The organism is Amphibacillus jilinensis Y1, from assembly GCF_000306965.1.
Classification (GTDB): domain Bacteria; phylum Bacillota; class Bacilli; order Bacillales; family Amphibacillaceae; genus Amphibacillus_C; species Amphibacillus_C jilinensis.
On record NZ_JH976434.1, the window covers coordinates 44,401 to 102,071 of the forward strand.

Consider the following 57,671-nt stretch of genomic DNA (forward strand, 5'->3'; position numbering starts at 1 on the left):
TCCCAGCGAATACGAATGAACGGGGTTCGCTGAGTCGCAAATACAGCTTTCATTGTATGATGCGAAATACCATTATCGATTTGGCGTAAATTAAACCAAATATCATTGCGATCAACGCGCATCATCACCTGTCTGGCTACTGGTGTAATATAGGCTGTCGTATCCGTTACATAGCCATCAAATAACGCAAGAAGGTCTATCACTTGCTCGGCATACGCACTTATTGTGTTCTCTGACGCTGCTATCTTCTCTTCCCACGCGTCAATGGCTTCGCCTTCATTGCTTTTTATGTAAACTTTCAGTTGGCGAAGGGACGTTTCCATCGTTTGGAGCGCATGGTGATAAGCATTTAATTGTTCGACAATATCATCTAAAATGCCGTAATTAATTTTTAAATCACGGATCATCTTTTGCCACCTTGCATGGCCTGACTAAGCGCTTCATCTTGCTCTTGCATCTTTGTTAAAATGCTTTCACCACATGCATGTAAGTTCGTGAGTTTGTCGAGTAAATCCGACTTTACATCATCACGCATATTCGTCAAGAGCTCACTGGCTTTACTGGCAAAATCAGATTGAAAATCATCTAATTGATCCCGCGTTTGGGTACGAAATGTCATCGTATAACTTTCAAATTCTTCCATACTTGCCTTTAAATTATTTAGAATTATTGCTAATCGGGACGTATCTAATTGAATTTTTCCATTTGCCACGCCTCATCACACCTTTCCTGTTACAGACATCCCATCCTTTTTATCTCACATCACCGCAAGCTTATTTAAAATGAACGTCCGACACATACGTTTTAAGCGCCTCTATCTCCTTAACCATCTCGGCGACAATCTCCTCCATCTCTTCTTGCACGGAGGCATTCTCTAAATCCATATCTGCGTAGTTTTTCTCAATGGCCCGTTGTACCTTATCTAAATGATTAAGAACACCACTCGAAAAGCCCGATCCATTCACAACTTTATGGCAAAAACTTGCATCATATACCATGTGTCCCTCATCCTATCATTAATCTTTAGTCAATTCTGTTTGTAGCTGTGTCATAGCCTTAGGAGAAAATTCAAGGGAGGTCATCCCTCTATTTAGCATTAATTCTCGCTTCATCATCAGTTCAAAAGCTAATTCACTTTCATCTTTATACCCGCGCTGGATCACTTTTTTGATCAACGGTGCCGTGAAGTGCACATGGGCGTTTGCTTTCACTTCCCCCACCGGATAGACGACACCTTTATAAGGGAAGTACGTCATATAGCCTTTTGGCGCAATAAAGCGTCCTGTAATGACAAGTAACGTGGGAGAATCTGTTTTCTCGCTCGGCTTAAAGTAGAGAGGATCTAATTCGACAACAGAACCTAACGGCAACACCTCTCTTACTATGTCTAACGTTACCGCAAGATACCTGGCATAATGTTCACTATTAAAGGACACGGAAGCTTGTTTGAATCGCACTGTATGGTGGTCACCTTCTCTTTCATAGACAAGCTCATCACCGGCATGAGCGAGCGTCAATGAGACCCTTTCCTTCCGATATGCACGATATAACTGTGTCACTAGCTGTGGATCACTAATAAAAACGTCCTGTAGCGCCACTAACATTCCTTTTTCTTCGTCACTTCCATGTTGTCCTAACGGGAGAACCAACTGCTCGACAGCGTCTGTTAACAATGCTTTTAGTTGAAAATCGCGATTGATGTTCATCATGTATGGTGCCTACTTTCTTTTATCATCTATCATTTAAGCTATTAGCCGTTCGCATTTAATAGTAAGGTCTTTCCTTATTATCTAGAAATTAATACCACTATTAAACATCTTCTTCATATTAAGAAAAATCTTCCTTTAGGTAAATAAGGCGATAGACATATTTCTACTAAAAATTGATTAAGATTGTAGAGAAACAGGGATAAAGATTCAGGTCCATTGGTCGGTTCTATCGCGTGAGGATCGTCAATATCGAACAAGATTTACAGTCTTCGATCGCTTACGCTGGTGGAAATAACCTAATGTCGATTCGTAATGTTGATTATGTAGTCGTAAAAAATTCAATTTTTAACGGTGATAAAGTTTATTAATGATGATAAATGAATGACATGAGCAAATCCTTATCAAATGAACTTCCTGTAAATCGGCATTTATGGAATATTACACCTTGATAAACAACAAACAAACCTACAAGTTAGATTGGTAGTCATCTAATTTGTAGGTTTATTTTGGTTCGATAAAACGAGCCTGCAATCATTAAGCGGAGGGCTACAAGATTTAGGTCATGCAGACGTTGCCACAGGATGTGGCGGTTTTAGACTGTAATCTTTCTTAAAGATATGTCTAAGATCTTACCCACTCACTAAGGAACACAAGCTAACGTCTTCGCGTCCTGCGAAACGCTTGTGTGACCAATATCCTGTTGGCTCGAGTAAATCAGAACATTAGCGCCCGTTATCACCCACCTAAATAAAGTTGCTCTACATTTTGAGATGGGTGGTTTACGGACGGTTATCTGCAATCCATTCAAAAAACGTTCGCTAATTTACACTGTTTTTGGCGTTAGGTTAAAGCAACGCTCGTAAATCCACACATAATCTTTTACCGTTAAATCTCGCGGGTTACCAACAGTTTGAGGATCTTTCATAGCTTCTTTAGCAAGACGTTCTATCATCTCTGATGATACTCCTTGTTCCTCTAAGGTCGGTACATCAAGATCTTCTACCAATCGATAAACTTCATTGACTGATGCTTTTGCTGCTTCTTCAGTCGTCATATTAAACGTATCTACACCGAGTGCTTGAGCAATGCGCGCAAATTTATCAGGATGTCCTTTCCAATTGTATTCCATTACAGGCCCCATCATAGCTGCTACGGCTTGTCCGTGTGCAACTGGGATAATTCCACCGAGCGTTTGTGACATAGCATGTGCGGCTCCAGCAGAGGCACTCCCATAAGATAAACCCGCTAACATTGCAGCTTGTGCCATTCCATAACGCGCTTCAATATCACCACTATCTGCATAAGCACGACGAATATATTTTGCTACATACTCAATGGCTAGCAATGCTACCGCATCGGTCACAGGTTGAGCAAAATGCATCGTGTAGCATTCGATTGCATGTGCAAGGGCATCAATGCCTGTCATTGCTGTTACATGTGGTGGCATAGTCACATGTAATTCTGGATCAAGAATGGTTAAATGCGCTGCGATGAGCGGCCCTCCTGTATTAAATTTAAATTCTCGTTCTTCATCAGTAATAACTGCCCATTGTGTGACTTCAGAACCTGTTCCTGCAGTCGTTGGAATAGTCGTTAACGGTGGAATACGATGTTCTAAAGGTTTTTTGCCTTCTGCTGCTTCATAATCCAATACACTGCCCTCATGTTTTACTTCTACTCCAATCGCTTTGGCAGTATCCATCGAACTCCCACCGCCAACGGCTACTAACCCGTCACAACTCTCTTTTTCATAAAGGCTTGAACCTTCTGCAATTAATGCAGTTGCTGGATTAGGTTGCACTTTATTGAATACAACAACAGCTAAACCTGCTTCTTTCAAGTGATTTTCAACAGGTGCAGTTACACCAGCTTGATAGATACCTGGGTCTGTCACTAATAACACCTTGGTAACCCCTAACCGTTTTACTTCTTCTCCGATGTATTGGATTGAACCAATCCCGTGTTTGATTACCGTTGGCACCTCAAAAGTATGGAATGTGTGCATATGTTCTAATTTCATGTTTAAACTCATAATATAATACCTCCTAAATTTATAAATATATTTAAAACCAGTTCAATGGTTCTGGCTTAAGATTTTGAAAGATATGTTTTGTCTCAGTATATTCTTCTATGCCTAGTCTTCCTAATTCACGGCCAATGCCGGACTGTTTAAAGCCACCCCAAGGTGCATGTGGGAAGTACAAGTTAAATTCATTAATCCATACTGTTCCCATACGCATTTTAGCGACACAACGCTCAGCTTTAGCAATATCATTTGTCCAGACTCCACCAGCAAGGCCATAGATCGAATCATTTGCTAGTTTAATAGCTTCTTGTTCTGTTTGAAACTTTTCAACTGTAATAACCGGTCCAAATCCTTCATCTTGGACGACCTTCATATCTGTTGTACAATCCGTTAAAACCGTTGGTAAGTAAAAGAAACCATCCTGTAGTTCTGGATCTTGTGGACGTCCACCACCAATAGCTACAGTAGCACCTTCTTGCTTACCTGCTTCTACATACTTTTCAACTTTAGCAAGGTGTTCAGCCGAAATAAGTGGACCCATTTGTGTTTTGTTATCAAAGCCACTACCAAGTTTGATCTTGCTAACACGTGCTACTAATGCTCTTACAAAGTCATCGTGGATACTTTCTTCTAAGATAAGTCGTGTTCCAGCTGAGCATATTTGTCCAGCGTGGAAAAACACAGCATTCAGTGCTTGGTCAACAGCTGTTTCTAGATCAGCATCTGCAAAAATCACATTTGGATTCTTACCACCTAGTTCTAGAGCAAGCTTCTTAACGTTACTGCTAGCTGCTTGCATAATCTTCTTTCCCGTTGCAATTCCACCGGTAAAAGAAATAAGGTCTACATCACTATTAACTGAAAGCTCTGCGCCAACTGTATCACCTGCACCAAGAACAAGGTTAGCCACACCTTTAGGGATGCCAGCTTCTTCTATTAATTCAAAAACTTTCACCGATGTAAGTGGTGTAATCTCACTAGGCTTCATAATTAACGTATTCCCCGTTGCTAAAGCTGGAGCCAATTTCCATGATGCTTGGAGTAATGGATAATTCCATGGCGTAATTTGACCACAGACGCCAACCGGTTCGTGAACCACTTTACTAATCGAATCAGGAATTGGGGAATCAATGATTTCTCCACCATTTTTATCAGCTAGTTCAGCATAATAGCGAAAGACACCAGCGATATCATCCATATCACCACGGCTTTCTTCCACGGTTTTCCCTGTATCTAATGATTCAAGTTCAGCCAGTTCTTCTTTATCTCTTTCAATTAGTTCAGCAATCTTTCTGATGAATTGTCCACGTTCAATTGCCGGTGTGGACGCCCATTCTCCACTATCAAATGCTTCTCTTGCCGCAGCAATCGCTAATTTAGCGTCAGTTTCATTGCCCTCAGTAGCAGTCGCAATCACGTCTTGATTAAAAGGATTAATGATGTCTCTTGTCTCGCCAGACACTGCATTTACCCATGCCCCATTAATGTACTGTCTTAAAAAACGCATATTATTCACTCCATTCTAAATTAATATTTGTTTTGTTAAATTTATATTTAACGTTCTTAACAAAATTAATGTTAACATGTGTTTTATTTGTTGTCAAAGTATAAAACAAACCTTCAATCCGTGGGCGATCTTGTCCTTTACTCACTGATGGTTAGCCAGTGGGAATCAGGACATTAGTTTCCGTTAGCTCCCGCCTAAATAGATGATCACTGTCTATATTTTGTGATAGGCGGTTTACGGACGGTTATCTATAATAAAATTTCCACATGCTGAACCAAAAGATTTAAAAAGATTTAAATGCCCAAACTTTGCATCGTTAACGCCATCAAACGGAATTTATCATAACAAACGACACTTTTGATAGTTGACATATGATTTATAGACGTTAACATTAAAAATATAAAATGTATTTTAAAAATATTGAACTAATTTTAGAGAAGGTGCAGACAATGACTAACGAACAACAGCATACCGCCAAAATGAAGATTGAAGAAGCGAAAGATAAGGTGATTGGATCAATTGCAGAGACAATGGACCTTTATGGTGTCACACCTTCTGCTGGTAATTTGTATGCAACGATGTACTTTAAAGAACAAATGACATTAGATGAAATGCGTGAAGAGTTAGAAATGAGTAAGCCAAGTATGAGTACCAGCGTACGTAAGCTTCAAGAAATTGAGATGGTCAAGAAAAAATATATACGTGGAAGCAGAAAACATACTTATGCAGCTGAGAAAAATTTTTTCAACTCTTTTATGGCATTCTATTGTCAAATGTGGGACAGAGAAGTAAAAATGAACATGGATGCCATTAAAGAAGCTCAGTCACTATTAAGTGATGTTGAGCAAGATGGAACTGCCAATGCCACAGACATAGATCACGCTCGTGAAGTTTATAAGCAATTAGAAGAATCAAAAACATACTACCATTGGCTAGCGGATTTAGTAGCAAGCATAAGAAGTGAAGAGATTTTTTCATTTTTACCTAAAAAATAATGACTACTCAATGTCATTATTTAAAAAACACTCTGTAAAAGGGCAACCTATTACGGAGTATTTTTTAAAAAACTATATTAAATAAGTTAATTATTAATAAAACGTTTTTAACGCTTTAAATATATTGTAAAAGTAAGGAGATGGAAAAATTGAAAGGAATAACAAAGGGGTTTATTATTTTATTTGTATTATTACTAACCGCATGCGGAGGTGAAAATGCCGAAGAGGAAGGTGATGATGATACAATAAGCATCTCGCAAATTGAGTGGTCTGAGAATATAGCGGTCACAAACATGTGGAAATATATCCTTGAAGAAAAAGGCTATCACGTTGAATTAACACTATTAGATATGGGAACCACCATGAGTGCATTAGCAAATGATGAATTAGATGTTAATTTAGAAATTTGGCTACCCGTTCAAGATAGAAATTACTTAGAACAATATGGTGACGACATTCATTTTTCTGATGAAACATGGTTTGACAACGCACGAGTAGGACTAGCTGTGCCTTCCTACCTTGAAGAGATAAATAGTATCGAAGATCTTAAGGAATATCAAGAATTATTTGAAGCGGAAATAACCGGCTTTGATCCTGGTGCAGGTACAATGGAAATAACTGAGGAGCTTATCGAAACATACGGTCTTGATTATGAATTAATTTCCAGTTCTGAGCCTGCGATGTTAGCAGCGATCGGTCAAGCTATAGAAAATGAACAAGCAATTGTTGCTCCGCTTTGGACACCGCATTGGATTTTTTCTGAACTAGATCTGAAATTTCTAGAGGATCCGGAAAACGTTTATGGTGGAACTGAAAAAATACATCACGCCACTCGCTCTCAATTTGAAGATGATTATCCAGAAGTCGCACAATGGTTTGAAAATTGGAAAATGGATGATGAGCAAATTGGCGAGCTAATTAACCATACCGAAAATACTGATGATCCGTATGATGGTGCTGTAGAATGGGTAGACAATAATAGAGATATTATTGAAGAGTGGATTGACTAATTAATAAAACGAACCTGCAATCATTAAGTGGAGGGCTACAAGATGTAGGTCATCCAGACGTTGCCACAGGACGTGGCGGTTTTAGTCTGTAACCCTTCTTAAAGATGTGGTGGTTTTAGTCTACGATCTTGCCCACTCACTAAGGAACACAACCTATCGTCTTCGCGCCCTGCGAAAACGTTTGTGTGACCAACACCCTGTTGTGACCCGAGTAAATCAGGATATTAGCGCCACCCGTTATCTGTAATAAATATCTTTTCATAATATGCTGAACAAAACATGTGATATAACCGTAACAGCTTATGATCTTCGGTTATATCACTTTTTAAGTTAAACAACAAAACATTTTAAATACACACCATTACCCGGGAAATATTTGGTGCGTTTTAATATCAACAGATGGCCAAAAGATGGCTCGTTCTCGTCGTGTTTAACGCGCTTTTTATTGTCTACATTATTTTTTATAAGCAGCAACAGCAATAAAACCTAAGCTGTCTTTATTTTTTCTAAAAAAGCGATACATTTTTTTAAAATAGGGATAATTGTCTTTTTTAAATGCATTTCGGATGATTTTTAATGTTCTAAATATCCCTTCATCTCTGATCATTCCGATGGGTCTTAACAGCGACATCGGCCCAGTTAACGTATCTAATTGGTCAAATCCAGTCGTTTCAAACAATTCTGTCCACCCAAATTTATCATATGGGTTTGCCGGTACGTGGATCGCTTGTTGTAAATCTTTTATGATTTCGTTCGATCTACCCTCTGCTAAATAAACATCATGAGTAAGTAAGATGCCACCTGGCTTCAATACACGATAATACTCTGATAAGGCTTTTTGTTTTTGCTTATCGCCAAGCATGGTGAGCATCGCTTCATTAATGACGATATCAAAGGATTGATCAGGATAAGAAAGATTAAGGGCATTGCCTCGTTCAACTTGGATCGATTTCGTTAAACCAGCGGCACTAACACGTTGCTTCGCTATCTCGACAACTGTTGGGTCGAGGTCGACAGCGGTAATCGAGCAGCCGGTTTTCTTAACTAATGCAATGGCATTGGTACACTGATTACAAGCAACTTCTAATATATTTTTTTCTGGGTTGATTTCGACGTGGCCAAACAACCAATTAGTCGCCTGTTTACCACCAGGGCGTAAACGGGTTTTACCTAATCGCGCTAAAAAAGAATGCCCCGCTTCCGTCACTTTATTCACCTTCCTTTACAACTGTTAATAACATTTTATAAGCAGTAATCGCCTCTAAGGCATGAGGAACTTCAGCTGGCATCACAATACTTTCGCCCGCCTTGACACTATACGCTGTTTGATCGATGGTAATCAACGCCTCTCCTTCTAATATTTGGACAAGCGCATCACCATTTGAAGTATGTCGCGCGATCTGTTGTCCTTCGTCTATCGCAAATAAGCTTAGCGTTAAATCTTTGCGTTGAATAAGTGCTTTACTTACTTTCTTATTTGGCACATGCTCAATTTGCTCTGCTAAATCAATCGTTTGATTGTGTGGAATCTTATTAATCATCTGCTTACACTCCTCTTTATTGTAGATATAATATTGTTGGAAAATTGATGGGTCCTGTGCTAAAATTGAATGATACGTTTGATCATCTAATATGATCAATTGCTCGGCTTTTAACTTCGTTTGTTGATTGTTGAAAATGATGTCAAGCTCACCTTTCACACAATAAATGAGCTTTTCACCATGAACAATTTCTGTACTAATCGATTCGGATTTCCCTAAACCGAATGCCGTAATATCATAGTAATCGGTCTCTGCTACCGCCGTACTTGTTATGGAATCAGCTAATGTTACCGCAACCTGATCCCATTTAAATACGCTATTTTTTGGTAAATCCCTCAATGTCTTTCCTCCCTCTTGTTATTTATCTAAGATTTTACTATACTTAGTTATAATGATAATGATTCTCATTCATGTATTTTAATCTATCACAGTTAGTGAATAATTACGGTTGCATAGGCAACAAAGAGGTGAAGATATGAAAGCAACACCACAACAATTAAAAAAACTCCCTTTCTTTCAATCATTAACAGATGAAGAGTTAACAAAGGCGATTCAATGTCTTGATCTCAATACTATGGATGTAAAAGGAAAAAAACAGCTACAACTTTCGCTATTTAAAGATAAAATAGCGCTCCTGCTTAGTGGCCAACTTTTCATCGAAAAGAACAGTGCGGAGGGCGACTTATTTATTGTTTCAACATTAGCACCAGGTGATTTAATTTGGAACGAACAGCTTGGATTAAGTGATGAACATATTATTCAAGTAAAATCCGATACCAAACTACTTGTCTTTGAGCAAGCGATTTTCCCAGAAGGATGTGCATTACGGACATATATTTATCAGCAACTATTAAAACACGTCCTTGAGCAACACCAACGGTTGTTTGAACGTGTTGACTTATTAGGAAATAGACGCTTACGCGAGCGGATTCTGTCCTTTTTAGAAAAACAAGGGGCTGAAGCAGGGAAAACGATAACGATTCCTTATTCAAGACATGAACTCGCCCATTATTTACATGTTGATCGAAGTGCTCTATCTCGGGAATTAACAGCAATGAAACAAGATGGCTTATTAGACTACCACCTTAACAGCTTTACACTATCCGACTGAATCCAATAGAAATATGGTTTCAGTCGGATTTTTTATTGACTTTCACCATAAAGAACGGTATCTTAACTTGTAGTCACTCAACAAAGAAATAGTAGCGGATAAAGGGGGTCATCACTTGGCGACACAAAAACAATTGGCTGTGATCGGATTAGGGCAATTCGGTTCAGGGGTAAGTAAATCCTTATTAGAGTTAGGACATGATGTATTAGTCATTGATCGGAAAGAGCGACTTGTTAATGACTTCAGCACCATTGCTACCCACGCCGTAGTTGCTGATGCAACAGATGAGGGTATTTTAAAATCACTTGGCTTAACAAATTTCGATTATGTTATTGTAGCAATTGGAGAAGATATTCAAGCGAGTATTTTAACAACATTGATCTTAAAAGATTTAAATATTAAAAACGTTTGGGTCAAGTCAATTAATGATTATCATACAAAAATATTAGACAAAATTGGGGCTGATTTAATTATTCATCCAGAAAAGGACATTGCAAAGCGATTTGCTCAACAAGTAATTAATGGCCATCTGCTTGATTACATTGAACTTTCTGATGAATATAGCATTGTCGAAATAAAAGCTCCTGATAAAATGGTCGGGAGGTCAATTACAACAATAGATTTACGTGGAAAATACGGCATTAGTTTACTTGGGATTAAATATGACGGGCAAATTGACATTAATCCGTCTCCTGATTATCAATTAAGTGAAGGTAATATTTTAATAATTATTGGTAGCAATAAGGATATTGCTCGTTTCAAAAAGGTGGAGATGTAAATGGACTTAGTTAAGAAATTACGAAAACGCAGGCTCTCTCCACCACAAATTTTGGCTGTTGGTTTCTTTATGATTATATCGATTGGAACTTTATTACTTAAATTACCTTGGAGTACCGTAGAACCGATCTCTTGGTTAGATGCAGCTTTTACAGCTACCTCAGCTGTGACCGTAACAGGTTTGATCGTCGTTGATACTGGGACAGCTTTCACCTTATTCGGACAAACCATTCTACTCATTTTAATCCAATTAGGCGGGTTAGGGTTGATGACATTTGCTGTAATGAGCGTCTTATTACTAGGTAAGAAGATCGGCTTAAAGGAGCGTTTATTAATTCAAGAATCATTAAATCAGAATTCAATGGGTGGCGTTGTTCGCTTAATTCGTACCCTTTTCTTTTTTGCCATTATACTTGAACTAGTAGCTACTCTCTTACTAGCGCTGAGATGGGTCCCAGAATACGGGCTTGGTTTCGGTCTGTTTACCAGTTTATTTCACGCTGTTTCCTCATTTAATAATGCTGGATTCAGCTTATGGTCTGATAGTTTATCAGGTTATGTAGGTGACCCTATTGTTAATATTGTTATTACTGGGTTATTTATTACCGGTGGGTTAGGTTTTACGGTCATCTATGAATTAATGAGACGCAACAAATTCAGACGCTATTCATTACACACGAAAGTCATGCTAGTCGGTACATTGATGATTAATATCGTCGCTATGCTATTATTCTTTTTATTAGAGCATCAAAACCCCGCTACACTTGGACATTTGTCATTTGGTGAACAACTATGGGGTAGTTTTTTCCAAGCGGTCACTCCGAGAACAGCTGGTTTTAATAGCTTGGACTATAGTGCTATGAATGAAGGCTCTCTGCTCTTGACTGTACTGTTAATGTTTATTGGAGCAGGTAGTGCCTCAACCGGTAGTGGCGTAAAATTGACCACTTTTATCATTATTATTTTTGCTGTTTTCTCTTATTTACGCGGTAGAAACGAAGTCCATTTATTTCGTTGTCGCATTCCACTTAATATTGTACACCGTTCGCTATCGATTATTATCATTAGTTTATTCTTTATTTTTGGAGCTATCTTTATTTTATCTATTACTGAGCATTTACCAACGTTTGCGATTGTATTTGAGGCTTTTTCTGCCTTCGGTACAGTTGGCTTATCAGTAGGCATTACCGACCAATTATCCAATATCGGGAAACCCATTATTATGTTGTTAATGTTTATTGGAAGAGTGGGCCCGCTTACGATTGCCTTTGCACTAGCACGATCAACCAAACCACGTATATCTTATCCTAAGGGAGAAATATTTACAGGATAATTACTTAAAACCACGAACAAGTTAAACTTGCTCGTGGTTTTTGGTATTAAAGATTTTTACTTTTCATTTACTCGATCTAAATATTCTGGTTTAAGCCAATTGATTAGATAATCTTCATGATAAATATCATTGGGATACTCAACATTACCTGTATCCCCCTCTTGATATAACCATTGTAAAAAGTCATTAAGCGCTTCAAAGTATGGCTGATATAAAAATTCAAAACTCACCGTCTCTTCTGGCATTCGATTTGACTTGCAAATCTCAGGATCCATGTAATTAACATATGTTCGACACGGAATCGGCCTTACTTGATAAGCCATACATGCATTTGTTTCTAAATTCAACAACGGGCAAGGTAAATCAAGTTTCCGATAGTTCTTTTTAAAATTTCTATCCTGATAAAAATCAAGTGCTCGAGCTTCCTTTAATTTTTCAGCATAATCAGATTGATAGGTAAGTAACTGCTGATATATTTGCTGATAGCGCGCTCTTGGTAACTGATTAAGGGCTTGCTTGATCAATTTAGCTTCTAATTCTGTAACAATAATCGGGAAATAACAACAAAATGCACAGCCCATTTGACAGGTTGGTTTTAACCCAATCACCTCATCTATCTTATCCATTTCGATACTGACTTGATCAAGCAAACCTTGAAATGACCGTGACAATTTTTCTTCATTAGAAAGACCACTGTCATGCCAATGTTCAACAATTTGATAAAACAAAGCATCATCAATTTGGTAATGCTTCGCCATATGTTCGCACCGCTGTTGTATCTCTTCTAAACTTGGATAAATAATCGCAAATCCCCCTTTACCACGTTTAACTTGGTAATAAAAATATTCAATTATCTCGTGTTTTACGGAAGGTTATCTGTTATAAATCTTTTATTTGGGTCGATGAATCGAAAATACTTCTCCTACCTTAGCATATTTATGTCCAGCTAAGCGACTGACAGCTTGTAATTTTGTTTCATCGATGCGCCCATTAGCGTATAATGTTTCATCAATATGGTAACAGATAATTTCACCTAAAATTAAATCGGTCGTCGGTAATTCAACATGCTTATACAGTCGACATTCCATTCTTATTTTCGCTTCAGCAATCCCCGGTGTCTCAATGTATGAACTGTTCACTGCGGTTAAGTCCGCAAAAGTCACTTCGCTAGCATTTGCATCGAGGGTCGCAGCGGTTTGATTGACTTGCTCAACCGATTGTTGATCAACAATGTGGACGACAAACTCATTATGTTCAAGTATATTTTGAGCTGTATGCTTCCTTTGTCCATCTTTTTGCTGGACAGCTATAGATAACATAGGTGGTTCTGATGATACCACGTTAAAAAAACTGTAAGGGGCGCCATTTAGTGTTTCATCTTTTGAGAGAGACGTAACAAAAGCAATCGGTCTTGGAATAACACTACCGATTAGAAATTTATAATTATCTTTTGCGGTTAACGTTTTTGGATCGATTGTCTTCATCATATCATTCCTTTCCAACCTAATGATAGCATAGTTTTATCGACTTCGTGCTAGAAGCGCTTGTAACAACTTATCAAGCACCCCGTTTAACCACATAGTGACGAAGACCATGGATAAGACTAGCCTTATTCCCCAAAAGTTATAAGACACGACCTGCTCTGTTCCAGTTGATTACCCTTAGAGGATTTGCTAATACGATCGTTTAGACCTATGTTACCGTATGAACGCTTTTTCTCTTTGAGCCAGCGCATCTTTTAACCAGTTAGGATGCATTTTTATCAAATCATCAGGTAATACGTGTAGTCCAAAAAACTTAATTTCAAGTGATTCATTTGAATTACACCTTAGCTCTCCTCCTTTAATTTCAGCAAGAAAACAAGTCGTTATAAAGTGTACCGCTTTACCATTTGGATAGACAAACGTTTGCGAATCTGGTTCAGAATAAACGCCAATTAATTTTTTAATTTTTATATCTAAATTGGTTTCCTCTTTCACCTCTCTAATCGCTGCTTCAGAAACCGTTTCTCCGATTTCTACATGTCCCGATGGAATACCCCACCGTCCTACATCTGCTCTTTTCTGTAATAAAACTTGGTTTTCTTCATTCAAAATAATGACAGCAATGCCAGCTTTCAATTCATCAATTCTATTCATATTAGTCATCCTCCTTTAAATATAAAAAAAGTCCGAGCAGAAAGAAGATCAACGCATAACAAATACGTTGAACCTTTCCCCTCGGACCTTTTATGTCAATAGGTGCCTTTTACTTTGTAAAAGATGTAGCCCTCGGTCACAGACCTAAAAAAGCGGAACCCTAGCTACAATTTTCCGGTTCATCATTAAATTTACAACTAAATGCAGTTAAACACTCGCATTCGCTTGTCTTCAGCGAATGTATGAACATTTCATAGCTTTCTTTGAAATAAAACGAACCTTCAATCAGAATATTAGCGGCCGTTAGCTCCCACTTAGACAAATGAGCTCTATCCTCTATTTTATTGTGGACAGTTTACGGATGACTATCTGGGATAAATTCTGACAGCTTTATTAAATCCATTATAACTTAAATTTCTGAATCAAGTCATTCAATTGGTTTGAAATGCCCGTTAAGTTTTCACTAGACGAAGAAATTTCTTTCGCACTAGCCTCTTGTTCTTCAATAGCAGAAGCCGCTTCTTCAGTTGAAGCAGCATTTTCCTCTGCGATAGCTGCTAAGTTCTCAACAACGGTTAATGTTGACTCTTTATTTGTATTTAATGAGGCAGAAATACGATTCAACTTATCGACGGCTTGGTCTGTTTGATTAATCGCTTCTGAAATCTGATCAAAAATGTTGGAAGTGTCGCTAACATATGCCGCTTGTTCGTCCATCATTTCTTTCATGCTCTCCATTTTATTGACCGCTTGATTCGAATTCCCCTTCAACTCAGTAATAATCGTTAAGATGTCTTGAGTAAATTGATTTGACTGATCAGAAAGTTTACGAATTTCATCAGCTACAACAGCAAATCCTTTCCCTTGTTCACCGGCACGTGCTGCTTCAATCGCGGCATTCAATGCAAGCAAACCGGTTTGGTCTGCAATATTTTGTATCATTTCACTTGCTTCTTCAATTTTATTAGCGCTTTGGTTATTTGCTAAAATATTCTGATAAACATAATCTGTTTCTGCTGTGTTTTCTTTCGTCTGATTCACGAGCTGTTCTAATATAGTAAAACCTTTTGCTTTTCGATCATCAATCACTTTAGCAGATTCGATAACCGACCTAATAGCTTGACTATTTTCTTCTAATAACTGGCCGATCTCTGCAACATGCTGTGTCGCTTGTTCAGTATCTGAGGCTTGTGAACTTGCTCCATCAGCTAAAGATTCCATTGTATTGGCCACTTCTCCAGTTATCGATGCTGACTGTTGTGAAATCGCGGTTAATTGTTCAGAAGAACTTGCTACTTCTTCTGCACTCCTATGTATGGTTGTCAACAACTCCCTAATATTACCCATCATATCATGAAAAGCTTTCGCCAAGGAACCCAATTCATCTTTTGATCTTATTTGAACAGGCTCAAGGTTAAAGTTTCCATTAGCCAGTTCATTTGCCATCCGATTAAGTTTGTTAATTGGCTTCGTCATCGAACGATCAATATAGGTTAAGCCAACGATAACAATGACTATCGCTAAAACCACGGCAACAATTGAAACAATTTGTGTTGTCATAAAAATAGTCGTTGATTGCTCGTCCGCTTCAGCAGCACGCTCAGTTTTGAGGTCAACGATCTGTTGGACATCTTCTTCAATCCGTTCGATCATTGATGTACTACGATTACGAAATGCATAAGCTTGATTGACACTATCATTTAGTGCTAAATCAACAATCATAGCTTCACTTTCTTCTAGTTCTGTGATTAATGAACGAATATTATTAATTCGCTCTGATTCCGCTGTTGATGAAAGCATCTCTTCAACTTGATCAATAGCCTCTGCAAATGCTGCTTGATGTTCGACCATCTCTTCAGCATGAATTTCTCGCTCACTTTGATGATTCGTCATTAACATGTCGTTGCGAGCACGTTCAATAGAAAGCAATTGTACCTCTGCTTCTTTAACCATCTCAATCCCTAACACATGATTTTCATACATTTCATTGAGTTGATTATTCACTCTACCTAATCCTACTAAAGCAATGGTACCTGAACCTGCAATTAATAAAATAATAATTCCAAATATGATACTCATTTTCTTTCTAATTGTGAGTGTCATTGACTTGCTAAATGCGAGCTTCATGTTTTACATCCCTTCTTCTGTCTATGGTTATTTCTGCGGTAGACAAATATCCTAAATTAATGTTTTTCACAAAAATTAAGTCAATATAATTAGGATTTCTATCTGACATTAATGTTAAAATTATAACAGACTCGCCATTTTTTTCAATAGATATATTTTCTACTGTTATGTTATTTAACATGATTTTTGATTAATAACAGATGGAGCTTATTAAACGGTGGTAAGACTTATCTGTTTAAAATCAAGGAATATTGGAGAAGCCGACTTAGGAAGTTCACTCATTACCAAGTGTTAAATATTGAAATCAGAAATGATGCTTCCTTTGTTTAGAACACGATTGACAATTAGGCATATAGTATAGCAGACCAATTTATTTAAGAGAGGGTTTTATATATGCCGTATATTTGGGGTGTAGATTCTGCCAACGAAGCAACAAAAGATTTATATGATTGTGTATTAACACAGTTTGGTAAACCAGAGTATTGGGGGCGTTATCTCACACGGGTTGAAGGCGCTTCGGAAGGAATAACGACCGAAGAAGTCCAATTATTGCACAATAGTAATACAAAAATCATGCCGATTTACAATGATTTTTTAGAAGCGATTGGAGAGCGGCAAGGGCTCATTGTTGCCCAAAATGCTATCTTCCATGCACGACGACTAGGTATCCCAAAAGGGAAAATACTCGTCGCTAATATTGAAAATTTCTTCAATATTGATGCAGCATTTATCTCTGGTTTTGTTGAAGCGATGTATATAAGCGATTATAAACCTGGCCTATATCATGATCCTGATCAGGGGCAATTTGATCGTGCTTATTGTGAGGCTGTTGAACTTAATGATCGTGTGGCTGAACAGACCGTACTGTGGAGTGCTGAACCTGAATATGGTGTGACCGGACGGCGCGATGCCCCGCCTTTTCAACCTAGTGAGCCCAACTGCCGTTCAAATGTGTGGGGCTGGCAATATGGTCGAGATGCTGAAGCTTGCCCAATTGACACTAACTTAATTGATCAACGCTTTTATAACATGCTATGGTAGTTTCTTTCTATTGCTTTTACTTGCTTCATTGACAAATAGAAAGCTTGTATTCGTTCATTTTGTTTTTGTGATCGTTGGTACTTTAAAATTTATTCAACCATTTTATCGAAACAACTAAAAAACCAGCCTCCCGTTGGAGACTGGTTTTATCACTTAATCCTGGATAAGTGATATAAAATTTGCTGCGCATCACCGTTGCCACATTCAACGTTTGACGTGTGCGACTTACACAAATTAGCTCATCGCTCTCATACTATATCATGCTATGCTTTAAAGCGCAACACTATTTTATCGCTTGAGGGTATGATACATTCCACTAAATCCACCAAAAAGCAACCCGGTTACGGGGAATATGATCCAATTGATATGCCACTGCTGATAAACAAGCCCACTTATTAAAAAAATAACGATCGCTAGTGGCCAAACAAGAGCTGCGACTGCACCTATAATACGATCATGCTCACCACTTTCTTGTCTTTCGGCAAATGCATCTGTTTTAAGAAGCTTATCATAGGCTTCTTTCTGCTTACCATAAACAATAAAAATATAGACAGCTATAGCAACCATCATTAGTAAAAAGACCGTGCCCAGCTGAGAATATGTCCCTCCTAATAATGTTGAAAAAACAATTAAGGTAGGGATTGCAAGTACACATAATGCTACACCTATAATGATCGCTGTCGTATACACTTTAGCAAATACTTGTTGACTCGTCTCTAAACGATGACGTTGAGCTGGTGTTAACTCGAAATCATTCGCAAACTTTTTATATTGGTCAAGTCGACTTCCAGTATAAATAAATAAACCAATAGCTACGGTTAAAAGAATAAACAGTGGGATAAGACCCAACACATCTGTTAACCCCGTAGGTAAGCCTAAGATCATTTGACCACCTACATATAAATTCATAAAAATGAATAAAGCCACACCTATAATAATCATTGATACGCCTAGACCGATTTTTTTGCCAGCTTTACGGTTTTCAAAGATGAATTGTTCAATTTCTTGATCTGTAAAACGCGGTAGCCCTTGCTCAGGTTGACTTTGTTGATAACCTAATTCTTCAATAATTTCATCAATATTTCCAAATTCAGCGATGACAATACCAATGGCTTCATTCTCTGTACTTCCTTCTCTGATAAGGGCTTCGTACTTATCTTGCATATTGACTAACAAATCCTGTTTCACCTGTTCCAATTCTGGTGTTTTTGGTAATCTTGAAAACATATTGTCTAAATAAGAAATAATGGTCTCCATAAAGATTCTCCTTGTATATTATATTTAGAGTTTTTATCTTCCGATTTTTAATAGGAAACTCTATGAACCAAAGTAATTTAGTTAGATATTAACTCAGTTTTTCTGAGATAATATATTTATTGGATTGAGAGGTTAAGCCGTTTTCTCCTTGGGTCTATGAACTCGTTATCGAAAGACTGGCGTCTCTCTCTGATAAGCAGTTTACGAATGAGTTAGATGTTGAAGGCTTTCGCCTTACTCCGTATCTAGGACAAGGTAGTAACGCTTTTCAGATGAGTGGCATTCAATCCAAAATATTTTTTAAGGGTGATTTCATGTTCTACCTTGGTATCGATATTGGTAAACGTACTCATGTAGCTTCTGTTATGAATGAAGAAGGCAAGGTTGTACTTAAAGGATTCTCTTTTCCTAACACAACAGAAGGTGGAGAAAAATTACTTACAAAACTCCAATCCTTTTCCCCTTCCATAGACGACTTTACTGTAGGTATGGAAGCTACTGGGCACTATTGGTTAGCCATCTACTCATTTTTACATGACCGTCATCTTTTAATCCATGTCCTGAATCCCATTCAAACAGATGGTTGGCGGAAAGGAACAGAAATTCGAAAACGAAAGAATGATATTATCGATTCTGTATTAATCGCAGACTTAATTCGCTATGGAGCTTTCATAGAAACATCCCTTTCCGATGAGAACATATTCTCTCTCAAACAATTGTCTCGTTATCGTACTTATTTGGTTGGCACATCCAGTGACTTTAAACGAAAAATTATTGCCGTATTGGATCAAGTATTTCCTGAATACGATTCTGTATTTAGCAAAATAGGTATCTTTGGAAAAGCGTCCAAAGAAATTTTACTTGAATATAGCTCCCCCGAGAAACTTCATAAAGTCCCAGCGGATACATTAGCTGAATTACTTAGTGAAGCCAGTCGAAGCCGATTAGGTATGGAAAAAGCAGAATCATTAAAACAGGCAGCGTCACACTCTTTTGGAATCAAATTTGCCCAAGGTGCCTTTACTTTCCAACTTCGCTCTATGATTGAACAGCTGAAGTTTCTCGAAACACAAATTAAGGAAACAGAAATGGAAATCAAGAAAATTATGCATACGCTACATTCCGTCATTGAAACCGTTCCAGGAATCGGCCCCATTAACGGTGCCTCTATTCTTGGAGAAATTGGCGATATTCATAAGTTTTCCAATCCTGCAAAGTTAGTAGCTTATGCTGGTTTAGATGCTTCTGTCACACAATCTGGTGAATATGAAGCTACACATAACGTCATGAGCAAGCGAGGGTCACCTTATTTGCGAAAGTCTTTATTTTCAGCTGCTTTGGTGGCATCACAACACGATCCTGTTCTTAAAGACTTCTATCAAAAAAAGCGTTCAGAAGGAAAGCATCACCTCACGGCTGTTGGAGCTGTCGCTAGAAAACTGTGCTATATCATTCATGCGATACTCAAGAAGAATGAACCCTATGAAATTAGACAATAACCTTGCGAAAAAAGAACTTTTCTCAGGTTTATTTCGTGTGCTTTCATTTCTGTAAAATCATTATTCAACTCTAAAACCATCTCTTTTATTTCTCACTTGACTTTATATAGTTAGTCTTTCTAATCTATTACATGTCTAACATTCTTTTTGGCTTGCTCGTGTTAAGACGAACCTTCAATCAGCGGGCGAGCGTACTTAACTCGATTGTTAATTGAGTGAATCAGGACATTAGCGTTCGTTAACTCCCACCTAAATAAGTGCGTGCTGTTCTCTACTTTGAGACGTGTTTTACAGACGGTTATCTGTGATAAATTGATTAACAACCTCTTGAGTTAAGAGCCACTCTTGATGTTTTTGGTCAAAATAGTTACGGCCCTTTGCTGTTATTTCATAATAAGTTCGTCGCCTTCCCATGGTTTTACCTTGTTGAAAAGAACAGATATAGTCGTGTTTTTCTAAACGGGTAAACGCAGAATAGAGTGTCGTTTCCTTCATAACATACTTATTATTTGATCGTTCTTTAATTCTTTTAGCAATTTCATAACCATATGATGGCTCCTCTAATAATAAAGAAAGGATAATTGTATCATTATAACCTCGCATCGTATCACTAGATAACAATCGATCACCCCTCTTATACTTCATCTGTCGTAGTAATTTTATTATACACATATTTACTACGACAGGTAAAGTAATTTTAAGAAAAAATCTTTTCTAACTGATTAATAATGTAATCATGATCAGTAAAAAGAAGATCTAGTATCGCTCCTTTATTTTCAATCCATTGTTTTTTTAAACTTGCATCTATTCTTTTTTTTCCTAATATAAGCTGTATGTAAACTTTTAGTCTTAGAATATCTTTCGTTAAATGCATGATGTTACCCGGTGTGTGGTTGTAGACTTCAGGTATCGAATATAACAAATACTCTCCTCTATAGCTTCCAGTTAACATACGAATAACCCCTAGTCCCATTCCAACCGCCTTCTGTACAGAAAGTGGAAGAGATAATTTGTAAAAGTACAACTTATTATCTTCCTTTTTCATTGGTGTCGGCACAATATAAGGTTGTGGCTTCTTTGTTGGATATTCGATCAAATATCTCAATGTAGCGGTTGCATTACGAAAGCGAATAACATCTTCTATTTTCACACCTAAAAAACAGTCGGCTGAACTTAAAATTTGATCTGGCGTTAATGCGAAAAATGAAACTACTTCGAAATCTTTTGACAAAGTTAAATGTGAAGCCATAAAATAGTCATCCAAATATTTGAATGTTCTCTTTCTCATTAAATACACCTCATCTTTACTTAATTAAAGCATAGATAAACATAACCGTTTTATACTTCGCCCTAAAAAATCTCGCCTGCGTCGACTGGCTATTTGGCTGAAATTTCATCTTGACGTAAGGTACAAAAAAAAGCTACTTAAATAATCAGGTTCGCGAAACCTTTCTTATTTCAGCAGCTCAGTCATCTTGTTATTTATCTCATCTTTTTATTAGCTAATTCATATGTCTTGGTCAAATCCTCATCACAAAAGTAAATAACTTAACTTCATGCATGTGTGTTGAAAAGAGCTTTACTGGCAAACTACTCGTTGCTGCTTGATTTATTTATCGTTCACTTTTCATTGATTATAACGACGCTTCCATTATGCTAAGCTCAAAAGGGAACGTAACTATCATGTCATGCTATCTCATTTGATAAGGTACGTCGTCTCAACCATTTCACTTAAACACTCGACATCATTTTGTATGCTAAAACCTTTTAGCTCCTTGCATATAAAACGAATCTTCAATCAGCGGGTGTTTCGACCACTGATTGTTAGTTGAGTGAATCAGGACATTACCATCCGCTTTCACCTACTTAAAAGATTTACCTCTGTTCTCAAGGAAGGTGTTTACGAACGGCTATTTGTGATGCAAACGGGTATACTTTAATCATGCTCAAAAATCATACGAAATTTATTATTTCTTTTATTATCGACATGCTGTATAGCCGTTCCAACTACAATTTTTTCCATTTGTTCATTTGCCAGTATATATAGTTAAAAAAATTGATTGATTCTAGCTCTTCACCTCCAACTTCATTCACAATCCTTTCTACCTATACCCTTTTTTACAATGTTTGAAATTACCTTTGATAAAAATTCCCCTAATGACATATTTAATAGCATTTTATCATTTATACCCTAGTTTGAGGTTTATTCTTAAAAAATTCCATTTAACTTTAATCTAATCTTAAATGTTTTTATAGGTTTATTAACCTGTATCTTTAGACTTAAAAAACTCAGTACAATCATGTACTGAGTTTTTTAATAGTCTGTCTATTCAATTAGCTTTGACAATAAATAGTGGTAAATGAGTTTTTCCGTTTCCTCTAAAGAATCAAGATGTGTGCGTTCATAAGCATGTGAAGCATCGATACCTGGACCAATTAAACCATGAATAATATCGTGTCCTGCCCGAATCGCTGCCGATGCATCAGATCCATAGTATGGGTATATATCAAGTTGATAGCCAATTTGATTCGTTTGAGCCAATTCAACCAAATGCTTTCGTAACCCGTAATGGTACGGTCCGCTTGCATCTTTAACACATATAGAAACGGTGTACTCATCTGTTGATTGCCCGTCTCCCATAGCTCCCATATCTACAGCGAGATACTCAATCGTTTCATCCGTTATATTGGAATTTCCACCATATCCAATCTCTTCATTATTTGAAATAAGAAAATGTGTTGTATAAGGCAAGCTCACGTCTTCCTCTTTAATGCGTCTAACCACTTCCATTAATATGCCTACACTCGCTTTATCATCTAAATGTCTTGACTTTAAAAAGCCGTTATCAAGCTCCTGTACACGTGGATCAAATGAAATGAAATCACCAACCTCAATACCTAAAGCACGAACATCTTCAGCATTTTCAACTTTTTCATCAATTCTAATTTCCATATTTGTTTGATTCCGTTCAGCTGAACCTGCATCTTTATAGACATGGACGGATGTTTGATGCATTAAGATTGTTCCCGTATATGTTTGTCCCGTTGCTGTTTCAATTTGGCAATATTCACCTTCAATCGCATTATAGCGAAAACCACCGATTAAATCCATTTTCAATCGGCCATTTGCCTTAATCTCTTTAACCATCGCTCCTAATGTGTCAACGTGAGCAGTAAGCATACGATGTTTAGTATCATCTTCACCAAATAGCGTAGCGATCAAGCCACCCTTTCGATTACGTCTCGTCTGTACACCTAATGAATCAAAGAATTGCTCTACAAATTCAATCACTTTGGTCGTATGACCAGACGGACTTGGTATACGAACCAATTGTTTAATAAGTTCCACTTTTCGATTTGTCATATGTCCCCTCTTTTCTTATATTATTTTAGCGCCAAACAGTCATCGTAACAAGACTATGGTATAATGAACAGCAAATCTATCTTATAGTCAAAAAAAACGATGGAAGGCGTGCTAAACTTGAATCAATCATTTGATATCCACCCCAAGTGGGAAACATCCCTTAGTCGTGCTGATTACCAAGAGCTACATGCACTTTTTTTACACTATCAAAATAACCGTCTCCATTCAACAGCTACACTGACAAGCGATTTAAACATTACATATCTGCCTTTATTCCGAGCAATAAATCATAAAAACGAGTTATTAGTTACTGCTTTTGTGACAAACAACGCATCACAAATGATTTGCTTTAAGAATGTTGAGATTTTGTATCATGAATCAAATATGGAACCGATCAAGGCTACAGGTACCATTCATAATTTTGATCTCCAACCTTTCAAAACAACCGCTTGGACATTTATTTTTCCGGACCATTGTATAAAGGAAGCTAAGCGTATTTACTTAATTGATCAAGCCACATAAATAAACGTGCTTTGTTAATGGCTGGGACCGGACTTTTTAAAATCTGTTCAGCTGATTGTGTATACCGTGAGCCATCAAGAAAAGCGGAGTCATTATCTACTAGTGCTTTAATGCCTGCCGCATTTGACTCAAAGTGAAATTGCAAAGCTAATACATGGCTGTGGTAGCGAAAACCTTGGTTTGGACAAACAGCATTGTTATACAATAACTCGGCTCCTTTAGGTAACTCAAACTGATCCTGATGCCAATGAAACACAATCATTTCTTCTCTTAGATCAGTGTTAGTCACTGGAAACCAACCCGCTTCACGATCTTTTCCTTTAAAGATCGTAGCTCCCAATGCTTTGGCAATTTGTTGAGCACCAAGGCAAATACCCAACACAGGAATCCCTTTTTCAATTACTTGCTTGATCAGCAACCTTTCGTGTTCGAGCCAGGCTGACCTTGGATCATTGGCAGACATCGGGCCACCTAAAATGATTAGAAAGGTAAGCTCTGATAAATGTGGAAGGGAGACATTTTGATCCAATCGATGGATAACCATATGATGATGGTTCTGATCAACCCAATCTTTGATCAAACCAGGTCCTTCAAAATCCACATGCTGTAATATATCGATTCTCATTTGATCACCTCTACAATAGCTTAGCACATTGTATGGTAGGATCAAGCCGATATGTTAGATAACCTAACCCTCCAAGCAAATCCTTAATAATGAGCCAATAGACCTCTTTTCATCGCATAGTTCTCACAATAAAGATAGAAGCCCAATCCTATTCCAGTATAGATAAGCGCATTTCCGATCAATAGTGTAAAATCAAACATAGTGAAATCTGTTAATACATAACCCTCTATCATAATCGCACGAATCATCGATAACCCTTTAGTAAGCGGCAAAAAAAGAAAAAAGGGTAGGGACGGTAATGCAATAAAAGTCAAGCCAGCTAATACAAATTGAAAGATTTGAAGAAAAGCTTGAATTTGTTTAAATATGATTGTTAATCCAGCAATAATAAACGCTAAACCATACATGCTAAGACAAGTAAATAGAAAAATAGGTATAATAGATATAAAATCGACGTTAAGCCATTGACTAGTCGTTATCATCGATAAATACAGAAGAAAAATGACCATAAGAGAATGAAGCATGCTATCAGCCAATAACCGAACGGTAAGAATACGCCAAATACCACTTGGTGACATGCCGAGTTGTTCAAAGGTTCCTCTTGTTGTTTCAGTTACAATTTCATAGCCAACGCCGTTAACAATAATCATAGCCAAGTACCAAAAGATATAATTAACCATCGTGTGTTGAACGGCCACCCCCTGTGTAGCCGGATTTCCAATCATTTGAATACCAGCAAATATCGCCATGAAAATAATATAGACCGTGAGTACCATCGCAATCGTATTTGGGGCATAACGCTTAAGTTCGATGGCTTGTTTACGCAAATTCGCTTGAAACAGATGTATGATTGACATGGTTATAACCCTCCTTAACTATTTTCATAAAGATTTCTTCAAAATTGACGGTGTTTCGATCAATGCTTTCAACAGGGGTCTGCTCTTGCTTTAATATATCAAACAACTGATAAATATGCTCGGGACCGGGTAATTCGATATTAATAATTGGTTTTATTTGATTCGTTATGTAATCATAACTCAGAAATGTCGATTCGATAGCTTTTTGCTGTGTTTTTGTTAAAGGTTGACCTAATGTGACTGTATAAGCACGCACTTCAAATAAAGTCAGTAACCGATCAACACGTTCATTGGCAATGATTTTTCCATTGTTAATAATAATCGTTCGTTCACAAACCGATTGAATGACATCCATATCATGGGAGCTAATAATAATTGTACGTTGCTCCTTCTCAACGATTTGTTTTAAGATCGTACGTACTTCATAGCTTGTTTCCACATCCAAACCTAGTGTGGGTTCATCCAACAAAATAACGTCGGTATTCGCTAACACCGCCACCGCAATGGCTAATTTCTGTTGCATCCCCCGCGACAGACGATTGACTAATTCGTGTTCTTTATCTTTTAATCTAAAGCTATTAAGCAATGATTCAATTCGATTCGCCATCGCTTTTTTCGATTGACCTCTGTTTCCCGCAAAATATTCTAGGTTTTCTCTAACTGTTAAGCGCCAATATAAATTGCGATTGCCTTCCAGAACAGCACTAATATGTTGAAGTGCCTTTAACCGATGCTTAGCATTATTTATGCCATTAATCGTAATCACACCTTGATCTGGCTTAAGTAACCCACAAATCATCTTAATCGTTGTGGTTTTCCCTGCCCCATTTGGTCCAAGCAGGCCAACAATTTCACCTTTTCCTATCTGAAATGAAATATTATCAACCGCTCTAACAGCTTCTTTCTGTTTTCTTTTCATATACGTCTTTTTCAAATCTGATACATTTATAATCGTTTCCACTCGATCACCTTCTTTTCATTGATAAAACGAACCTTCAATCAATGAAAGGATTCGTACTTCCTCCACTGATTAGTCGTTAAGCGAATCAAACATTAGCGGGTTAACTCCCGGCTAAATAGATCAGCCCTAGCTTCTTTTTTACGGACGGTTATCTGTAATAAGATTAGCATATATAATTCTGTAGCATATGCAAACCGTCCCTTGACTTATTGTCTGTCATACTTTTGGCGGATCATCGAATCTGTCTTAATTCGGATAATTACTGTGCTAAAGACAGCTAGCAACGAGAAAATCATTTTTATATACTTCATCTTTAAAATCAGCTATAATTTCTTAGATAAATTAATCTGATTTGATCGGAGGGATAGCTTTGTTTGAACCTATTCAAGAACCTGTCATCATTTTTGCAATTGCGGTTATTGTCTTTTTAGTTACACCTTTTATAATGACAAAACTCAAAATGCCTGGTATTGTTGGACCGATTGTTGCGGGTATTATTATTGGCCCGTATGGCCTAAATATTTTAGCGCGTGATAGCACCATTGAATTGTTAGGTACGGTTGGTTTGTTGTTTATTATATTTATCGCAGGCCTTGAACTTGACATTGATGGGTTTAAAAAATACAAAAATCGAAGCTTACTATTTGGTTTATTATCTTTTAACATCCCACTATTGATTGGTTCATTGCTTGGTATAGTTGTAGGATTTTCAATACCTGCTTCTCTGTTGTTAGGATCGATATTAGGTTCCCACACCTTGCTTGCCTACCCAATTGCCAGTAAAATTGGGGTAAATAAAAATAAAGCCGTGATTACCACAATAGGAGGAACGTTAATAACCGATTCCTTTGCGATGATCTTTTTAGCAGTTATTTCTGGCATGGCGATGGGTGAAGTTAATGCACAATTCTGGTTTAAACTAATTATTTCTACAGCTGTTTATGCTGTTGTTATACTTGGAGCTGTTCCTTATCTATCAAAATGGTTTTTTAAAATCTCAGGTATTGATGGAGCTAATGAATTCAATTATGTACTGGTTGTCTTATTTGTTTCTGGGTGGATGGCTCTATATGCTGGATTACAACCGATTATTGGGGCATTCCTTGCGGGACTAAGCTTAAATCGGTATATTTTTCAACATGGGTCATTAATGAATCGAATCAACTTTACCGCCAATGCTTTATTTATTCCATTCTTCTTGCTGTCTGTTGGGATGCTCATGGACTTATCTGCACTATTTACAAGTATAGAAGCTTGGCTATTAACCATTGGCATTGTTCTTGCTCTATTAGCAGGTAAATATTTAGCAAGTTGGATAACAGCGAAAGTCTATCGTTATCACGCTAACGAACGTTATTTAATGTTTGGTTTATCGACTCCACAAGCTGCTGCGACTTTAGCCGCTACCCTTGTTGGATTTGACTTAGGTTTACTCAATCAAGCTACCGTTAATGCGATTATTATTATGATCTTAGTTTCTTGTGTGATTGGTCCTTATCTAACCGAAAAATTCGCCCGAAAGTTGGCACGTTCATCTGCCCACCCTATTGAAGATACGACAGAAAAAAAACCCGAGCGCATTTTAATTCCTGTTGCCAACCCGGATACAATGGAGGCTTTAATGGATCTTGGTTTTCTAGTTCGGATCGCAAGCAAGTCAACCGAACCTATATACCCACTAAAGGTAATTGATAAAGATGCTAAAGCGGCTGAATACGATGTTGCAACAGCAGAGAAAATGCTTGGTCATGCAATCTTTTACGCTGCTGGAGCAGAAATCCCTGTTCGACCGCTCACGCGCGTTGACCATAGTATCGGCTGGGGCATTGAACGTGCGGTGACCGAAGAACGGATCACGACTATTATAACGGGTTGGAATGGGGCTAAAACAAACACAGAGAAAGTCTTTGGAGGGATTATTGATAACGTCCTTGATCATACTTATATTCGATCACTGATTGTTAAACAAGTCCAACCCATCCAAACGACAGAGCGAATGGTCGTTGTCTTGCCAAGAGGTATTACCGCTAAGCCAGGTTTTAAAGATGCTCTGCAGATTGTTAAACATATTGTAAAACAACTAAATTGTAAATTAATGTTCATCGTTATGGATGATGATTTTGAGGCGATCGAAAGCTATATTCGCCAGATTAAACCCCATCATAACGCATCATTTTCCCATTTTCCAGATTGGGAAATGCTTGAGCGTTACTGCTTAAAATTAGGGAAAGATGATCTCGTCATGGCGATAAGCGCGCGTAAAGGTACGGTTGCTTGGCACTCGAGCTTAGAAGCATTACCACAAAAGCTATCTGAACAAGTAACTCAAAACTTTATTATTTTCTATCCTTACGAAAATAAAGAAATTGATGTACGTGGGGCACGTGGCACCAGCCTGCCACATATTCATATGGAATGGTCATCTTAAAACGGGAAGATTGAGATAAAACGAAGCTTCAATCAGTGAACGTTTTCGTCCTTCTGATCGGGAGTGGATCAGGTGCGATTTGCTCTCACCTGTGATAAATTTTTAATCGTTCATGCGATATTTTCATTTTTCGTGCGAGCGCATGGATCTTTCATGCGATATTTTCTCTTTTCGTGCGATCGCATGGACCTTTCATGCGATATTTTCATCTTTCGTGCGAGCGCATGGACCTTTCATGCGATATTTTCATCTTTCGTGCGAGCGCATGGACCTTTCATGCGATATTTTCTCTTTTCGTGCGAGCGCATGGATCTTTCATGCGATATTTTCTCTTTTCGTGCGAGCGCATGGACCTTTCATGCGATATTTTCATCTTTCGTGCGAGCGCATGGACCTTTCATGCGATATTTTCACTTTTCATGCGATCGCACGAAAAAAAACTGAGACAGCTATATTCTAAAAAGCAAGCTGTACAACCAAAAATAGGGCCAACGTTACAACTGAAAGCAATACTTTTAGCATTCTAAATGTTGTTTCATACTTGCTGGATTTTAATTCTCCAAACACGCATGTGAGCCATAAAATGATTAATCCAATTGGGATTAACAGATAAACAAAAGGCTCAGGTACAAAAAGTAATATACCAATCCCATATAACAAACTTATTCCTAAAACCACAATACCAGTAAGCATAGTCGTTATCATCATAACTCCTCTTTTCTACTTTATATTTGGCTAAAAGCAAGTAAGGTAGTTAATAAATAGTCGACGGTCAGTCAATCTTCATCTTTTACATATAGAGTTTCAGGGATAGGTTGATTGAGAATTTCTTGCATCATCGCTCGATATTGCTCGATTTGTTTAAGGTGGGTATCGAATTGTGCCGTATTGACTAGATAGTCTTTACCATCATAGATGGCACGAATTTTCTTTTGAAAAACAAGCTGCCTCACTTGTTTTTCTGTACATTCTAAGTAATCAGCAGCTTCACTTAATGTCACATACATCGTTCCACACCTCAGTTCAAGTTAAAAGATTTAGGGGGAGCTGCTTCAAAAGTCATTACTACATGTTTGACGGGATGTTTAAATGAAAGCACTGCAGCATGTAACCCTAATCGACCAATCGGATTTGCTTTTGCACCATATTTTTTGTCTCCAACGACAGGATGGCCAATCGATGATAGCTGAACTCGAATTTGATTCTTCCTACCTGTTTCCAGATTAATCTTTAATAGCGTATATTTAGCTGTTGCATCGATCACCTGATAATGTAAAATTGCCTTTTTCGCTTGATAAGATGAAGAACTTACATACATTAAATGGGTTTTCGTCTCTTTTAACCATGATTCAATCGTACCACGATCCGTTTTTACTTTTCCTTGGACTAAAGCAATATAAGTACGTTCAGTCACCACCTCTTTCCATCTATCTTGGAGCAGGTGTTTGGTTTCTTCATTTTTAGCAAAAAGCATGACACCTGATGTGTCACGGTCTAACCGATGTACAATGTAAATACGATTTTTAGGATCAGATTGTTTAACATAAGCCATAACTTCTCTGTACGCTGTTTGTTGTTTATCTTGTGGCTTACTTGCCATCGTTAATAAACCCGCTTGTTTATTAATAACAATAAGATCATTATCTTCATATAAGACCTCCACACCGCTAATCTGTGGTTTTACTGGAGCCGTCTTTAAAATTTCAACGATTTGACCTGGAGAAACACGGGCATTATATCTTGTTTCTTGGTGACCATCAAGGTAGACTTGCCCCCTTGTTAATATACCCTTAATATGATTCCGCCCTTTATCGACATGTTTCAACAAAAAAAGCTAACAGTTCACTGGGCTCAGTTACGGTAAACTTGTGCGTCTTCATTTCTAGCCAACTTCCTCATTCTGTGTTGTTTTTAACGTTGTTGCTCTAGCCAGTCTTGCTTGAGCAAACCATAAATCACATGATCAACAAAGTGATCTTGCAACCATTCGGCCTCTCGTATGACCCCTTCTTGGGTAAAGCCTAACTTCTCAGCAACACCACGGCTCGCTTTATTGAAAAAAGCAGCTCGAATATCAATCCGGTTAAGATCTAATTTAGCAAAACCATAATCAATGATCGCGCGTACAGCTTTTGTCATTATACCTTTACGCACAAACGCTTCACCTATCCAATAACCAAGTTCTGCTTTCTTATTATACCAATTAATCTTATTAAAACCGACTAAACCTGCCACCTGCTCATCCACCACAATAACAGCTACAAACGATTGTTGCTTCGCATTACTAATGACGGTTGCTTCCACAAATGCCTTTGTATCCTCTTGTTTTTTCGTATCATCAACAAAAGATAAAAAAGTTCGTAAGTGCTCCCGTGAATGTGTAATCAGCTGATACAAACTTTCCGCATCACGATGTTCAAGTGGTTTTAACTTGATTCCCGATTCAATCTCATAAGTAAACATAACGATCCCCTCCAAAGCTTTTTTTACATTATAAAGAACTTTGGAAGTTTACGCCATCCTTTTTATAAAATTAGCCTTCAATCACGGGCATTTTTCATTCGTCTCTGACGGATTGATCGTTACGCAAGTTAGAACATTAGGGTACTTATCTATATTATAGACAGGTCCGACATTTTGTGGCAAGCATTTACGAACGGTTATCTGTGATAAAACAACATTTATGAGTTGCCTTTGTTTAATAGACGTGGGGCAGACCATTTGATTCCAATGGCCCCAATTGGCGCTGTTATAATAATAGATAAAACAGCAATCGCTAAAATAACACCACCTGTTTCTACACCGGCTGCCAACGGTAATGACCCTATTGCGGCTTGAACAGTTGCCTTTGGCAAATAGGCAATCATACAAAACAACCGTTCTTTTGTATTAAAATTCGTACCGATTGTTGCCAACCAAACGCCTAAACTACGCCCGAGTAAACCACAAATAATAATGACAATGCCAAGCAGTCCTGCCTCAAGCGCAACACTTATATTTACTTCAGCACCAACAAGCGTAAATAAAATAATCTGAGCAAACACCCATACCCCTGCTAATTTTTCAGAAAAATGATTAGCAATCGTTGGCTGGCGCTCTAATAAAATAAAACCAAGCGTCATTACCCCTAGCAGACTAGCTACCCCAATCCATTCTCCAAATTCAAAGTATAAAATCGCTAAAGCAAGCACGAGCAGCAGTTGTTCTGTATGCTTAGGTGCAAAACCACGCCATTTAAACAGACCTAGGAGTAAAAGAGCGACAAGGCCCCCTCCCAAAACGCCACCACCAATACTCAGTGGTATTTTAGCTAATTCTAGTGCAATATTGGTATCACCCGCCGTACCTAAACCAAGGAAGAAAGTAAATAGTGTGATGGCAAACACATCATCAATAGATGTTCCTGCTAACAAAAGGGTTGGGATTTGTTTATCATCTCCATAGCCGTCTTCTTTTAAATCCAACATGCTCGGTACCACAACTGCTGGTGAAACAGCAGCTAAGACAAAGCCAAGCATACCTGCTTCTGCAAAGTTAAAGCCTAATATAAAGTATGCTGCCATCGTGACCGTAAACCCTTCAAGAAGACAAGGAATACTACTAATTCTTACAGCAATCCCACCAACTTGCTTTAATTGATCACGTTTTAAACCAAGTCCCGCACGTATTAAAATAACAATCAAGGCAAATGCACGCCAATCTTGAGAAACAGCGAGTAGCTCTCCATCAAGTAATCCAAACACATAAGGGCCAAACAACACCCCAACGATCAGCATACCTAGTAAGCCAGGCAACCTTAATAACCCTACCAACTTCGCAGCTATGTAACCAAATAATAATAATAGCGCTATACCTTCTAACATTAAGCATCCCTCCAAATGATAGTCTAACCAATGTCACCACCGCCCATTACCCATCCTATATAGTAAAGCCACAAAAAATAGCCACTACAAAAGACAGGGTTTATGACCTGTTTTTTGTAGAAGCTATTGGCTCAATTGCGGTTTGGGAACGTCCCTGGCGAGCTTCACCGCCATTTTTAATTAGTTATAGCATAGCAGGTTGCTAATCACACGTCAAATCGATCTATTCTACATCTTTAAGGAGCAACCATTTATGCTTGTGCTGATGATAAATCATTGCCATCGTGTTAATCGCGCGTTTTATTTGTTCAGTATTACTGTAAGTATAACAGAGGCGAACATGATTATATTCCTGATTTTCAAAATAAAAAGATTCACTTGAAAGGATGGCGACACCTTTTTCTAAACAGAGCGTTTGAAGATAGGTCGTGTTAATAGGGTTAAGAAAGGTTAACCAAATAAAAAAGCCACCTTTAGGGATATAATAACTTACTTCCGTTCCAAAACATTGATCAATGGCTTTCATCATCACTTGGCAACGTTGGCGATATAACATCACAATCTTATCAAGGTGTTGCTGAAAATGAACCTGTTCAAAAAAGTTAGCCACAACTTCTTGAACAAATACATTTGTTGTCCCGTCTGGCTTTAAGCTTGTCATTTGGTCAATTACTTCTTGATCGGCAATTGCCCATCCTAAACGCACACCCGGCGCAACAATTTTAGAGAACGTGCTTAAATAAATCGTTCTTTCTGGGGCAAAGTGATAAATCGCTGGTTGCTGAATATTTGAGAAGTTTAAATCAACATAAGCATCATCTTCTAAAATAAAAAAATTGTAACGATAAGCCAGTTCCGCTAAATGCTTGCGGCGACTAATCGATAGGCTAACACCTGTCGGATTATGATAATTTGGCATAACATAGATCATTTTAGGCAGGGGTTCACCAGCCGATATAACTAATTGCAAAGCCTGTTCAACGCGATCGACATTAAGCCCCTCTTCATCAACCGGAAATGTTTTCATATGCACACGAGCTGTTTGAAATATACGAACCGCACCAAAAAAAGTTGGCGCTTCTAGCCAAATGTGATCACCTTCATTGGTCAATGTTCGCACTGCTAAATCGATGGCTTGCATCGATCCATTGGTTACCAACACCTGCTGATCCTGTACGTTTATTTTACGCAAGCGTGATCGATTAACAATCCATTCTGCTAAACGCGTTTTCCCAGTCGCTCCAGTATATTGCAAGCTCCGTTCACCATCTTTAATAATGGCTTTTTCCATTGCGTCACGTAACAAATCTGTTGGAAATGTCTCAGGAGCTGGAAAACCATAAGCTAATGACAGCATATGTTCAGTTCCTTTGCTAAATGCTGATCCTACGGTAGGTAAGGTAGGGGGTACACGCTTTGAATATTGAAATGATTTAGAAGCTTCCATAGCAATCACACCTTTCGCATTAACTATTTAAAAATAAGCCTCAAGCACCTATATTAAGGCACTTGAGGCTAGACACAAAAATCTTTTTTTGGGATGAGAAAGATTGATCTCTATTACACTATAACTTGTTTAGAAATGGTTTCAATTGCTTTGTTAAATGATCTAACGTTCTATTTACTAAGTACTTCTTTAATAAAAAAGCACAGATATGTAATAACAAGATTGTTAAATTTTCTAACAAGTAACTTGGCTAATACTGTGTAAGATAAACAAGGTTCGTTGTTCCAACACGTATGGATTTATAATCGGAACTATTATTTCCCTTTTTCCTTCTGAACTTTCAGTCGCTCTACTTTTCAACGTATGCTCATTGTCGTTTGATAGAATGTGTAATCTCTCCATGTCTCATTTCCCTCTACAAAAGCGAGATTAAAATCTACGTCTGTAATAATAACTCTGTTATTTAGGAGGTGAATCAGGAAGTATTTCTTTATCTAGAACGGATAGATTAACTAGTCAGGACACGAGAGAACTTTTGATAACGTCATGTCAGGTTTTTCTTAGAGAGAAGATGAGATTATTCCTTGCAGAAAACGTACGCGCTTATAACGTTTCTGTTACAAGAAACAGAGTTTACTAAACTTTCTATTTAACCGTTTTAATGAACACGTGTTTTAATTCCCCTATGAACCTTGATGTGATATGATCGTGGTAAATGTCCACGCTGTCGGCAGCATCATGAAATCGTCCGGTTATCATTAAATAACATGAACAGATCATTACATAATGGTCGACATGCAAGAAGAAAGTAGGTGATTCATATCCAAGAAAAGTATAAAAAAAAGTTGCATAAGTTAACCAATCGTGTCGGGGCAGCTATTATGGCAATTGAAGTGTTTTTAGCTATGTTAATTATTATTGCGGTGCTTATCAGTGGAGTAGCTCTTGTTATTTCCGTGGTTCAACAAGGTTCCCTGACACACTTACTCGATTATGATAATTTCCAGAGTTTACTTTCATATTTACTTATGCTTATTATCGGTCTAGAGCTTGCTTTAATGCTTATCAAGCATAAACCAAGTAATGTGATAGATGTCATGATTTATGCAATAGCCAGAAAGATGCTTATCTATTCAACGGCAACAATTGAGATGTTAGTAGGTGTCATCGCATTAGGCATTCTATTTATCATAAAGGTTTCATTAAAGAAAGCAAAAGTAGAAGAAGATCAGGATATAGCGAATAATTAGTAGAGCCCATCATTTTACTTAAAAGATTGAAGAGCATTCATTTGATCGTTAATTACATAAATCATTATTCGCTATTTTAATTTATCCATGATCATGTGCGAACAGTTGCGCGGTTTACAACGAGGTAGATTAAATGCTTTATTTAGTTACTAAAGTTGTGTGATTATCTATAACCATTCACTTATAGAAAGTCTTGCTCTTACCACGACGCAATATGGCCATCTGTTCGTGATTCTGTCCCACCTTTTAATACACCTGTCTTGGGGTCACGCCAAATAATCTGTCCCCTACCAAAACTAATCGATTCTAATGCCACTTCTATTTGGTGGCCTTTGCGGGCAAGTGCTTGAGCAATATCTATTGGGAAATGCGGTTCAACATAAACCTTTTTCCCTTCAATCCATTGCCAACGTGGAGCGTCTAGTGCAGCCTGTGGATTGAGGTTGAGATCTATCGTATTCATAATCAGCTGTAGATGCCCTTGAGGTTGCATATAGCCCCCCATCACACCAAAAGGACCGATCGCTTGATTGTCTTTCGTTAAAAATCCTGGAATGATGGTATGATAGCTCTTCTTACCCCCAGCCAGTGCATTTTGATGATGTGGATCTAATGAAAAGTCAGCTCCTCGATTTTGCAGTGAAATCCCCGTATCTTCCACAACAATCCCCGAGCCAAAGCCCATGTAGTTGCTTTGGATAAATGAAACCATATTGCCCTCCTGATCAGCTGTAGCTAAATAAACCGTCCCGCCTTGAGGAGGTGTGCCTGGTTCAGGCATAGCAGCCTCTTCTCCAATAAGTTTCAGGCGTTCCAATGCATATGTATCACTTAATAACCCATCAACATGAGTGGTCATCTTATCCGGATCGGTAATGAATTTTTTTCCATCGATAAATGCAAGTTTCATCGCTTCAATCTGCTTATGGTAACGCTCAACAGAATAAGGATTATCAAACGTAAAACCTTTTAGGATATTCAAGCCAAGCAGGGCAATGATCCCTTGTCCATTGGGTGGGATCTCCCATACATTATAACCACGATAATTAACAGAGATTGGATCTACCCATTCCGGCTGATAACCTGCTAAATCAGCTTCGGTAATAAAACCACCATACCGACTAGCCTCTCTAGTGATTTGTTTAGCTAACATTCCCCGATAAAAACTCTCTGCCTTTGTTTCCGCTATTTCCTTTAGGGTCTGCGCATGATCCGGTGCACGCCATAATTGACCAATTTGTGGTGGTAATCCATTGGGAGCAAAGGTGTTAAACCAATTGGCATACTCTGGGCCAGTCAGTCTGTCTTTAAAACGACGATACGCACGATTCCACATATCACCTAGGATAGGACTAATCGGATAGCCCTCTTCAGCATAGCGGATCGCTGGTGCTAATAAGTCAGCAAACGGCAAACGACCAAATTTTTCAGATAACGAAGCCCAAGCCCCCGGTGCACCTGGAACAGTGACTGGTGTCCATCCATATGTTGGCATCTCCTCATATCCTTTGGCTTTAACCGCTTCTATTGAAATCGATTGCGGTGACTTACCACTTGCATTAAGACCATGTAACTTATTGTTGATCCAGACCAGTGCAAAAGCATCGCTACCCAATCCATTTGAAGTAGGTTCAAGTACAGTTAATGCTGCAGCTGTTGCAATAGCAGCATCAACTGCATTTCCACCTTGCTTAAGGATATCTCGACCTATTTCAGCGGCTAAAGGTTGACTTGTTGCAACCATTCCTTTTTTTGCAAATGTCGTCATGCGTTTTGACGGGTTAGGATAATTTAAGTAATCTGTATTATTCACGTTGCTTCACTCCCCAGTATTTTCACTACTATTTAATGAATCGATTTTAGATAAAATCGATATGATCTTGTTGTAACAACCATTTAGGTAGAACAAATCGTGCTGTTACTAGCGGATCAACGACTTGACATATTTCTGTCTGACCGATAGCACTAAACAACATCGTTAGTGTTGCAAAGTCAAGTGCCAACTTATCTTTGAGGAGACTAACCATATCTTGAACCGACTGTTGGACCGCTTCATCTAGCGTAAGTGCAGATGCAATGGTGCTAATAAATTGGTCATTTTCTAGCGCTGGATTATTTATCGACTTTGCTTTAATAAGCTCTAAAGTTACCGTCACTTCACCAGCAATTTCAACGCCTGTTACCGATATTTCTCCATCACCCATCGCCGCATGTAAATCTCCTAAAGCGAATAAGCCACCTTCGACTTGGACGGGTAAGTACAATGTTGCACCTTCAGCTATCATCGTGTTATCCATATTACCACCGTGCGAATCTGGGGTGCCGCATGGAATCGGTTCACCTTTAGGTGCGACGCCAATGACACCAATCATTGGACGTAAGGGGAATTGAATGCGCTCATTAAAAATAACCTTATCGTCTTTAATTGGCATGATCTTAGTCATCGGCTGCTTTATTTGATCACCAAGTACACCTGAATTTGGAATAACCGCCATTACCCCTTGATCAACGAGCTTGATCCGATCAATCGTTACTTTAAGTATATCACCCGCACAAGCGTCTTCTACATAGATGGGACCCGTTGCTGGATTGACCTGATCCCAATTGAGTTTATCAACACGATCAGTTGGGGATATCAATTGATTTTTAAAACAATCATATGTTTCTATCGTTACCGTCTCACCAGAATGTACCGTTAACACCGGTTGGTGATGTTGATCAAACGTATATATCGGATTTTGTTTTGCTAAATATGTTGTCACTTAAGAGAACCTCCTTTAATCTGCAAAATGGCAAGCCACTTAATAGTTTCTGCATATCGATTAAAATCTCCTTCCTTGGAACAAAGTTATGGAGTTTCACAATCTTATTCAACATCGTTCCCACCGTTATCGGTTGATTTAAAGAACCAAAAGGATCTTGGAAAATAATTTGAATATCTTTTCTTAAATCACGCAACTGTTTTGTGTTTAATAGAGTCGAAAACAAAAAAAGAGAACATATTACCATGTCCTCTTTAAGTAGTGGTTATATTTATTTTTAACTGTCGAATTTCTTTGCATAACAGAAATAAACAATCGATTGAACTAACCAAATTAGCCCAATCACGAGTATCGGCGCGTTACCCGTATTAAAAATGGTTTTGGTGAAAAAAGCAAACCCAAATATTACTATTAAAGCAAATTCCATAAATTTAAACGTGTGGTAACCTGTCTTATAAATGATTAATTTTTCCGCTTCATCTAAACTTTCCAATAATTCTTTGGCATATTTAAAGGATGTTGGATCACCTTTTTTCATTGGGTCTTTCTTTTGAACCATTCTTACCGCCTTAACTTCATTTAAGGAACTAGCTACGCAGAAAATTACAAAAATAAGAATAGAACCAATTATCCATTGATTACGACCATCAATCGATAAACCAAACAATGTGAAGCTAAATACATAAAACAATCGATTAAATAGCAACGAGCGATAAATCATTTGTTCGACGCGTTTATCGAAGGTATCATCTTCTAAATCAAGATCAGTGTTTATTCTATTCATCCATTTTTTCGCACGCACGCTCAAAAATAAAGCTGGAAAATAAAAGATAATGACTAAACCTACTTGCAACCAAAAGATTTGTTCAACCAAAACATCTGTATATGGAACAACGATATACCATAAGCTCGCTAAAGCTTCGAACACAAAAACAAGTAGGAAGCCTGCTACCCCACCTAACACTAACCAAAGTAATAATTTCCCGAAATCACGCATCCCCTTCATCATTGTCCTCCTTATAATAAAATATCTCTTCTACTGAAACATCACATGCTTTAGCAATTTTCAATGCCAGTGTGACAGATGGTGAGTAATCACCTCGTTCAATCAAGCTAATCGTTTGCCGTGAAACCCCTATTCGCTTACCCATTTCAGCTTGATTCAAACCCAGTTTGGCCCGATGTACTTTTAATGTATTTTTCAGCGGCATCCTAATCCTCCTATACCGACAATCATATTGGTCATAATGACAACTTTATTTGTCATATATTAGTATAAAAAATGACAAGTATACTTGTCAAATGAAGATTCATGTATTATGTTACGATTATAATAATGGTGGAAGGCTCCCATTCACTTATACTAGCTATGTTAACCTAATTAAGTGAACGCAACCTTATTTTTCAGTTGTCTTTAGCCTCTTGATAAAGCGAATCACTTCACGTAAAACGATTAAGAAAAAAAGACCAAATAACACTTGATTAATTGTTTCCGTTAAATCACCAATTAGTAAAAAAGCGATTAAACCGAGTAAATAAAAACCTATCATCGTTCCATGAAAGATCCGCCAATCCATTTTATTATCCTTCATTCCCTGTATCCTCCGCTCGTTGCTTTTTACAATGCTTCCGCTTGTAGAACCAAAAATATCCATAATTAATTAACGCGACCACAAGGTAAAGGTAAAACAATTGCGTAATCGTTTCTCGCCCTTCTCTATGTAAACCTAGACGTGGTTCAAGTAAAACATATAACGCCGTTCCAGTTAACAAAATAGCAACAACGAGATAAATATAATAAGCATTAGCCTTAAAGAGATGCCACCCTTTTTTCAATAACAACATAATAACGCCATCCTCAATATCAATTGGTAACGAACCTTCAATCAGTGGACAGGGAGCTACAAGTCGTGGCTCATGTAGACATTACCACACAATATGGCGGTTTTAGTCTACGTTCTTATCATCCACCGATTAATAGCTGAATGGATCAGGACATTAGCATCCATTAGCTCCACCACAATAGATTTGCTCTACGCTCTATTTTAAGGTGAGTGTTTCACAGACGGTCACCTGTGATAAACTTACAGTGTTAAATTACATTCATTTTATCATATTAGCGATTTGATTCAACTCAAATGCCACTATAACAAATAAAAAAAGCCCTATTTTGGGCTCTTAACTATAAAACGAACTTTCAATCACAGTGGGGGATTGAGTGAATCAGAGCATGAGTGCCCCCTTCAATAGATTTACCTCTGTTCTCTATTTTGAGCTAAGTATTTTACGGACGGTTATCTGTAATAAAATAATTATGATGGCGGTAAAGGCGTTTGATAATGTAATATAACCGGTTGCTCACGTAATGTCTCAACAATATCTCGATAACTGAGAACATCTTGACGCTGTATCACTTGAACTTCTGTAAACACTTGACTTGTTACCGATATTTTTTGCTTCGTTTCTTTTATAATTGTTTCTGCAACTTCTCCACTTTGTTTGTCCACCTCATCAGTAATTAAACCTTCCAATTCAGTAAACTGATCATGTATTTCTTCTATCGACCGTTCTAAACATTGCATTTTTTCAAGCATCGTATCATCTTGTAAAAAACGATACTGAGCTTCGATTATATCTGTATTATAAGTGAGTTGGTCCATACTAACCTCCCATTTGAAAATCAAATAATTGAGAAACGTTATACTCTTCTTCAAATAGTTCTTCTACTTTTTCACGAACATGCGTTAAATAATTTCGATATACCGTGGTTTGTGCCTTCATTTCCTTTGTAATCAGCTCATGATCTGGTAGAGCGGTTGTCGGCATCTCTTCTTGTACGTCGATTTTTACTAACTTGCCCAAACCATAAGCATACTTACGGTTAGCAAAATATAAGCTAAAGGCATGTTGGAAGAGGGAAGGGTTCTCTTCCATATAGTCAATTTGCCGCTGAAGTGCTTGACTTTTTAAATCAAAATCTTCATTAATCTCACCTTCGTATTGGTTACCATACTTTTGAATCGATTCTTCCATTTCCTCCAGTTTGGCTAGCCCCTTTTGATAAAGGCGAACGACTGATGTAATGTTCCACTTAATCTCTTGATCTGATGAAGGAGCCCCACGATAATGTAGGTCACCACCCCTATAGCTCACACCAGTTTCTTCAGCTAATTGGTTTAGAATCGGCTCAATCTTGTGACCAGACTCAATCAGGTCGAGCGCTTCTGCTAATTCTTCACCCAATACGCCGAACGAATCCCAGCTTTCCATAGCGTTGTCATAGATATCCAACATAAGAGCAATGGCTACACCCCCTAGACTTGGATCTAAGTTTAGCAATTGATAATAACTAGTTTCTATCTGCTCTACATTTATTTTAATTGATTCAATTTCAGCCCGTAACTTTTCACTTGTTTTTTGATCAATATAGCCATTCTCTAACAACCCATCAATGATTGTATCGGCATTGGTAATAATCAGATTGGCGATCGCCAGAAATGCAGGTAATTTCCGCATAACGACAGTGATCATAGTAATAAAATCATCCCAGTTCGTCAAAGCGACAGCGCCATTTTCTATCCATCCTTCAGCCTCTCTAAATTGATTTACCAACTCAATGTCAATCCCTGTTACGGCTTTGAGAAAACCCTCAGGTCCATTAAGTTGATAATCGTCTCGATATTGGCGAAGGAACTGTTGGATTACCCGAACAACATCTTCATCAAGTTGATCGATAATCGCTTGTATACCATTTACTTCTGGGTGGGTATCAATCAACATCGCTTCATCAAATCCAAATAAAACAAAGTTGCCAATTCCTGAAATCCCATAAAGCGGATCATCTTCAGAAATCCGATGAATGATATTGTCGGTAACGCCTTTGTTGTCGTAATACTTAATGATCGCCCGGCGGAGCTCATCGGTGGGGATGGAAGAAAAATCCGCACCGAATTTATTTCTTAAGTAAATACGTAAACTGCGATCAGCCTCTATAATTTGTTTTACACCAACTTGTGCCCCATTAACACCATAAATCCCATCAAATATACCTTCTGTCAGGTGTACCACCAAAATATTATTGAAAGCTTTTGAATGACCTAAGGCAAACGTTAATAAGTCATCACTATCATCTACTTTAGCTTGAACTCTGCTAACAAATTCTTCTGTTGCTCCAATTTGACTTTGTTCAATGCCAAGAAAAATATTGAAAAAGTTATCTAACCAATCTTCGGTTCCGACACTGCCTTGCGAAATAATATGGACTTGGTTAATCTTATTGTCAGAATCAGACAGATAAATCGCCGTGCCATCGTAACCAGATTGGCGAATATCTTCTGGTAAGTCATCATTGTATTTGATTAATTCACTTGATGGATAAATGTCAATATGATCCGGCAAATATTGACGTGTTTCTTCAAGATATATCCGGCGTACATCTGCTTCAAAATCTGCTTAGCTTGATCCAGTTTAGCTTTATCAGTCGTATCAAACGCGTTACGATAAGTATATTCTAATTCAATAATTCTTAATTTAACGGTTTCATTCTCTAACAGATCTTCACTCATCGCTATCTGCTTCCTCTTGGTAAATAAACGTAATTGAATCAATCATTTTACTTATTTGTTCTTCTTTATCAGCTATATTTTGAGAACAACCTTCAGCATTCTCTCTATAACAGAATAGTGAGAAACTATAATCAATTGCTAGATATTGATCCGTTCTAGGCTCAATGTAGCCCACATGAATATATGCTTCTGATACATAACCTTCTTCTTGAAATGTGAGTGGTTGACTTCCAAAATAGACAACTTTATCTTCCATTTTTTCTTGTTCGAACGCTCCTTCATATCCCGTTCTCGCTCTCACATCATCTAACATAAAATCTGGGTAAGTTAAATTGGGATTAGCCAAATAGGATTGATTGCGATGATATCTTATCTGACCTCTTATCTTAGCACTAATTTCCTCATCAAAATCCTCAAACGTAACAGTTTCCACATTTCCTTGATTGCTAATCGATGAAATATCTTGAAGATATCGACCACCTGCTGGAAACAACATCTGATAACCTTCTAATCTAGACTCCATTAAATAAAAACCCGGCTCAACTTCTTCAGTCGATACGAGAAATTCACGGGTCGCTTCGTCTTGAAATGCAGGAACATCTGGTAAATCTTCTGGATCAATATCTTTGGGGCGGACATCTTGCTTCATTTGGCAACCTCCTAACAGCAAAAAAAATAAACCGATAAAAGCAAGCATTTTCTTCATCATGACCCTCCGTATATCATACAAAATATAGCTTTCACTTCACATTGATTCTTATATTCTATAATAACGAACACATCAGATAAATAGGGGTAAAGACTAAATTTGGAAGTCGAAAACTAAAAACCAGGTCTTTTTTAATAGGTCAATAACTCTATAAATCAAATAAGCAATACTTTAAACCGTGATCTAACCAATCTTCGACCCCAACACTGCCCTGTGAAATAATATGGACTTGGTTGATCTGATTGTCAGGATCAGATAAGTAAATCGCCTAATTCAATGATTCTTAATTTAACAATTTCATTCTCTAACAGATCTTCACTCATCGCGATCTGCTTCCTCTTGATAAATAAAGGTTATTGAATCGATTATTTTCTGTATCTGCTCCTTTTTCTCATCTACCTTTTTCAAACATATATCTTTATCATCATTAAAACAGAATATGAAAAAATAATATTCAACTGTTAAAAAGTCTTTACCTTTTGACTCTATGTAACCATAAAAGTTATTAACCTCTTGTTCGTTACTATCTGCTTCTACTGTTTTCATTTCTTCACCAAAATATATTTTCTTATCTGATGTTTCTTTTAAATTAAATTCACCTTGGAAATCTGTCCTTCTTCTTATTCTATCCAACTCAAAATCCGGATTGGGTAAATAAGATTGGTGTAAGCGATATCTGATTTTCCCCCCGACTTGCAATTCTCTATCATCACTAAATTCTTCGTAAGTAAACATTTCAAATTTCCCTTGATTTTCTATTGTCGATAGACTTTTTGAGTAAATTCCTTCTTCCGGAAACAACATCTGAAAACCTTGTAATTTAGATTCTATTAAATACAAGCCTGGCTCAACTTCTTCAGTCGATACGAGAAATTCACGGGTCGCTTCATCTTGAAATGCAGGAACGTCTGGTAAATCTTCTGGGTCGATATCTTTTGGGCGGACATCTTGGTTCATTTGGCATCCCGCTAACAGCAAAAGAAATAAACCGATAAAAGCACGCATTTTCTTCATCATGACCCTCCGTATATCTATACAAAATATAGCTTTCTTTCACTTAACATGGATTCTTATATTCTATACTATCGAACATATCAGATAACATAGGGATAAAGACTAAATTTGGAAATAAAAAACTAAAAACCAGGGTTTTTTAACAGATGACTTCAAGATATATTCGGCGTACATCTACTTTAAAATCTGCCTTGGCTTGATCAAGTTTAGCTTTATCAGTCGTATCAAACGCATGACGATAAGTATATTCTAGTTCAATGATTCTTAATTACACACATTATAAAAAAAACAAATCCATATTAAATCAAGGTTTTGCTTTTTATTTTTAGGTAGAACCTTTGAAATTCACAAATTACGACTTCTAAACTACGCTATATCAACAACTTGTTATAACATTTGATTATGTTAATCAAGCAATTAAATAACGATTACTCTGTTTTACCACGCTTTATTTTACTTTGATTATCTTTAACCCATTTTTTGTATAATTCTACAAATCTTTTCTCATCATCGTCTTTGAACCCCTCAAAAACGACTTGATCTATATCTTCATGGTTGAAATAATATACTTCATCAACATCTAGTCCAGAAGGATACATTGAACCCGTATAATCAAAAAACACTTTTTCTCCATTTTGTTCAGCTAATGGACCTCTGTTTAACACCATAATTTTTTGATTTCCTTCTGATAAATAAACGATACTCCCAATTGGTAACATATCTTAATTCTCCTTTTTAATGATTTTATATTTATTACTTTTCGCTGAATCAAACCTTATAAATTTGCCGAACAATATTCCATATGTTGGTATAATAAAGAATACAATTAACTGAGAATAACTAGAGCTTGCAAAACCTACCAAAGCAAAACCGCCAAATGCTAGCATGGCACAAACAAGCCACTCCAAAAATATAAGGATTTTCAACTTATTATTTTTTCGGGGCTTTTTTTCAATTTTTTCTAACCAATAAAATGCTGTATTATTGATTGGCGTTTTAATTGACGTTACCATCATATTTAAACATATAAAAGTTATTATCGCTCCAGCAAAAACGAATCCCATTATAATCAGCCAGTTTTCTAAAATCTTAGGATCATATGTCAATTCTGATAAATTGTATTTTTCCGGAAAAACACTTATATTAAATAACTGAATCAATTTCATAATTCATCTTTTTAAAAATTTAAAGACCTACAGAATTTTAGTGATATCGTTTTAAAAAGTTTTTTTAAGCAACTTGTTGCTGATTTAACACTAAATTCACACGATCACTTGCTAATTTTGATGCATTATAAACAAGCGTGACGATGTCAAAATGAACTTTTGCTCGTTTTCCAGTTCGATAACGCACATTGTCCAGTTGAAAATATTCCTTTAGATAACCATTGACGCGTTCTACTGCTGAGCGGCGCTTTGATATATGTTTCCACGCTTTTGACCCACGAGCTGGGGCTGTATATTTTCGGAGATCTGTCGTGATTTTTACTTTATAAACCTTTTGGCAAATACTTTCGTTAGCTAAAGGACAGTCGCTACATTCTTTTGGTCTTGTGTATTTCAACGTTTCATACTTGGCATAAAAACTATCATAACGATAGGAATGTTCCCTAAAACAGGTTGGGGCAAAGTGTTTATCAAACCCAATGGGTTCTGCTTCATTTTTCTTATTATAAGCAATGACAGATTGGTTTCCCATTCGATGAACTTGAACATAAATAGGGGCGTAGTCATATCCTGCATCCATTGTCTGGTAGGTCAAAAAAGGCAAGGATAGGCATTCATCCACTCCCTTTAATAAAGGAATAGCTGCTTTTCCATCATTGAGACTGCCAGAAGAAAAAAGAGACTGTAAAATGTACTGACTGGATGTTCCAACAGCTAAGTGACCTTTGTAGCCGTACCAAAAGACATTTTTTCCTTCGCTGTTCTTTTTCACACCCCATTTAGGGTCTTGAGGAACTTCCGAACGTAACTCATGTAAAGGAACATCCAACTGAGCTTCTATTTTCTTTTCGTAAAGGGGAAGTTTTGCTTCCTTTTCTGCTTGTTCCATCAGCCATTGTTCTCGCTCGTCTTTTGGTTTGCGCCCGCGCTTGTTAGGCTCTGCTTTTGGCTTTTCTTCTTTTGGTGGTGCTTGATCACGTGCTTCAAAATGGGTGGCGTCAATAGCGACGGTGTCATCCATAATAAAGCCTTCAGCAATGGCTTGAAGAACAACTTTCTCTTGTGACTTCTCTAACACATCAGAGGCACTCAGTTTCGTTATAAGTCGTGAATAGGCAGCTTCAGAGGGAGTGTTGTCAGACACAAGAAACCCACAATTCAACTTAAATAGAACGTCATCATTCAGACGTTTGATCAGGTCCTTCATCGTCGGAATGCGCTCAACGATTCGTACAAACATAGAAATAATCATCGCCGCATAATTCAACGCTACGGGTGCACCAAGTCGGGATTTTTTGTTTATTTCATGGTAGATAGCATCCAAATCTATTGCTGAAATAATGGCTTCATAACGTTGGGTAGGTTCCATCTCGTATAATTCTTGGATGCCAAATAAGTTTTGTTGTCGTATAATGGTCATAAGGGGTACTCCTCCAGTCTTTTTTTGGTTGTCTCTCAACTACCATTATACAAGATTTGGGGAGGTACTTCCTTTTTTATCTCTCAAACTCGTTGGGGCTCAAGGACTCTGAATTATGAAATTCACTCAAATATAAGAAAAAAAATACTATGTCCCATCTTACCTTGCTATGATATTTCTTTTTCTTTATTTTTTCTGGATAATTTAACGGTTCAGCATCATACATTTTCCACTTAACCTGTACATCTGGAAATAAACCCGGAAAATAATTTCTAATATCTTGAGGATTTGAGTAATCAACAACATACCATTTCCCATCTATTTCAATTTTATAGTAACGTATATTCATTCTCTCAATTGCTTCTATAACGTATTTATTATGATTTTTCACTTTCCAAATACTCCTTTTAATGATTTAAAAGAATTAGATGATTCACCTATATTTTTGCCTTCTGTTATAACTTTGACTTTCGTTTTTTCTAAAAAAACAACCAAAGCTTCTTGACTAAACTCTACAGCTATCAATCCATCTAAAAATCTTTTGAAATTCTATCTAAATCACCATTATTAGAAGTAAATTTAGGTTCTTTAAACCAAATTTTATCTGTTCCTATAGGTAACCGATAGCTTCCTTCCAAACTAACTGTCGCTATACTTAATACAAAAATCCTACATGGCTATCTTTAAATCATTTAAACTAGTACTAAATAAACTACTGGTTGATAATAAAGGGTATCAAGCACTTTGAATATTACTTATTAAACCATTAATCAGCTGACAAGCATGCGCACTAGAATAGGTTAATCCTACACTAACTTAATCTTTTTTATATAAGTTATCTGTTTCTTGCTCAGCGGTTTTGACTTGTTTATTGTATTACTTCATTCTCAAACACATCTTCACTCATTGCGCTCAGCTTCCTCTTGATTGATAAAGCTAATTGAATCAATCATTTTCTCGACTTGATCTTTTTTCGCATTTACCCCACTTAAACATACCTCTTCTTTATCATTGAAACAAAAGATGGAAAAGTTATAATCAATTGCTAAAAAATCATTTTCTTTTGATTCTATATAGCCGACATACCGATATACATCAGATATATTATCACCTGCTTCTACTGTTAGTAATTCTTCACCATGATATATATCTTTATCCTCTGTTGAACTCTTTTCAAATTTACCTTCGTAACCATTTCTTCCTTTTACACTATTTAACATGAAATCTATATTGGCTAAATAAGATTGATTTCTATGATAACGCACTTGACCACTTACGTGTATGTCTTTATCCATACTTGTATCCTTAAATGTAAATGTCTCTACATTTTGATCTGATATAGACGAAAAATCAACAGAAAAAACACCATTTTCAGGAAACATCATCTGATAACCTTCTAATCTAGACTCCATTAAATAAAAGCCTGGCTCAACTTCTTCAGTCGATACGAGAAATTCACGGGTCGCTTCGTCTTGAAATGCGGGAACGTCTGGTAAATATTCTGGATCGATATCTTTTGGGCGGACATCTTGATTGAACTGATCAGTTGTTAATAACATTAAACAAAAAAGACCTATAATCATTTGATTCATTAAATACCTCCATTGCCTTATCTATAAAATGTAAGTAGAATTGCAATACTTCTTACATTTTATAGCATGAGATAATTAAGGAAAATAGGGATAAAGGCCAAAATATCAAAGCTACACTACCTGTTATTTTTAACACTATCGTTTAATCAATAAGTAGTCTTCAATGTGATGTTCACAACATGTTTGATTCAATCACTGTTTATCATAGATAGCCGTCCGTAAAAAGCCCACCTCAAAATAGAGAACAGAACGCTTCTATTTGGGTGGGAGCTAACGGATGCTAATATCTTAATTCACCTAATGACCAATCCTTTAAGAGAAGAACGATAACATTCCTTGATTGAACGTTCGTTTTATTTTGCTAACATTGCCCTCTTTGTTTTTTTAGTTCAATTACGTTTTTGCCAAGATACACTGCCTTACCATCATTCCTGCTTAAAAGGGAAAGGGAGAATTTAAACGGTTTTGCAGATCACTTGTTTTAACTTGAAATGATCGGAATTATTTTTTTCACTGCTTTGCGTTTCCAATGCTTAACTGCATTCGCCGTGACATGGCTATCTTGTCCAATTTGAACTAAGGTCTTACCTTGTAAAATTGCACCTTGAAACCAAGTCCATTCCTTGCCTGTTAAGCGTCCTTTGATTTGGTCAAGAAGAACATAATCATGATCATAGCCGCTTTCATAGTAAATAGCGTTTGACTGTGTTTCATGATAGATTTTCTGCTCTTGTCGGTGCGTTCGGTAGTTTTTTCTAAACAAGTCTAACAAGCGGTAACGCATCTTGTTATAAGCATATGTTGAGAATTTCATTTTTCCAGGTTGATAATGTATCGAGGCTAACCATAATGTGATGGTTAATTCTTGATAAAATTCATCGTCATGATCACACACTTGATATTTGTTCAAAAGATGAAAGATCATTGGTTCAAAATCATTTAATAGCTTATTGAAATCTCGCTTCATATTGCGCTCCTAAAACCAGGTACCTGATATATTATTCCGCGGTGAAGCTAGTATATCGTTAACTACCAACGAATTACATATACTAAAAAGGCAAGACTGGTAGAGGATTCGCTATCTTAGCTTGTCGATTTTGACTAGAATGATGACGAATGTTAACGAATCGATCTCCAATACTTACTTTTTCACTAAACCAGGCGTAATTTTATCGGATGATTCGATAAAAGCCAAAAAAAGAAGACACGCTTAGTGCCTTCGCTTGTTAATCATCAGTTTTAATGGTTTGGTAAATGCGCCGTTTCCAAGCTAGAAAATCATCGGTCAATAACAACTCGGGAGGTCGGGGTCTTTCAAACTTCGGTTCAAATACGGCTTTTATTCGCGCAGGATTTGTATTTAAAATAACAATACGATCAGATAAATAAAGGGCTTCTTCGATACTATGTGTAATAAATAAAACAGATTTCCGATAGGTTTCCCAAACCGATAATAGCCAATTTTGCATATCTAATCGAGTGAATTCATCTAACGCTGAAAAGGGTTCATCTAAACAAAGTAAATCTTGTGGACTTAGCAAGGCTCGAATAAAGGCCGCACGTTGTTTCATCCCACCAGAAAGCGCGCTTGGATAGGCATCCGCTACCTCAGTTAAGCCCGCTTTCTTCAACATTTGCTCAGCTAAAGCTAAATCGGGCTTGCCTTTTAACTCCGCCCCTAACACGATATTTTTCATGATCGTGCGCCAAGGAAACAGGGAGGGACTTTGTGGCATATAGCTCATTTGCCCCGCCTTACCTACAATGGACTTATTGTCGATTAGAATATCTCCTTGATCTGGAAGGTATCGCCCACCAATAAGGTTGAATAAAGTACTTTTACCGCTTCCGGACGGTCCAAGGATTGAGACAAATTCACCCACTTTAACATCAAAAGAAATTTGGTCAAGCACCTTTTTTGAACCAAATGATTTTGATAATTGTTTAATGACTAAGTTACTCATACTCTGCCGATCCTTTCTTTGTCCCCTTTACTAACTGATGCTCAATCAACAAAATAATTGTGAAAAAGCATAAACATAGCAGCATAATAAATACGATTGCTACAAAAACACGATCTGTTCGAAATGAGGATTGTGCAAGTGTCATGTATAAACCCATACCACGATTGGCTCCCAGCCACTCGGAAATAACCGCCCCCATCACACTATATGTAGCGGCGATCTTTATACCTGAAAATATTGCGGATAATGCGTGGGGCAGTTCTAACTTAAAGAAAATCTGACGCTTTGATGCTCCAGCCATCTGCATATAATGCATCAATTCTTGACTCGTTTGTGCCAAGCCATCTAATGTTGCAATCACAATTGGAAAAAAACAAACCAAAATAATCACGAAAATTTTCGGAAAAATACCGAATCCGAACCAGATTACTAGTAGTGGGGCTAATACAATAATCGGAATGTTTTGCGACATGATCAACAAAGGATAAATGGTCGCCCTAATCCGTGGGAACATGTGTAAAATAAGGGCAAGCAATAAGCCAAAGCTAACCCCTATAATAAAACCGATCACTGCTAGTTGTGTCGTTGCAAAGAAATGCTGTTGAAATGTTGGCCAACTTGTAATCATTTCTTTACTAATTAAACTTGGCGCTGGTAATAACCAAGTTGGAATGACTAACATACGTGTGGCAAGCTCCCAAATCACAAGCAATATGATGATAAATATGAATGGGGCAAATGATTTTTTTATTGATAAACCCATCGATTCAACTCCTAACACTCTGATTACTCTGGTAAAAATTGATTCGTAAACGCTTTACTAACATCTGGGTTATGCTCGATTAAGCCGTTATCATCTAACCAATTGGCATAGTTTTGCCATACCTCTAATTGTTGGATCCCCCACTGATCAGCTTCTGCTTGATACCAGTCAGCCAACCATGCTTGGCTAGCATAAACAAGCTCCTCATCCAAATCGGGGGCGGCATCAAGTAATATACTGGCCGCTAGATCTGGATCTTGGATCGCATCTTGATAGCCTTTAGCAACTGCTGCCACAAATTTCTCTATTACTTCTGGATCTTCATCAATTAACTTTTCATTCGCGAAAAAGACCGGTGTATAATAATCCAGTTCTTCTGCATAATCGGTTAAATACAAAATATCTAAATCAACGCCACGCACTTCAGCTTCAATCCCGGTCCATCCGTAGTAAATCCAAACAAAATCTACATCTCGTTCTACCGAAGTAAAGAAATCGGCTTGTCCAATGTTGATGATCTCTACTTGATCAATATCCGCTTGATCTCTCATCATCAACGCATCCAACATTGCTTCTTCAATCGGATCACCCCAGCCACCATACGTCTTTCCTTCAAAATCACTTGGTGAAGTTATCGATCGATCTACAGGGGCAGCAAAGCCAGATGTATTGTGTTGAATAATTGCTGCAACAGATACAATCGGTACATCTTGCGCACGTGCCAACGTCACCGCTTGTTGTGAACCAATACCAATATCAGCTTGCCCTGAAGCAACCACTTGGTCAGCACCCGTTTGTCCAGGAAGTAATATTTCAACATCTAATCCTTCTGCTTCAAAGTAGCCTTGTTCTTGTGCAACATAAAGCCCTGTATGGTTCGTATTCGGTGTCCAATCAAGCATAACCGACAACTGTGGATTGGCAGCTGCATCTTGAGTTTGCTCACAGCCAATCAAGATAAGTAACATCATCATCAACCAAATTTTCCTCATAAAAAAAGTCCTCCTTTTTTGGTAGGGAGGAACATAATCGTATCACGACAAAGATAAACAATTGAAAAGCGCCTAAGCAAAGCCTAGGCGCATAAATTATCACATCAAAATCGTGTTAACCTATGTTCCCTACGCTGGTCTCAACCAGATCAGGTTCAAAGGGTCAGTATCTTCTATGGATACTATCTCAACCGGCAACACCAGTCCCCCTACATCTTTTTTATTTAATTGTACATATCTATTGTGACGGAAAAAAGGAAAGGATTCAACCTTTTTTTGAAAACTAAACGGTTTTCATTAGTTTCTGATAGAAAAAGAGTAACCAAAGACCACCTGTTAAACCGCCACCAATAAAGAGGAACAACTTATTTTCAAATAAAAATAGATTTGCAGTCATCCCACTTATCATCTGATAAATCAACGCGGACACCCATGTGAATGGTAGGGTGTAGGCAAAAAATGTCCATACGGAGTCAATCATATAACAAATGATCGGTCCAGCCATGAAAATGGAAATGAGTTTTGCATAGGCCATACCCTCTACTTTGTTTTTAGCTAGTACAGCTAAATACATTGTAATTAGGCTGCCGATTAATGAACTTAACAGCAGCGCTAAAACTAATCCAATCCCATTCACCTCATTTGAATGAAAGAAAGCCATCGCTTGAAAAAGGGTGACCACAAAAGTTAGTAACGCAGGAATCGTAATCCGATATATAAGGTATCCCCATTTTTTAAAAGGGGTGATCGCAAAATAATCCAAGATGCCATCGTCTTTTTCATCAAGTAATAGTAAGCCTATTACCATACCCATCATTAATGGTGTCATCACAAGGATCATCGTTTTAATAAAGTCAAGATGTTCAAGTATCGAAAATGTTAAAAATCCGCGTAATTGTATGTCTAACCAAGGCAAACCAAATCTGACTAGTAAATCCATAAAGACCGGAATCAGCAAAACGAGCCCAAGCATAGGATCACGATAAACATTTTTAAGATCTGCTTTAACAAATTCACGCCATTGTTTTTTCATAGCGATAGCTCCCTCCCATCACCTTGGTTCGGTAACATATAACGTTTAAAACGCTGATAAGTTAAGAAAAAAGCAATGACATTCCAAATAAGCAATAAACTCGTATGCATCAGGAAGTATTGATTAAAATAAGACCAGCCTCCCTGTAGAGCGCCTTGCAACAAAAATACCGCTGAATATGTAGGGAAGATATGCATGAATGATAGATTCCATATTTGAAAGTAGCTAAGCAATGGTAAATATAAACCAAGCATTAATAGAATCGCTTGAAACAAAAAATGATTTAACGTTTGAGCAGTAACCGCTAAGTATAAACCGCATAATGTAAAAAAGCAGCTTGTTAATAACAACACACTTACTAGTTGAAAATAAGAAGTTGAGGAACCGATCACTACCATAACAATGATGACACTTGTTAATAGACTAATAAGAAAAAGTGAAAGTAATTTTGAAAAAAGGAACACGGTGATTCGAATCGGCGTAACAAAGATATAGGTTAATAAATGCTGATTGCGTTCGAGCAATAGGATTGCACCAACAAAAAAGAAACCCAAAGCTGCTGGATCAGTAAAGACAACCAGTAACGTAAGTGGCACTCTATATGAATAGGGAAGTAATAATAAAAGGCCGATATATACCAGTGTCACAACAAGGTAGGCATAGTAAAAACCGTGCCTAAATTGGAATCTTATATCTTGGATAAGCAATTTGTTAATCATTCCAAGCCCCTCCCTGTCACCTCAATAAATAACTGTTCAAGACTTTGTTGTTCTGTTTCTATTGCAGTAATCGTATTCAAGCTAAGAATGGCTAAAAAATCATGATTATCTTTTAGGTTATTAAGTGGGAATTTTTTTGTTTTTTGCGTTCGATCTTGACGATACGTGATGCGGACAGATTTATCATTTAACTGATCAAGGCCTGCTTTCGGTTCAACAATCTTTTTTATTTCACCATCCACAATAAAAGCGACTCGATCACATAAATATTCAGCAACTTGCATGTTATGGGTATTGATGATCAGTGTTTTTCCTTCTGCTTGCTTTTGTTTAATCAAAGTCATGACATCTTTAGTATTAACAGGATCTAAGCCCGCAGTTGGTTCATCTAAAAAAATAAGGTCCGGATCATGTAAAAAAGCCCGACAAATATTTAGGCGCATTTTCATCCCCTTTGAGAGATTGCTAACACGTTGATGCTTTGCTTCAATTAAGTTAACCGCCTCAAGCAAGGTTATTATGTCAATAGTATGGTTTTGGTAAAAAGAACGAAAGAATGTCAAATTCTCAATGACCGTAAACTTTTGATAAAAATTAGGCACTTCAAATGATACACCAAGCTGCTGATAGAAATCTGATTTTAATTGCTTAACATGCTGCCCCATCACCTTAACAGTGCCACTATAACCCGGTAACACACCCAATAGGACCTTTTGCAGCGTGCTTTTACCAGCTCCAGAAGGACCTAAAATACCAAATATTTCACCTTTGTTAACTGAAAAATTAAGATTTGTTAATGAAGATTTGTTCGTCTTTGGGTAAGTAAAGCTCAAATCACAAACATGTATCATTCCTTTTCAATCCCTTCGTTATTTTTAAAACAAGCCTTCAAGCAGTGGGCGTTTTCAATCTTTTCCCGATGATGGGCTGTTGAGAAAATCAGGACATTAGCGTCCGTTAGCTCCCGCCTAAATAACCGAGGTCTGCCCACTCGTTTGAGGCGGGTGTTTTATGGACGAGTATCTGTGATAAACAATCGACTTGCTAAGCCTTCAATTAATAAATTTAATACCTCATCAAAAGTCGCTTCGCCTATTTCTCGCTTATGCGCTAACAGAATAACAAGTGCACGCATCGCTGCTACAATGACGTTCGTCGGTAATTTTCTATCAATAAGGTTGTCATTTTTCCATTGTTCAAATACATGTTCAAAAAAGATAGAATCTGTTTGAAAGTGTTCGGTTAAAACTTCACTTGGTAAGCGACTTGCGAGCGCTTGTAATTGATCTGTAAGTAGAATTTGTTTGACTAGCGGGTAAGCTTCGATTAAATCAATACCCGTTTTCACGATGGTACAAAAAGCCTGTTGATTTATAACTTGTGTACTAGCAAATTTAGCTGCTAGTTTCTCATGAATCGCTTGTTCATCTTCCTCTAATAAACTGAAATATAAATGCTCTTTTGAACTAAAAAATTTATAAAATGAGCCTTGGGCGATGCCTGTTTGATCAGTCAAATCTTTTATGCTTGTCTTGTTTATCCCCACTGTTTCAAACAAATGACGACCAGTCTTTTTTAACGCCTGATGAATACGCTCACGTTCATGCTCTGAAAAACCTCTAGGTGACATAGTTAAACCCTCATTCCATGTATGTGAATATATTTTTATTTTATTCATATATTCATAAATAGTCAATAGCTATATTTAGTGTGCACTGAACAGTGCTGTAATTGCTTCTTTTCTCATACGATGGTGTTTTATCTTTTAAGAATATTGATATAATACATGGTAACGGCTCCTAAACACACCTAACCCTTTACAACCGACCAAGACGATCAACAAAAAAGATCAGGAGGTGCTTTAACAATCAGCGACTCAGTAAAATTAATATTAGGTTCTTCTTCCCCCCGACGCCAAGACATATTAAAAATTGTTCAATTGCCATTTGAACGCCGTATCCCAGACGTTGATGAATCGCAAGTTCAATTACAAGATCCCATTGAAAAAGTAGCGACACTTGCTAAATTGAAAAACGACGATCTACAAATTTTAGATAGGCAAGAAGTTATTTTAACTGCTGATACAGTAGTTTCGTTCAATCATAGGATATTTGAAAAACCAAACAGTAAGACGGAAGCATTCGCGATGTTGAAGGCTTTAAGTGGAACCGTACACACGGTTTACACGGGGGTCATGTTGCGATCAGTGCACTGTGAGCGTGCCTTTGTAGAAAAAACAGATGTTGAGTTCTGGACACTTAACGATCAAGAAATTAATAGCTATCTCGAAACCAATGATGCATATGATAAAGCAGGTGGCTATGGTATACAAAGTCTTGGTGCTCAATTTGTTAAGAAAATTAATGGTGATTACTACAATGTGATGGGTTTACCTATATCACATATTTTACAAAAACTAAAAGCCTTTTAGTCGATCGCAATATAGTTGCGACCATCGATTGTCGTCGATTTGGTATGCTTCTACTGTCAAATTAGCGTAATAAAACGAACCTTCATGCACGGGTGTTTTCGTTTTTTCTTCATGCACTGCTTGTTCGGTGTCAATCAGGACATTTACGTGCGTTATCACCTGCCTCAGTAGATTTGCTCTACTTTCTATTTTGAGGTGGTGTTTTACTGAGGACTATTTTTAAGAAAGAGAAATGACGAGCTCGCCACTTCTCTTTTCGTTTTTACTGCATTTTTTGTTTTTTTCGATAGTAATAGTAAAGATATAGTCCAACACCGACAATCAATATGAAAGCACCTAGCAACAAATAGTTGTGTAATGATGTGGCGGTAGCTGGTAATGCTTCACCTGTAGTCACTATCTGATTATCTTGATTTAAGTCGTTTTTGTCTTTGATTTGCTCTAGGTCTGTTTCTTGATCATCTGGTATAGAGCCATTATCTTGCAAGTCATCCTCAAAATGATTAAGTTCCGTTTCTAGTGCTTGCAAACGGGTTAATAACGCTGTTATTAATTGATCGAGATTATCATTGTCGGCACGTAGTTGATCAATATCATGCTCTAAATCCGTTAATAATTGACGTAAGTTAGCTGTTGGATAACCCTGCTTTTCAAGTTGATCTAACCTATCAAGTAATTGTCTAAGATGATCTTCTAAATCCTCAATTACAGATTCCCAATTATCAACAAAAACACCATAAGTAGAAAAGCCAGGAACCGTTAACGCAATGACACCGGTCTCAAGGTTTCGTTTACCACCTCGACGCTCCCATCTATTTGACGCTTCATCTTGGTAAAAGATCGAGGCAAATTCAAGGTCCTGATCATAACCTAGTTCAAGGATAAAGGCACCTTGATAGTCTTGATCACCTTCTGGAAAAACAAGGTCTACGGTTACTACATCACCAGCTTTTGTTAGTGGTCTATTCTGCTTAGATATCGCATCAATTACATCTTCAATTAACGTAACGCGAATCTTAGTCCCGAGTGGTAAATCTTCAGGCATTTCAATCGAAATATCTCGATCGCGTACACTAACTTTTTGATTAGCGAAAACAGTAACCGTTTCATTAGCATCTATGACGATTTCTTTTGGCGGTTGTTCTTGGTCTTC

At 37.4% G+C, this 57,671-nt stretch carries 61 protein-coding genes, 2 pseudogenes and 2 riboswitches (1 of these 65 running past the window's edge); of the genes and pseudogenes, 12 read left to right on the plus strand and 51 right to left on the minus strand.

Annotated elements, in window-relative coordinates:
* The 4 genes and pseudogenes from B494_RS21055 to B494_RS0100690 form a co-directional block, all read right to left on the minus strand.
* Nucleotides 1-407 (minus strand): annotated as a pseudogene (locus B494_RS21055) (hypothetical protein); the annotation flags it as partial.
* Nucleotides 404-712: a hypothetical protein gene (locus B494_RS0100680; protein ID WP_017470428.1), complete on the minus strand. Its 309-nt coding sequence runs from the start codon at nucleotides 710-712 to the stop codon at nucleotides 404-406. The gene B494_RS0100680 and the pseudogene B494_RS21055, both read right to left, overlap by 4 nt.
* 61 nt (nucleotides 713-773) lie before the next feature.
* A complete protein-coding gene (locus tag B494_RS0100685; RefSeq protein WP_017470387.1) occupies nucleotides 774-998 on the minus strand; it encodes a hypothetical protein in 225 nt (74 codons plus the stop codon).
* An 18-nt stretch (nucleotides 999-1,016) separates the two neighbouring features.
* A complete protein-coding gene (locus B494_RS0100690; RefSeq protein WP_017470429.1) occupies nucleotides 1,017-1,709 on the minus strand; it encodes a DUF4176 domain-containing protein in 693 nt (230 codons plus the stop codon).
* A gap of 239 nt (nucleotides 1,710-1,948) precedes the next feature.
* Between B494_RS0100690 and B494_RS20345 the strand changes: the two are divergent.
* Nucleotides 1,949-2,077 (plus strand): annotated as a pseudogene (locus tag B494_RS20345) (GMP reductase); the annotation flags it as partial.
* A 455-nt stretch (nucleotides 2,078-2,532) separates the two neighbouring features.
* Here B494_RS20345 and B494_RS0100695 read toward each other — a convergent pair.
* Both B494_RS0100695 and betB read right to left on the minus strand, forming a co-directional pair.
* Nucleotides 2,533-3,741: an iron-containing alcohol dehydrogenase gene (locus tag B494_RS0100695; protein WP_017470430.1), complete on the minus strand. Its 1,209-nt coding sequence runs from the start codon at nucleotides 3,739-3,741 to the stop codon at nucleotides 2,533-2,535.
* 31 nt (nucleotides 3,742-3,772) lie between these two features.
* Complete coding sequence (betB, locus tag B494_RS0100700) at nucleotides 3,773-5,242, minus strand: betaine-aldehyde dehydrogenase (protein WP_017470431.1); 1,470 nt, start codon at nucleotides 5,240-5,242, stop codon at nucleotides 3,773-3,775.
* Between the two features lie 449 nt (nucleotides 5,243-5,691).
* Here betB and cudC point away from each other — a divergent pair, with 449 nt between their 5' ends.
* Both cudC and B494_RS0100710 read left to right on the plus strand, forming a co-directional pair.
* Nucleotides 5,692-6,237 (plus strand): choline uptake/conversion transcriptional regulator CudC, encoded by a 546-nt coding sequence (gene cudC / locus B494_RS0100705; protein WP_017470432.1) that lies wholly within the window; start codon nucleotides 5,692-5,694, stop codon nucleotides 6,235-6,237.
* A 140-nt stretch (nucleotides 6,238-6,377) separates the two neighbouring features.
* A complete protein-coding gene (locus tag B494_RS0100710) occupies nucleotides 6,378-7,247 on the plus strand; it encodes a glycine betaine ABC transporter substrate-binding protein (RefSeq protein ID WP_026065097.1) in 870 nt (289 codons plus the stop codon).
* A gap of 454 nt (nucleotides 7,248-7,701) precedes the next feature.
* Here B494_RS0100710 and B494_RS0100715 read toward each other — a convergent pair whose 3' ends face one another.
* Both B494_RS0100715 and B494_RS21380 read right to left on the minus strand, forming a co-directional pair.
* The gene (locus tag B494_RS0100715; protein ID WP_017470434.1) at nucleotides 7,702-8,454 is read right to left on the minus strand and encodes a class I SAM-dependent methyltransferase; all 753 of its coding nucleotides are present in this window, start codon (nucleotides 8,452-8,454) and stop codon (nucleotides 7,702-7,704) included.
* A 1-nt stretch (nucleotide 8,455) separates the two neighbouring features.
* A complete protein-coding gene (locus B494_RS21380) occupies nucleotides 8,456-9,127 on the minus strand; it encodes a cupin domain-containing protein (protein WP_017470435.1) in 672 nt (223 codons plus the stop codon).
* Nucleotides 9,128-9,263: 136 nt separating this feature from the next.
* Here B494_RS21380 and B494_RS20045 point away from each other — a divergent pair, with 136 nt between their 5' ends.
* The 3 genes from B494_RS20045 (at nucleotide 9,264) to B494_RS0100735 (ending at nucleotide 12,009) form a co-directional block, all read left to right on the plus strand.
* Complete coding sequence (locus tag B494_RS20045; RefSeq protein WP_017470436.1) at nucleotides 9,264-9,899, plus strand: Crp/Fnr family transcriptional regulator; 636 nt, start codon at nucleotides 9,264-9,266, stop codon at nucleotides 9,897-9,899.
* A gap of 115 nt (nucleotides 9,900-10,014) precedes the next feature.
* Nucleotides 10,015-10,677 (plus strand): potassium channel family protein, encoded by a 663-nt coding sequence (locus tag B494_RS0100730; protein ID WP_017470437.1) that lies wholly within the window; start codon nucleotides 10,015-10,017, stop codon nucleotides 10,675-10,677.
* Entirely contained in the window at nucleotides 10,678-12,009 is a 1,332-nt protein-coding gene (locus tag B494_RS0100735; protein ID WP_017470438.1) for a TrkH family potassium uptake protein, read from the plus strand. It begins immediately after the preceding gene.
* A gap of 56 nt (nucleotides 12,010-12,065) precedes the next feature.
* Here B494_RS0100735 and B494_RS0100740 read toward each other — a convergent pair whose 3' ends face one another.
* The 4 genes from B494_RS0100740 to B494_RS18725 form a co-directional block, all read right to left on the minus strand.
* Complete coding sequence (locus tag B494_RS0100740; protein ID WP_017470439.1) at nucleotides 12,066-12,767, minus strand: YkgJ family cysteine cluster protein; 702 nt, start codon at nucleotides 12,765-12,767, stop codon at nucleotides 12,066-12,068.
* A 132-nt stretch (nucleotides 12,768-12,899) separates the two neighbouring features.
* Nucleotides 12,900-13,493 carry a flavin reductase family protein gene (locus B494_RS0100745; RefSeq protein ID WP_017470440.1) on the minus strand — a complete coding sequence of 198 codons (594 nt, stop codon included), beginning with the start codon at nucleotides 13,491-13,493 and terminating at the stop codon, nucleotides 12,900-12,902.
* A gap of 213 nt (nucleotides 13,494-13,706) precedes the next feature.
* Entirely contained in the window at nucleotides 13,707-14,147 is a 441-nt protein-coding gene (locus tag B494_RS0100750; protein ID WP_017470441.1) for an NUDIX domain-containing protein, read from the minus strand.
* A gap of 402 nt (nucleotides 14,148-14,549) precedes the next feature.
* Nucleotides 14,550-16,274: a methyl-accepting chemotaxis protein gene (locus B494_RS18725; protein ID WP_017470442.1), complete on the minus strand. Its 1,725-nt coding sequence runs from the start codon at nucleotides 16,272-16,274 to the stop codon at nucleotides 14,550-14,552.
* 393 nt (nucleotides 16,275-16,667) lie between these two features.
* Between B494_RS18725 and B494_RS0100760 the strand changes: the two genes are divergently transcribed.
* Complete coding sequence (locus tag B494_RS0100760) at nucleotides 16,668-17,315, plus strand: glycoside hydrolase family 25 domain-containing protein (protein WP_017470443.1); 648 nt, start codon at nucleotides 16,668-16,670, stop codon at nucleotides 17,313-17,315.
* A gap of 288 nt (nucleotides 17,316-17,603) precedes the next feature.
* Here the strand turns inward: B494_RS0100760 and B494_RS0100765 are convergent, their stop codons facing one another.
* The gene (locus B494_RS0100765; RefSeq protein WP_017470444.1) at nucleotides 17,604-18,572 is read right to left on the minus strand and encodes a permease prefix domain 1-containing protein; all 969 of its coding nucleotides are present in this window, start codon (nucleotides 18,570-18,572) and stop codon (nucleotides 17,604-17,606) included.
* Between the two features lie 314 nt (nucleotides 18,573-18,886).
* Between B494_RS0100765 and B494_RS0100770 the strand changes: the two genes are divergently transcribed.
* On the plus strand, nucleotides 18,887-20,071 hold the full coding sequence (locus tag B494_RS0100770; protein WP_017470375.1) for an IS110 family RNA-guided transposase: 1,185 nt from the start codon (nucleotides 18,887-18,889) through the stop codon (nucleotides 20,069-20,071).
* A 288-nt stretch (nucleotides 20,072-20,359) separates the two neighbouring features.
* Here B494_RS0100770 and B494_RS0100775 read toward each other — a convergent pair whose 3' ends face one another.
* The 3 genes from B494_RS0100775 to B494_RS0100785 all read right to left on the minus strand — a co-directional run bounded on the left by B494_RS0100775 (nucleotide 20,360) and on the right by B494_RS0100785 (nucleotide 23,435).
* Entirely contained in the window at nucleotides 20,360-20,692 is a 333-nt protein-coding gene (locus B494_RS0100775) for a PadR family transcriptional regulator (RefSeq protein WP_017470445.1), read from the minus strand.
* Between the two features lie 76 nt (nucleotides 20,693-20,768).
* Complete coding sequence (locus B494_RS0100780; RefSeq protein ID WP_017470446.1) at nucleotides 20,769-21,359, minus strand: hypothetical protein; 591 nt, start codon at nucleotides 21,357-21,359, stop codon at nucleotides 20,769-20,771.
* A gap of 1,038 nt (nucleotides 21,360-22,397) precedes the next feature.
* Complete coding sequence (locus tag B494_RS0100785) at nucleotides 22,398-23,435, minus strand: M42 family metallopeptidase (RefSeq protein WP_017470447.1); 1,038 nt, start codon at nucleotides 23,433-23,435, stop codon at nucleotides 22,398-22,400.
* A gap of 117 nt (nucleotides 23,436-23,552) precedes the next feature.
* Here B494_RS0100785 and B494_RS0100790 point away from each other — a divergent pair, with 117 nt between their 5' ends.
* On the plus strand, nucleotides 23,553-23,957 hold the full coding sequence (locus tag B494_RS0100790) for an SLAP domain-containing protein (RefSeq protein ID WP_017470448.1): 405 nt from the start codon (nucleotides 23,553-23,555) through the stop codon (nucleotides 23,955-23,957).
* Here the strand turns inward: B494_RS0100790 and B494_RS0100795 are convergent.
* From B494_RS0100795 to B494_RS0100805, 3 genes are all read right to left on the minus strand, one after another.
* Complete coding sequence (locus tag B494_RS0100795; RefSeq protein WP_017470449.1) at nucleotides 23,923-24,582, minus strand: type 1 glutamine amidotransferase; 660 nt, start codon at nucleotides 24,580-24,582, stop codon at nucleotides 23,923-23,925. The two genes, B494_RS0100790 and B494_RS0100795, sit on opposite strands and share 35 nt — an antisense overlap.
* An 83-nt stretch (nucleotides 24,583-24,665) precedes the next feature.
* On the minus strand, nucleotides 24,666-25,439 hold the full coding sequence (locus tag B494_RS0100800) for a YhgE/Pip domain-containing protein (RefSeq protein WP_017470450.1): 774 nt from the start codon (nucleotides 25,437-25,439) through the stop codon (nucleotides 24,666-24,668).
* A complete protein-coding gene (locus B494_RS0100805; protein ID WP_017470451.1) occupies nucleotides 25,402-26,400 on the minus strand; it encodes an ABC transporter ATP-binding protein in 999 nt (332 codons plus the stop codon). The genes B494_RS0100800 and B494_RS0100805 overlap by 38 nt, the downstream gene beginning before the upstream one ends.
* Before the next feature lie 370 nt (nucleotides 26,401-26,770).
* On the opposite strand from B494_RS0100805, the gene B494_RS0100810 reads away from it, so the two are divergent.
* Nucleotides 26,771-28,828 (plus strand): cation:proton antiporter, encoded by a 2,058-nt coding sequence (locus tag B494_RS0100810; protein WP_017470452.1) that lies wholly within the window; start codon nucleotides 26,771-26,773, stop codon nucleotides 28,826-28,828.
* 456 nt (nucleotides 28,829-29,284) lie between these two features.
* On the opposite strand, the gene B494_RS0100815 is transcribed toward B494_RS0100810, so the two are convergent.
* From B494_RS0100815 to B494_RS0100840, 6 genes are all read right to left on the minus strand, one after another.
* On the minus strand, nucleotides 29,285-29,533 hold the full coding sequence (locus B494_RS0100815; protein ID WP_017470453.1) for a hypothetical protein: 249 nt from the start codon (nucleotides 29,531-29,533) through the stop codon (nucleotides 29,285-29,287).
* A 71-nt stretch (nucleotides 29,534-29,604) separates the two neighbouring features.
* Nucleotides 29,605-29,835 (minus strand): excisionase family DNA-binding protein, encoded by a 231-nt coding sequence (locus B494_RS0100820; protein WP_017470454.1) that lies wholly within the window; start codon nucleotides 29,833-29,835, stop codon nucleotides 29,605-29,607.
* 11 nt (nucleotides 29,836-29,846) lie between these two features.
* On the minus strand, nucleotides 29,847-30,653 hold the full coding sequence (locus tag B494_RS0100825; RefSeq protein ID WP_241211386.1) for an RluA family pseudouridine synthase: 807 nt from the start codon (nucleotides 30,651-30,653) through the stop codon (nucleotides 29,847-29,849).
* Between the two features lie 86 nt (nucleotides 30,654-30,739).
* The gene (locus B494_RS0100830; protein WP_017470456.1) at nucleotides 30,740-31,291 is read right to left on the minus strand and encodes a GNAT family N-acetyltransferase; all 552 of its coding nucleotides are present in this window, start codon (nucleotides 31,289-31,291) and stop codon (nucleotides 30,740-30,742) included.
* A gap of 218 nt (nucleotides 31,292-31,509) precedes the next feature.
* Nucleotides 31,510-32,691: a cation:proton antiporter domain-containing protein gene (locus tag B494_RS0100835; protein ID WP_017470457.1), complete on the minus strand. Its 1,182-nt coding sequence runs from the start codon at nucleotides 32,689-32,691 to the stop codon at nucleotides 31,510-31,512.
* Nucleotides 32,692-32,801: 110 nt separating this feature from the next.
* A riboswitch (Fluoride riboswitch) is annotated at nucleotides 32,802-32,872 on the minus strand.
* A 42-nt stretch (nucleotides 32,873-32,914) separates the two neighbouring features.
* Nucleotides 32,915-34,138, minus strand: coding sequence for an aminotransferase-like domain-containing protein (locus tag B494_RS0100840; protein ID WP_017470458.1), 1,224 nt, complete (start codon nucleotides 34,136-34,138; stop codon nucleotides 32,915-32,917).
* Nucleotides 34,139-34,950: 812 nt separating this feature from the next.
* On the opposite strand from B494_RS0100840, the gene B494_RS0100845 reads away from it, so the two are divergent.
* Nucleotides 34,951-35,388, plus strand: a complete 438-nt coding sequence (locus B494_RS0100845) for a phosphate-starvation-inducible PsiE family protein (protein ID WP_017470459.1) — start codon at nucleotides 34,951-34,953, stop codon at nucleotides 35,386-35,388.
* A 199-nt stretch (nucleotides 35,389-35,587) separates the two neighbouring features.
* Here the strand turns inward: B494_RS0100845 and B494_RS0100850 are convergent, their stop codons facing one another.
* The 25 genes from B494_RS0100850 to B494_RS0100970 all read right to left on the minus strand — a co-directional run bounded on the left by B494_RS0100850 (nucleotide 35,588) and on the right by B494_RS0100970 (nucleotide 55,717).
* Nucleotides 35,588-37,156, minus strand: coding sequence for a gamma-glutamyltransferase family protein (locus B494_RS0100850; RefSeq protein ID WP_051128213.1), 1,569 nt, complete (start codon nucleotides 37,154-37,156; stop codon nucleotides 35,588-35,590).
* A gap of 91 nt (nucleotides 37,157-37,247) precedes the next feature.
* Nucleotides 37,248-38,150: an acetamidase/formamidase family protein gene (locus tag B494_RS0100855; protein WP_017470461.1), complete on the minus strand. Its 903-nt coding sequence runs from the start codon at nucleotides 38,148-38,150 to the stop codon at nucleotides 37,248-37,250.
* A 277-nt stretch (nucleotides 38,151-38,427) separates the two neighbouring features.
* Entirely contained in the window at nucleotides 38,428-39,156 is a 729-nt protein-coding gene (locus tag B494_RS0100865; protein WP_017470463.1) for a DUF3169 family protein, read from the minus strand.
* Nucleotides 39,140-39,361 carry a helix-turn-helix transcriptional regulator gene (locus tag B494_RS0100870; RefSeq protein ID WP_017470464.1) on the minus strand — a complete coding sequence of 74 codons (222 nt, stop codon included), beginning with the start codon at nucleotides 39,359-39,361 and terminating at the stop codon, nucleotides 39,140-39,142. The genes B494_RS0100865 and B494_RS0100870 overlap by 17 nt, the downstream gene beginning before the upstream one ends.
* A 186-nt stretch (nucleotides 39,362-39,547) precedes the next feature.
* The gene (locus B494_RS0100875; protein ID WP_017470465.1) at nucleotides 39,548-39,742 is read right to left on the minus strand and encodes a hypothetical protein; all 195 of its coding nucleotides are present in this window, start codon (nucleotides 39,740-39,742) and stop codon (nucleotides 39,548-39,550) included.
* A complete protein-coding gene (locus B494_RS0100880; protein ID WP_017470466.1) occupies nucleotides 39,732-39,995 on the minus strand; it encodes a hypothetical protein in 264 nt (87 codons plus the stop codon). The genes B494_RS0100875 and B494_RS0100880 overlap by 11 nt, the downstream gene beginning before the upstream one ends.
* Nucleotides 39,996-40,462: 467 nt before the next feature.
* Nucleotides 40,463-40,810, minus strand: a complete 348-nt coding sequence (locus B494_RS0100885) for a hypothetical protein (RefSeq protein WP_017470467.1) — start codon at nucleotides 40,808-40,810, stop codon at nucleotides 40,463-40,465.
* 1 nt (nucleotide 40,811) lies between these two features.
* On the minus strand, nucleotides 40,812-42,548 hold the full coding sequence (locus B494_RS18730) for a DUF6792 domain-containing protein (protein ID WP_017470468.1): 1,737 nt from the start codon (nucleotides 42,546-42,548) through the stop codon (nucleotides 40,812-40,814).
* Complete coding sequence (locus B494_RS18735; protein ID WP_017470469.1) at nucleotides 42,509-42,715, minus strand: hypothetical protein; 207 nt, start codon at nucleotides 42,713-42,715, stop codon at nucleotides 42,509-42,511. Before B494_RS18735 ends, B494_RS18730 begins: the two co-directional genes overlap by 40 nt.
* A complete protein-coding gene (locus B494_RS0100895; protein ID WP_017470470.1) occupies nucleotides 42,708-43,364 on the minus strand; it encodes a hypothetical protein in 657 nt (218 codons plus the stop codon). The genes B494_RS18735 and B494_RS0100895 overlap by 8 nt, the downstream gene beginning before the upstream one ends.
* A gap of 208 nt (nucleotides 43,365-43,572) precedes the next feature.
* Nucleotides 43,573-43,689, minus strand: a complete 117-nt coding sequence (locus B494_RS21670; protein ID WP_420884337.1) for a hypothetical protein — start codon at nucleotides 43,687-43,689, stop codon at nucleotides 43,573-43,575.
* 50 nt (nucleotides 43,690-43,739) lie between these two features.
* A complete protein-coding gene (locus B494_RS18740; RefSeq protein ID WP_017470471.1) occupies nucleotides 43,740-44,438 on the minus strand; it encodes a hypothetical protein in 699 nt (232 codons plus the stop codon).
* 428 nt (nucleotides 44,439-44,866) lie between these two features.
* Nucleotides 44,867-45,157 (minus strand): DUF4176 domain-containing protein, encoded by a 291-nt coding sequence (locus B494_RS0100905; RefSeq protein ID WP_017470472.1) that lies wholly within the window; start codon nucleotides 45,155-45,157, stop codon nucleotides 44,867-44,869.
* Between the two features lie 3 nt (nucleotides 45,158-45,160).
* Nucleotides 45,161-45,598, minus strand: coding sequence for a hypothetical protein (locus tag B494_RS0100910; protein ID WP_144032148.1), 438 nt, complete (start codon nucleotides 45,596-45,598; stop codon nucleotides 45,161-45,163).
* 70 nt (nucleotides 45,599-45,668) lie between these two features.
* Nucleotides 45,669-47,024 (minus strand): IS1182 family transposase, encoded by a 1,356-nt coding sequence (locus B494_RS0100915; RefSeq protein WP_017470474.1) that lies wholly within the window; start codon nucleotides 47,022-47,024, stop codon nucleotides 45,669-45,671.
* Nucleotides 47,025-47,100: 76 nt separating this feature from the next.
* On the minus strand, nucleotides 47,101-47,415 hold the full coding sequence (locus B494_RS0100920; RefSeq protein ID WP_017470475.1) for a hypothetical protein: 315 nt from the start codon (nucleotides 47,413-47,415) through the stop codon (nucleotides 47,101-47,103).
* 508 nt (nucleotides 47,416-47,923) lie between these two features.
* Nucleotides 47,924-48,616: a hypothetical protein gene (locus B494_RS18745; RefSeq protein WP_017470477.1), complete on the minus strand. Its 693-nt coding sequence runs from the start codon at nucleotides 48,614-48,616 to the stop codon at nucleotides 47,924-47,926.
* Between the two features lie 481 nt (nucleotides 48,617-49,097).
* Complete coding sequence (locus B494_RS0100935) at nucleotides 49,098-49,583, minus strand: sigma-70 family RNA polymerase sigma factor (protein WP_017470478.1); 486 nt, start codon at nucleotides 49,581-49,583, stop codon at nucleotides 49,098-49,100.
* 259 nt (nucleotides 49,584-49,842) lie between these two features.
* Nucleotides 49,843-50,580 (minus strand): ABC transporter ATP-binding protein, encoded by a 738-nt coding sequence (locus tag B494_RS0100940; protein ID WP_017470479.1) that lies wholly within the window; start codon nucleotides 50,578-50,580, stop codon nucleotides 49,843-49,845.
* A complete protein-coding gene (locus B494_RS0100945) occupies nucleotides 50,573-51,343 on the minus strand; it encodes an ABC transporter permease (RefSeq protein ID WP_017470480.1) in 771 nt (256 codons plus the stop codon). The genes B494_RS0100940 and B494_RS0100945 overlap by 8 nt, the downstream gene beginning before the upstream one ends.
* Nucleotides 51,344-51,366: 23 nt before the next feature.
* The gene (locus B494_RS0100950; RefSeq protein WP_017470481.1) at nucleotides 51,367-52,335 is read right to left on the minus strand and encodes an ABC transporter substrate-binding protein; all 969 of its coding nucleotides are present in this window, start codon (nucleotides 52,333-52,335) and stop codon (nucleotides 51,367-51,369) included.
* 109 nt (nucleotides 52,336-52,444) lie between these two features.
* A riboswitch (TPP riboswitch) is annotated at nucleotides 52,445-52,556 on the minus strand.
* 62 nt (nucleotides 52,557-52,618) lie between these two features.
* Nucleotides 52,619-53,368, minus strand: a complete 750-nt coding sequence (locus tag B494_RS18750) for a hypothetical protein (protein WP_017470482.1) — start codon at nucleotides 53,366-53,368, stop codon at nucleotides 52,619-52,621.
* Nucleotides 53,365-54,087, minus strand: coding sequence for a fluoroquinolone export ABC transporter permease subunit (locus B494_RS18755; RefSeq protein ID WP_017470483.1), 723 nt, complete (start codon nucleotides 54,085-54,087; stop codon nucleotides 53,365-53,367). Before B494_RS18755 ends, B494_RS18750 begins: the two co-directional genes overlap by 4 nt.
* Nucleotides 54,084-54,938 carry an ABC transporter ATP-binding protein gene (locus tag B494_RS0100965; RefSeq protein ID WP_017470484.1) on the minus strand — a complete coding sequence of 285 codons (855 nt, stop codon included), beginning with the start codon at nucleotides 54,936-54,938 and terminating at the stop codon, nucleotides 54,084-54,086. Before B494_RS0100965 ends, B494_RS18755 begins: the two co-directional genes overlap by 4 nt.
* A 158-nt stretch (nucleotides 54,939-55,096) precedes the next feature.
* Nucleotides 55,097-55,717: a TetR/AcrR family transcriptional regulator gene (locus B494_RS0100970; protein WP_017470485.1), complete on the minus strand. Its 621-nt coding sequence runs from the start codon at nucleotides 55,715-55,717 to the stop codon at nucleotides 55,097-55,099.
* Between the two features lie 258 nt (nucleotides 55,718-55,975).
* Here B494_RS0100970 and B494_RS0100975 point away from each other — a divergent pair, with 258 nt between their 5' ends.
* On the plus strand, nucleotides 55,976-56,518 hold the full coding sequence (locus tag B494_RS0100975) for a Maf family nucleotide pyrophosphatase (RefSeq protein WP_051128198.1): 543 nt from the start codon (nucleotides 55,976-55,978) through the stop codon (nucleotides 56,516-56,518).
* Between the two features lie 262 nt (nucleotides 56,519-56,780).
* Here B494_RS0100975 and B494_RS0100980 read toward each other — a convergent pair whose 3' ends face one another.
* Nucleotides 56,781-57,671, minus strand: the 3' portion of a protein-coding gene (locus B494_RS0100980) for an endo-1,4-beta-xylanase (protein WP_017470487.1). Its footprint extends 2,700 nt past the window's final position; 891 of the gene's 3,591 nt are visible here — the last part of the coding sequence; its start codon lies off the right edge, out of view — the gene reads right to left on this strand; it ends in the stop codon at nucleotides 56,781-56,783.

What these genes read in the sequence shown, in the direction of transcription:
- B494_RS0100835 (WP_017470457.1), bottom strand. Translation starts at nt 32,691, where the DNA reads ATGTTAGAAGGTATAGCGCTATTATTATTATTTGGTTACATAGCTGCG.
- B494_RS0100850 (WP_051128213.1), bottom strand. Translation starts at nt 37,156, where the DNA reads ATGACGACATTTGCAAAAAAAGGAATGGTTGCAACAAGTCAACCTTTA.
- B494_RS0100945 (WP_017470480.1), bottom strand. Translation starts at nt 51,343, where the DNA reads ATGGGTTTATCAATAAAAAAATCATTTGCCCCATTCATATTTATCATC.
- B494_RS0100885 (WP_017470467.1), bottom strand. Translation starts at nt 40,810, where the DNA reads ATGGACCAACTCACTTATAATACAGATATAATCGAAGCTCAGTATCGT.
- B494_RS0100785 (WP_017470447.1), bottom strand. Translation starts at nt 23,435, where the DNA reads ATGACAAATCGAAAAGTGGAACTTATTAAACAATTGGTTCGTATACCA.
- B494_RS18755 (WP_017470483.1), bottom strand. Translation starts at nt 54,087, where the DNA reads ATGATTAACAAATTGCTTATCCAAGATATAAGATTCCAATTTAGGCAC.
- B494_RS0100740 (WP_017470439.1), bottom strand. Translation starts at nt 12,767, where the DNA reads ATGGCGAAGCATTACCAAATTGATGATGCTTTGTTTTATCAAATTGTT.
- B494_RS18750 (WP_017470482.1), bottom strand. Translation starts at nt 53,368, where the DNA reads ATGAAAAAACAATGGCGTGAATTTGTTAAAGCAGATCTTAAAAATGTT.
- B494_RS0100830 (WP_017470456.1), bottom strand. Translation starts at nt 31,291, where the DNA reads ATGTTTACTTATGAGATTGAATCGGGAATCAAGTTAAAACCACTTGAA.
- B494_RS18740 (WP_017470471.1), bottom strand. Translation starts at nt 44,438, where the DNA reads ATGAAGAAAATGCGTGCTTTTATCGGTTTATTTCTTTTGCTGTTAGCG.
- B494_RS0100750 (WP_017470441.1), bottom strand. Translation starts at nt 14,147, where the DNA reads ATGAATAGAATTGATGAATTGAAAGCTGGCATTGCTGTCATTATTTTG.
- B494_RS18735 (WP_017470469.1), bottom strand. Translation starts at nt 42,715, where the DNA reads ATGAGTGAAGATCTGTTAGAGAATGAAACCGTTAAATTAAGAATTATT.
- B494_RS0100965 (WP_017470484.1), bottom strand. Translation starts at nt 54,938, where the DNA reads ATGATACATGTTTGTGATTTGAGCTTTACTTACCCAAAGACGAACAAA.
- B494_RS18745 (WP_017470477.1), bottom strand. Translation starts at nt 48,616, where the DNA reads ATGAATCAAATGATTATAGGTCTTTTTTGTTTAATGTTATTAACAACT.
- B494_RS0100765 (WP_017470444.1), bottom strand. Translation starts at nt 18,572, where the DNA reads ATGGAGACCATTATTTCTTATTTAGACAATATGTTTTCAAGATTACCA.
- B494_RS0100780 (WP_017470446.1), bottom strand. Translation starts at nt 21,359, where the DNA reads ATGAGAAAGAGAACATTCAAATATTTGGATGACTATTTTATGGCTTCA.
- B494_RS0100970 (WP_017470485.1), bottom strand. Translation starts at nt 55,717, where the DNA reads ATGTCACCTAGAGGTTTTTCAGAGCATGAACGTGAGCGTATTCATCAG.
- B494_RS0100915 (WP_017470474.1), bottom strand. Translation starts at nt 47,024, where the DNA reads ATGACCATTATACGACAACAAAACTTATTTGGCATCCAAGAATTATAC.
- B494_RS0100875 (WP_017470465.1), bottom strand. Translation starts at nt 39,742, where the DNA reads ATGAAGGATAATAAAATGGATTGGCGGATCTTTCATGGAACGATGATA.
- B494_RS0100760 (WP_017470443.1), top strand. Translation starts at nt 16,668, where the DNA reads ATGCCGTATATTTGGGGTGTAGATTCTGCCAACGAAGCAACAAAAGAT.
- B494_RS0100880 (WP_017470466.1), bottom strand. Translation starts at nt 39,995, where the DNA reads ATGTTGTTATTGAAAAAAGGGTGGCATCTCTTTAAGGCTAATGCTTAT.
- B494_RS0100815 (WP_017470453.1), bottom strand. Translation starts at nt 29,533, where the DNA reads ATGATAACGACTATGCTTACTGGTATTGTGGTTTTAGGAATAAGTTTG.
- B494_RS0100905 (WP_017470472.1), bottom strand. Translation starts at nt 45,157, where the DNA reads ATGTTACCAATTGGGAGTATCGTTTATTTATCAGAAGGAAATCAAAAA.
- B494_RS0100940 (WP_017470479.1), bottom strand. Translation starts at nt 50,580, where the DNA reads ATGAGTAACTTAGTCATTAAACAATTATCAAAATCATTTGGTTCAAAA.
- B494_RS0100935 (WP_017470478.1), bottom strand. Translation starts at nt 49,583, where the DNA reads ATGAAGCGAGATTTCAATAAGCTATTAAATGATTTTGAACCAATGATC.
- B494_RS0100870 (WP_017470464.1), bottom strand. Translation starts at nt 39,361, where the DNA reads ATGCCGCTGAAAAATACATTAAAAGTACATCGGGCCAAACTGGGTTTG.
- B494_RS20045 (WP_017470436.1), top strand. Translation starts at nt 9,264, where the DNA reads ATGAAAGCAACACCACAACAATTAAAAAAACTCCCTTTCTTTCAATCA.
- B494_RS0100950 (WP_017470481.1), bottom strand. Translation starts at nt 52,335, where the DNA reads ATGAGGAAAATTTGGTTGATGATGATGTTACTTATCTTGATTGGCTGT.
- cudC (WP_017470432.1), top strand. Translation starts at nt 5,692, where the DNA reads ATGACTAACGAACAACAGCATACCGCCAAAATGAAGATTGAAGAAGCG.
- betB (WP_017470431.1), bottom strand. Translation starts at nt 5,242, where the DNA reads ATGCGTTTTTTAAGACAGTACATTAATGGGGCATGGGTAAATGCAGTG.
- B494_RS0100690 (WP_017470429.1), bottom strand. Translation starts at nt 1,709, where the DNA reads ATGATGAACATCAATCGCGATTTTCAACTAAAAGCATTGTTAACAGAC.
- B494_RS0100745 (WP_017470440.1), bottom strand. Translation starts at nt 13,493, where the DNA reads ATGAAGACAATCGATCCAAAAACGTTAACCGCAAAAGATAATTATAAA.
- B494_RS0100770 (WP_017470375.1), top strand. Translation starts at nt 18,887, where the DNA reads ATGTTCTACCTTGGTATCGATATTGGTAAACGTACTCATGTAGCTTCT.
- B494_RS0100820 (WP_017470454.1), bottom strand. Translation starts at nt 29,835, where the DNA reads ATGTATGTGACATTAAGTGAAGCTGCTGATTACTTAGAATGTACAGAA.
- B494_RS0100685 (WP_017470387.1), bottom strand. Translation starts at nt 998, where the DNA reads ATGGTATATGATGCAAGTTTTTGCCATAAAGTTGTGAATGGATCGGGC.
- B494_RS0100795 (WP_017470449.1), bottom strand. Translation starts at nt 24,582, where the DNA reads ATGAGAATCGATATATTACAGCATGTGGATTTTGAAGGACCTGGTTTG.
- B494_RS0100895 (WP_017470470.1), bottom strand. Translation starts at nt 43,364, where the DNA reads ATGAAGCAAGATGTCCGCCCCAAAGATATTGATCCAGAAGATTTACCA.
- B494_RS0100800 (WP_017470450.1), bottom strand. Translation starts at nt 25,439, where the DNA reads ATGTCAATCATACATCTGTTTCAAGCGAATTTGCGTAAACAAGCCATC.
- B494_RS0100735 (WP_017470438.1), top strand. Translation starts at nt 10,678, where the DNA reads ATGGACTTAGTTAAGAAATTACGAAAACGCAGGCTCTCTCCACCACAA.
- B494_RS0100865 (WP_017470463.1), bottom strand. Translation starts at nt 39,156, where the DNA reads ATGAAGGGGATGCGTGATTTCGGGAAATTATTACTTTGGTTAGTGTTA.
- B494_RS18725 (WP_017470442.1), bottom strand. Translation starts at nt 16,274, where the DNA reads ATGAAGCTCGCATTTAGCAAGTCAATGACACTCACAATTAGAAAGAAA.
- B494_RS0100840 (WP_017470458.1), bottom strand. Translation starts at nt 34,138, where the DNA reads ATGGAAGCTTCTAAATCATTTCAATATTCAAAGCGTGTACCCCCTACC.
- B494_RS0100695 (WP_017470430.1), bottom strand. Translation starts at nt 3,741, where the DNA reads ATGAGTTTAAACATGAAATTAGAACATATGCACACATTCCATACTTTT.
- B494_RS0100710 (WP_026065097.1), top strand. Translation starts at nt 6,378, where the DNA reads ATGGAAAAATTGAAAGGAATAACAAAGGGGTTTATTATTTTATTTGTA.